Annotated in this window: 54 protein-coding genes and 1 pseudogene (1 of these 55 running past the window's edge); 30 read left to right on the forward strand and 25 right to left on the reverse strand. The window is 72.9% G+C overall.

What is annotated here, in order from left to right; all coding sequences use genetic code 11:
• Positions 1 to 23 precede the first annotated feature (23 nt).
• From ACZ3YL_RS16985 to ACZ3YL_RS17000, 4 genes are all read left to right on the forward strand, one after another.
• A complete protein-coding gene (locus ACZ3YL_RS16985) occupies positions 24 to 2,228 on the forward strand; it encodes an MMPL family transporter (protein ID WP_465658084.1) in 2,205 nt (734 codons plus the stop codon).
• 311 nt (positions 2,229 to 2,539) lie between these two features.
• Positions 2,540 to 3,958 carry a sensor histidine kinase gene (locus ACZ3YL_RS16990; RefSeq protein ID WP_465658086.1) on the forward strand — a complete coding sequence of 473 codons (1,419 nt, stop codon included), beginning with the start codon at positions 2,540 to 2,542 and terminating at the stop codon, positions 3,956 to 3,958.
• Positions 3,955 to 4,629: a response regulator transcription factor gene (locus ACZ3YL_RS16995; protein ID WP_188303235.1), complete on the forward strand. Its 675-nt coding sequence runs from the start codon at positions 3,955 to 3,957 to the stop codon at positions 4,627 to 4,629. Before ACZ3YL_RS16990 ends, ACZ3YL_RS16995 begins: the two co-directional genes overlap by 4 nt.
• Positions 4,630 to 4,806: 177 nt before the next feature.
• Complete coding sequence (locus ACZ3YL_RS17000; RefSeq protein ID WP_465658088.1) at positions 4,807 to 5,460, forward strand: hypothetical protein; 654 nt, start codon at positions 4,807 to 4,809, stop codon at positions 5,458 to 5,460.
• Between the two features lie 75 nt (positions 5,461 to 5,535).
• Here ACZ3YL_RS17000 and ACZ3YL_RS17005 read toward each other — a convergent pair whose 3' ends face one another.
• Positions 5,536 to 6,291: a DUF4097 family beta strand repeat-containing protein gene (locus ACZ3YL_RS17005; protein ID WP_188303234.1), complete on the reverse strand. Its 756-nt coding sequence runs from the start codon at positions 6,289 to 6,291 to the stop codon at positions 5,536 to 5,538.
• Between the two features lie 246 nt (positions 6,292 to 6,537).
• Positions 6,538 to 7,353, reverse strand: a complete 816-nt coding sequence (locus tag ACZ3YL_RS17010) for an SAM-dependent methyltransferase (protein WP_188303245.1) — start codon at positions 7,351 to 7,353, stop codon at positions 6,538 to 6,540.
• Positions 7,354 to 7,611: 258 nt separating this feature from the next.
• Between ACZ3YL_RS17010 and ACZ3YL_RS17015 the strand changes: the two genes are divergently transcribed.
• The 6 genes from ACZ3YL_RS17015 to ACZ3YL_RS17040 all read left to right on the forward strand — a co-directional run bounded on the left by ACZ3YL_RS17015 (position 7,612) and on the right by ACZ3YL_RS17040 (position 13,141).
• Positions 7,612 to 7,959, forward strand: coding sequence for a PRC-barrel domain-containing protein (locus ACZ3YL_RS17015; protein WP_223241849.1), 348 nt, complete (start codon positions 7,612 to 7,614; stop codon positions 7,957 to 7,959).
• A 119-nt stretch (positions 7,960 to 8,078) separates the two neighbouring features.
• The gene (locus ACZ3YL_RS17020) at positions 8,079 to 8,345 is read left to right on the forward strand and encodes a metal-sensitive transcriptional regulator (RefSeq protein ID WP_188303232.1); all 267 of its coding nucleotides are present in this window, start codon (positions 8,079 to 8,081) and stop codon (positions 8,343 to 8,345) included.
• A gap of 320 nt (positions 8,346 to 8,665) precedes the next feature.
• On the forward strand, positions 8,666 to 10,102 hold the full coding sequence (locus ACZ3YL_RS17025) for an endonuclease/exonuclease/phosphatase family protein (RefSeq protein WP_465658090.1): 1,437 nt from the start codon (positions 8,666 to 8,668) through the stop codon (positions 10,100 to 10,102).
• Positions 10,103 to 10,116: 14 nt separating this feature from the next.
• Positions 10,117 to 12,108, forward strand: coding sequence for a phosphocholine-specific phospholipase C (locus ACZ3YL_RS17030; protein WP_465658092.1), 1,992 nt, complete (start codon positions 10,117 to 10,119; stop codon positions 12,106 to 12,108).
• 105 nt (positions 12,109 to 12,213) lie between these two features.
• Positions 12,214 to 12,687, forward strand: coding sequence for a VOC family protein (locus tag ACZ3YL_RS17035; protein WP_188303229.1), 474 nt, complete (start codon positions 12,214 to 12,216; stop codon positions 12,685 to 12,687).
• A gap of 4 nt (positions 12,688 to 12,691) precedes the next feature.
• Positions 12,692 to 13,141 (forward strand): SRPBCC family protein, encoded by a 450-nt coding sequence (locus ACZ3YL_RS17040; protein WP_188303228.1) that lies wholly within the window; start codon positions 12,692 to 12,694, stop codon positions 13,139 to 13,141.
• 121 nt (positions 13,142 to 13,262) lie between these two features.
• Here ACZ3YL_RS17040 and ACZ3YL_RS17045 read toward each other — a convergent pair whose 3' ends face one another.
• From ACZ3YL_RS17045 to ACZ3YL_RS17055, 3 genes are all read right to left on the reverse strand, one after another.
• Complete coding sequence (locus tag ACZ3YL_RS17045) at positions 13,263 to 14,510, reverse strand: FUSC family protein (protein WP_465658094.1); 1,248 nt, start codon at positions 14,508 to 14,510, stop codon at positions 13,263 to 13,265.
• Positions 14,511 to 14,613: 103 nt separating this feature from the next.
• Entirely contained in the window at positions 14,614 to 15,393 is a 780-nt protein-coding gene (locus tag ACZ3YL_RS17050) for a polyprenol monophosphomannose synthase (RefSeq protein WP_465658096.1), read from the reverse strand.
• Between the two features lie 140 nt (positions 15,394 to 15,533).
• On the reverse strand, positions 15,534 to 17,111 hold the full coding sequence (locus ACZ3YL_RS17055) for a N,N-dimethylformamidase beta subunit family domain-containing protein (RefSeq protein ID WP_465658098.1): 1,578 nt from the start codon (positions 17,109 to 17,111) through the stop codon (positions 15,534 to 15,536).
• A 389-nt stretch (positions 17,112 to 17,500) separates the two neighbouring features.
• Between ACZ3YL_RS17055 and ACZ3YL_RS17060 the strand changes: the two genes are divergently transcribed.
• Complete coding sequence (locus ACZ3YL_RS17060) at positions 17,501 to 19,402, forward strand: APC family permease (protein WP_188303226.1); 1,902 nt, start codon at positions 17,501 to 17,503, stop codon at positions 19,400 to 19,402.
• A gap of 17 nt (positions 19,403 to 19,419) precedes the next feature.
• On the opposite strand, the gene ACZ3YL_RS17065 is transcribed toward ACZ3YL_RS17060, so the two are convergent.
• The 3 genes from ACZ3YL_RS17065 to ACZ3YL_RS17075 form a co-directional block, all read right to left on the reverse strand.
• Positions 19,420 to 19,686, reverse strand: coding sequence for a GlsB/YeaQ/YmgE family stress response membrane protein (locus ACZ3YL_RS17065; RefSeq protein WP_188303225.1), 267 nt, complete (start codon positions 19,684 to 19,686; stop codon positions 19,420 to 19,422).
• 140 nt (positions 19,687 to 19,826) lie between these two features.
• Entirely contained in the window at positions 19,827 to 20,627 is an 801-nt protein-coding gene (locus ACZ3YL_RS17070; protein WP_465658100.1) for a HEAT repeat domain-containing protein, read from the reverse strand.
• A gap of 69 nt (positions 20,628 to 20,696) precedes the next feature.
• Positions 20,697 to 21,416: a TetR/AcrR family transcriptional regulator gene (locus ACZ3YL_RS17075; RefSeq protein WP_465658102.1), complete on the reverse strand. Its 720-nt coding sequence runs from the start codon at positions 21,414 to 21,416 to the stop codon at positions 20,697 to 20,699.
• 110 nt (positions 21,417 to 21,526) lie between these two features.
• Between ACZ3YL_RS17075 and ACZ3YL_RS17080 the strand changes: the two genes are divergently transcribed.
• Positions 21,527 to 22,741 (forward strand): FAD-dependent monooxygenase, encoded by a 1,215-nt coding sequence (locus ACZ3YL_RS17080; protein ID WP_188307746.1) that lies wholly within the window; start codon positions 21,527 to 21,529, stop codon positions 22,739 to 22,741.
• On the opposite strand, the gene ACZ3YL_RS17085 is transcribed toward ACZ3YL_RS17080, so the two are convergent.
• Both ACZ3YL_RS17085 and ACZ3YL_RS17090 read right to left on the reverse strand, forming a co-directional pair.
• Positions 22,725 to 23,624 (reverse strand): hypothetical protein, encoded by a 900-nt coding sequence (locus tag ACZ3YL_RS17085; RefSeq protein ID WP_465658104.1) that lies wholly within the window; start codon positions 23,622 to 23,624, stop codon positions 22,725 to 22,727. The two genes, ACZ3YL_RS17080 and ACZ3YL_RS17085, sit on opposite strands and share 17 nt — an antisense overlap.
• Entirely contained in the window at positions 23,510 to 24,586 is a 1,077-nt protein-coding gene (locus tag ACZ3YL_RS17090) for a serine/threonine-protein kinase (protein WP_465658106.1), read from the reverse strand. Before ACZ3YL_RS17090 ends, ACZ3YL_RS17085 begins: the two co-directional genes overlap by 115 nt.
• Before the next feature lie 404 nt (positions 24,587 to 24,990).
• On the opposite strand from ACZ3YL_RS17090, the gene ACZ3YL_RS17095 reads away from it, so the two are divergent.
• Both ACZ3YL_RS17095 and ACZ3YL_RS17100 read left to right on the forward strand, forming a co-directional pair.
• Entirely contained in the window at positions 24,991 to 25,620 is a 630-nt protein-coding gene (locus tag ACZ3YL_RS17095) for a CBS domain-containing protein (RefSeq protein WP_223242876.1), read from the forward strand.
• A 127-nt stretch (positions 25,621 to 25,747) separates the two neighbouring features.
• Positions 25,748 to 26,398 carry a LamG domain-containing protein gene (locus ACZ3YL_RS17100; RefSeq protein WP_188307281.1) on the forward strand — a complete coding sequence of 217 codons (651 nt, stop codon included), beginning with the start codon at positions 25,748 to 25,750 and terminating at the stop codon, positions 26,396 to 26,398.
• A gap of 250 nt (positions 26,399 to 26,648) precedes the next feature.
• On the opposite strand, the gene ACZ3YL_RS17105 is transcribed toward ACZ3YL_RS17100, so the two are convergent.
• Complete coding sequence (locus ACZ3YL_RS17105; protein WP_188307280.1) at positions 26,649 to 27,020, reverse strand: hypothetical protein; 372 nt, start codon at positions 27,018 to 27,020, stop codon at positions 26,649 to 26,651.
• A 210-nt stretch (positions 27,021 to 27,230) separates the two neighbouring features.
• Here ACZ3YL_RS17105 and ACZ3YL_RS17110 point away from each other — a divergent pair, with 210 nt between their 5' ends.
• A complete protein-coding gene (locus ACZ3YL_RS17110; protein ID WP_223242875.1) occupies positions 27,231 to 27,599 on the forward strand; it encodes an SHOCT domain-containing protein in 369 nt (122 codons plus the stop codon).
• Positions 27,600 to 27,716: 117 nt separating this feature from the next.
• Here ACZ3YL_RS17110 and ACZ3YL_RS17115 read toward each other — a convergent pair whose 3' ends face one another.
• A complete protein-coding gene (locus ACZ3YL_RS17115; RefSeq protein WP_188307279.1) occupies positions 27,717 to 28,127 on the reverse strand; it encodes an organic hydroperoxide resistance protein in 411 nt (136 codons plus the stop codon).
• A 185-nt stretch (positions 28,128 to 28,312) separates the two neighbouring features.
• On the opposite strand from ACZ3YL_RS17115, the gene ACZ3YL_RS17120 reads away from it, so the two are divergent.
• The 3 genes from ACZ3YL_RS17120 to ACZ3YL_RS17130 all read left to right on the forward strand — a co-directional run bounded on the left by ACZ3YL_RS17120 (position 28,313) and on the right by ACZ3YL_RS17130 (position 30,348).
• Positions 28,313 to 28,786: a MarR family winged helix-turn-helix transcriptional regulator gene (locus tag ACZ3YL_RS17120; protein WP_465658109.1), complete on the forward strand. Its 474-nt coding sequence runs from the start codon at positions 28,313 to 28,315 to the stop codon at positions 28,784 to 28,786.
• Positions 28,787 to 29,086: 300 nt separating this feature from the next.
• On the forward strand, positions 29,087 to 29,656 hold the full coding sequence (locus ACZ3YL_RS17125) for an RNA polymerase sigma factor (protein WP_465658111.1): 570 nt from the start codon (positions 29,087 to 29,089) through the stop codon (positions 29,654 to 29,656).
• Entirely contained in the window at positions 29,653 to 30,348 is a 696-nt protein-coding gene (locus ACZ3YL_RS17130) for a hypothetical protein (RefSeq protein ID WP_465658113.1), read from the forward strand. Before ACZ3YL_RS17125 ends, ACZ3YL_RS17130 begins: the two co-directional genes overlap by 4 nt.
• A 46-nt stretch (positions 30,349 to 30,394) precedes the next feature.
• Here the strand turns inward: ACZ3YL_RS17130 and ACZ3YL_RS17135 are convergent, their stop codons facing one another.
• From ACZ3YL_RS17135 to ACZ3YL_RS17150, 4 genes are all read right to left on the reverse strand, one after another.
• Positions 30,395 to 31,063: a GAP family protein gene (locus ACZ3YL_RS17135; protein WP_465658114.1), complete on the reverse strand. Its 669-nt coding sequence runs from the start codon at positions 31,061 to 31,063 to the stop codon at positions 30,395 to 30,397.
• A gap of 285 nt (positions 31,064 to 31,348) precedes the next feature.
• On the reverse strand, positions 31,349 to 32,761 hold the full coding sequence (argG, locus tag ACZ3YL_RS17140; RefSeq protein ID WP_188308846.1) for an argininosuccinate synthase: 1,413 nt from the start codon (positions 32,759 to 32,761) through the stop codon (positions 31,349 to 31,351).
• Positions 32,762 to 33,090: 329 nt separating this feature from the next.
• Complete coding sequence (locus ACZ3YL_RS17145; RefSeq protein WP_465658117.1) at positions 33,091 to 33,924, reverse strand: SAM-dependent methyltransferase; 834 nt, start codon at positions 33,922 to 33,924, stop codon at positions 33,091 to 33,093.
• Positions 33,925 to 34,021: 97 nt separating this feature from the next.
• The gene (locus tag ACZ3YL_RS17150) at positions 34,022 to 34,744 is read right to left on the reverse strand and encodes a rhomboid-like protein (RefSeq protein WP_465658119.1); all 723 of its coding nucleotides are present in this window, start codon (positions 34,742 to 34,744) and stop codon (positions 34,022 to 34,024) included.
• A gap of 362 nt (positions 34,745 to 35,106) precedes the next feature.
• Between ACZ3YL_RS17150 and ACZ3YL_RS17155 the strand changes: the two genes are divergently transcribed.
• Together ACZ3YL_RS17155 and ACZ3YL_RS17160 are read left to right on the forward strand one after the other, a co-directional pair.
• Positions 35,107 to 35,829, forward strand: a complete 723-nt coding sequence (locus ACZ3YL_RS17155; protein ID WP_465658121.1) for a rhomboid-like protein — start codon at positions 35,107 to 35,109, stop codon at positions 35,827 to 35,829.
• A 216-nt stretch (positions 35,830 to 36,045) separates the two neighbouring features.
• Entirely contained in the window at positions 36,046 to 38,754 is a 2,709-nt protein-coding gene (locus tag ACZ3YL_RS17160; protein WP_465658123.1) for a glycosyl hydrolase, read from the forward strand.
• Positions 38,755 to 38,886: 132 nt separating this feature from the next.
• Here ACZ3YL_RS17160 and ACZ3YL_RS17165 read toward each other — a convergent pair whose 3' ends face one another.
• Both ACZ3YL_RS17165 and ACZ3YL_RS17170 read right to left on the reverse strand, forming a co-directional pair.
• The gene (locus ACZ3YL_RS17165) at positions 38,887 to 39,267 is read right to left on the reverse strand and encodes a VOC family protein (protein WP_223243308.1); all 381 of its coding nucleotides are present in this window, start codon (positions 39,265 to 39,267) and stop codon (positions 38,887 to 38,889) included.
• A 359-nt stretch (positions 39,268 to 39,626) separates the two neighbouring features.
• A complete protein-coding gene (locus ACZ3YL_RS17170; RefSeq protein ID WP_465658125.1) occupies positions 39,627 to 39,836 on the reverse strand; it encodes a hypothetical protein in 210 nt (69 codons plus the stop codon).
• A gap of 152 nt (positions 39,837 to 39,988) precedes the next feature.
• Between ACZ3YL_RS17170 and ACZ3YL_RS17175 the strand changes: the two genes are divergently transcribed.
• Positions 39,989 to 40,951, forward strand: coding sequence for a WGR domain-containing protein (locus ACZ3YL_RS17175; protein WP_465658127.1), 963 nt, complete (start codon positions 39,989 to 39,991; stop codon positions 40,949 to 40,951).
• Between the two features lie 101 nt (positions 40,952 to 41,052).
• Here the strand turns inward: ACZ3YL_RS17175 and ACZ3YL_RS17180 are convergent, their stop codons facing one another.
• Together ACZ3YL_RS17180 and ACZ3YL_RS17185 are read right to left on the reverse strand one after the other, a co-directional pair.
• Positions 41,053 to 41,358, reverse strand: coding sequence for a WhiB family transcriptional regulator (locus ACZ3YL_RS17180; protein WP_188308842.1), 306 nt, complete (start codon positions 41,356 to 41,358; stop codon positions 41,053 to 41,055).
• 234 nt (positions 41,359 to 41,592) lie between these two features.
• On the reverse strand, positions 41,593 to 42,276 hold the full coding sequence (locus tag ACZ3YL_RS17185) for an HAD family hydrolase (protein ID WP_188308841.1): 684 nt from the start codon (positions 42,274 to 42,276) through the stop codon (positions 41,593 to 41,595).
• Positions 42,277 to 42,453: 177 nt separating this feature from the next.
• Here ACZ3YL_RS17185 and ACZ3YL_RS17190 point away from each other — a divergent pair, with 177 nt between their 5' ends.
• Positions 42,454 to 43,419 carry an LLM class F420-dependent oxidoreductase gene (locus ACZ3YL_RS17190; RefSeq protein WP_188308840.1) on the forward strand — a complete coding sequence of 322 codons (966 nt, stop codon included), beginning with the start codon at positions 42,454 to 42,456 and terminating at the stop codon, positions 43,417 to 43,419.
• A gap of 196 nt (positions 43,420 to 43,615) precedes the next feature.
• Here ACZ3YL_RS17190 and ACZ3YL_RS17195 read toward each other — a convergent pair whose 3' ends face one another.
• The 3 genes from ACZ3YL_RS17195 to ACZ3YL_RS17205 form a co-directional block, all read right to left on the reverse strand.
• Positions 43,616 to 44,119, reverse strand: a complete 504-nt coding sequence (locus ACZ3YL_RS17195) for a hypothetical protein (RefSeq protein ID WP_465658129.1) — start codon at positions 44,117 to 44,119, stop codon at positions 43,616 to 43,618.
• Positions 44,120 to 44,216: 97 nt separating this feature from the next.
• Positions 44,217 to 44,387 (reverse strand): DUF5670 family protein, encoded by a 171-nt coding sequence (locus tag ACZ3YL_RS17200; RefSeq protein ID WP_188308853.1) that lies wholly within the window; start codon positions 44,385 to 44,387, stop codon positions 44,217 to 44,219.
• A 257-nt stretch (positions 44,388 to 44,644) separates the two neighbouring features.
• Positions 44,645 to 45,043: a VOC family protein gene (locus ACZ3YL_RS17205; protein WP_188308839.1), complete on the reverse strand. Its 399-nt coding sequence runs from the start codon at positions 45,041 to 45,043 to the stop codon at positions 44,645 to 44,647.
• A gap of 110 nt (positions 45,044 to 45,153) precedes the next feature.
• On the opposite strand from ACZ3YL_RS17205, the gene ACZ3YL_RS17210 reads away from it, so the two are divergent.
• Positions 45,154 to 45,525: a hypothetical protein gene (locus ACZ3YL_RS17210; protein ID WP_465658131.1), complete on the forward strand. Its 372-nt coding sequence runs from the start codon at positions 45,154 to 45,156 to the stop codon at positions 45,523 to 45,525.
• Between the two features lie 24 nt (positions 45,526 to 45,549).
• Complete coding sequence (locus ACZ3YL_RS17215; RefSeq protein WP_465658133.1) at positions 45,550 to 45,954, forward strand: hypothetical protein; 405 nt, start codon at positions 45,550 to 45,552, stop codon at positions 45,952 to 45,954.
• Between the two features lie 55 nt (positions 45,955 to 46,009).
• Here ACZ3YL_RS17215 and ACZ3YL_RS17220 read toward each other — a convergent pair.
• A pseudogene (locus ACZ3YL_RS17220) lies at positions 46,010 to 46,240 on the reverse strand (cupin domain-containing protein); the annotation flags it as partial.
• Between the two features lie 92 nt (positions 46,241 to 46,332).
• Between ACZ3YL_RS17220 and ACZ3YL_RS17225 the strand changes: the two are divergent.
• Positions 46,333 to 46,488, forward strand: a complete 156-nt coding sequence (locus ACZ3YL_RS17225; protein ID WP_188308837.1) for a hypothetical protein — start codon at positions 46,333 to 46,335, stop codon at positions 46,486 to 46,488.
• Positions 46,489 to 46,585: 97 nt separating this feature from the next.
• Here ACZ3YL_RS17225 and ACZ3YL_RS17230 read toward each other — a convergent pair whose 3' ends face one another.
• Positions 46,586 to 47,092 carry a hypothetical protein gene (locus ACZ3YL_RS17230; protein ID WP_188308836.1) on the reverse strand — a complete coding sequence of 169 codons (507 nt, stop codon included), beginning with the start codon at positions 47,090 to 47,092 and terminating at the stop codon, positions 46,586 to 46,588.
• A 450-nt stretch (positions 47,093 to 47,542) separates the two neighbouring features.
• Between ACZ3YL_RS17230 and ACZ3YL_RS17235 the strand changes: the two genes are divergently transcribed.
• The 5 genes from ACZ3YL_RS17235 to ACZ3YL_RS17255 all read left to right on the forward strand — a co-directional run.
• Positions 47,543 to 49,075, forward strand: coding sequence for a flavin monoamine oxidase family protein (locus tag ACZ3YL_RS17235; RefSeq protein ID WP_188308835.1), 1,533 nt, complete (start codon positions 47,543 to 47,545; stop codon positions 49,073 to 49,075).
• The gene (locus tag ACZ3YL_RS17240) at positions 49,072 to 50,415 is read left to right on the forward strand and encodes a glutamate-cysteine ligase family protein (protein WP_465658135.1); all 1,344 of its coding nucleotides are present in this window, start codon (positions 49,072 to 49,074) and stop codon (positions 50,413 to 50,415) included. The genes ACZ3YL_RS17235 and ACZ3YL_RS17240 overlap by 4 nt, the downstream gene beginning before the upstream one ends.
• 235 nt (positions 50,416 to 50,650) lie before the next feature.
• Positions 50,651 to 51,124 carry a hypothetical protein gene (locus ACZ3YL_RS17245; RefSeq protein ID WP_188308833.1) on the forward strand — a complete coding sequence of 158 codons (474 nt, stop codon included), beginning with the start codon at positions 50,651 to 50,653 and terminating at the stop codon, positions 51,122 to 51,124.
• Between the two features lie 226 nt (positions 51,125 to 51,350).
• The gene (locus ACZ3YL_RS17250) at positions 51,351 to 52,655 is read left to right on the forward strand and encodes a magnesium transporter MgtE N-terminal domain-containing protein (protein ID WP_188308832.1); all 1,305 of its coding nucleotides are present in this window, start codon (positions 51,351 to 51,353) and stop codon (positions 52,653 to 52,655) included.
• Positions 52,652 to 54,327, forward strand: partial view of an Nramp family divalent metal transporter gene (locus ACZ3YL_RS17255; protein WP_465658138.1) — the 5' portion only. Its footprint extends 109 nt past the window's final position; the window shows 1,676 of its 1,785 coding nt (coding positions 1-1,676); its start codon is at positions 52,652 to 52,654; its stop codon lies off the right edge, out of view. The genes ACZ3YL_RS17250 and ACZ3YL_RS17255 overlap by 4 nt, the downstream gene beginning before the upstream one ends.

Genomic DNA, 54,327 nt, shown 5'->3' on the forward strand with positions numbered 1-54,327 from the left:
AATCCGAAGGAGCCCGCTCTCCCGTGGCCACGTTCCTCTACCGCCTGGGCCGATGGGCCTTCGTCCGGCGCCGGCTGGTGACCCTGCTCTGGGTCGCCGTGCTGGCGCTCGCCGGAGTCCTGGCGGCCAAGGCGCCCGCCGCACCCGACGACGGATTCTCGATGCCCGGCACGGAGGCGCAGAAGGCCTTCGACCTGATGAACGAGCGCTTCCCCGGCGGTCACGCCGACGGCGCCTCGGCCCGCCTGGTGTTCGTCGCGCCCTCCGGGCAGAAGATCACCGCCGGGCCGAACCAGCAGGCCGTCGAGAAGACGGTCGCCGAACTCGCCCACGGCGAGCAGGTCACCGGCGCGGTGGACCCGTTCAAGATGCCGGGCGCCGTCTCCAAGGACGGCTCGACGGCCTACGCGACGGTCAACTACTCCGCCAAGGCGGGCGAGGTGTCCAAGGGCGCCACCGACGCCCTCCAACAGGCCGCCCAGCACGGCCGGGACGCCGGGCTCAAGGTCGAGATCGGCGGCAACGCGCTGATGGCCAAGCCCGACGCGGGCGGCAGCAGCGAGGCGATCGGCATGGCGCTGTCCGCGGTCGTCCTGGTGATCACCTTCGGCTCGCTGGTCGCCGCCGGCCTGCCGCTGCTCACCGCCGTCATCGGCGTCGGCCTCGGCATGTCGCTGATCACCGCGTTCGGCAGCGCGCTCGGCCTCTCCTCGACCACCGGCACGCTCGCCATGATGCTGGGCCTCGCGGTCGGCATCGACTACGCCCTGTTCATCGTCTCCCGCTACCGGGCCGAGCTCGCCGAGGGCCGCACCCCGCAGGAGGCGGCCGGCCGGGCCATCGGCACCGCCGGCTCCGCGGTGGTCTTCGCCGGCCTCACCGTGGTGATCGCCCTGGCCGGGCTCTCCGTGGTCGGCATCCCGCTCCTCGCCAAGATGGGCATGGCCGCCGCCGGGACGGTCGTCATCGCCGTGCTGGTCGCGCTCACCCTGGTGCCCGCGCTGCTCGGCTTCATCGGCCGCAGGGCGCTGCCCCGCAAGGTCCGCAAGGCCAAGGGCGAGGCGCAGCCGGCCGGCACGAAGGAGAACGGCGGCGCCCGCTGGGCCCGGTTCATCGTGCGCCGCCCGCTCGGGGTGCTGCTGCTCGGCGTGGTCGGCCTCGGCGTGCTCGCCGCTCCCGCGCTCGACCTGCGGCTCGGCCTGCCCGGCGACGAGGCCAAGCCCACCTCCACCACCCAGCGGCGGGCCTACGACCTGCTGTCCGAGGGCTTCGGCCCGGGCTTCAACGGCCCGCTGACCGTCCTGGTGGACGTCAAGGGCACCGCGGACCCGAAGGCCGCCGCCGGCCAGGTCGAGAAGACCCTCTCCGGCGTGCCCGGGGTGGTCACCGTGACGCCGCCGATGTTCAACAAGGCGGGGGACACCGCCCTGGTCAACGCCATCCCGGCCACCGGTCCGGCCGAGGCCGCGACCAAGGACCTGGTCCACACCATCCGCGGCCAGGCGGCCGGGCTCAAGGCCTCCACCGGGGCGACCGTCCTGGTCAGCGGTACGACGGCGATGAACATCGACGTCTCGCAGAAGATGACCGACGCACTGCTGCCCTACCTCGCGGTGGTCGTCGGCCTGGCCGTCCTGCTGCTGATGGTGGTCTTCCGCTCCGTCCTCGTCCCGATCAAGGCGGCGCTCGGCTTCCTGCTCTCGGTGGCCGCCGCGCTCGGCGCGGTCGTCGCGGTCTTCCAGTGGGGCTGGCTGGCCGACCTGATCGGCGTGGAGCAGACCGGCCCGGTGATGAGCATGATGCCGATCTTCCTGATCGGTGTGGTCTTCGGCCTCGCCATGGACTACGAGGTGTTCCTGGTCACCCGGATCCGCGAGGGCTTCGTCCACGGCGAGCAACCGAACGAGGCCATCGTCACCGGCTTCCGGCACAACGCCCGGGTGGTCACCGCGGCCGCCTTCATCATGATCGCCGTCTTCGCGGGCTTCATCGGGATGAGCGAGCCGATGATCAAGATGATGGGTCTGGGCCTCGCCGCCGCCGTCGCCTTCGACGCCTTCGTGGTCCGGATGACGATCGTCCCGGCCGTCCTCGCCCTGCTCGGCCGCCGCGCCTGGTGGCTGCCGGGCTGGCTCGACCGCCTGATACCCGACGTCGACGTCGAGGGCAGCAAGCTGCACACCGCCGCCCCCGAGCCGGCACCGGTCAAGGAGTCGGTCACCGTCTAGGCCCGGCACCGCCCGGTACCGCCCGACAGCCGTCGGCCCCGGTACCGGTACCGGCACCGCCCGGCCCGGCCCCGGCACCCCTCGGGCCGGGCCCGGAGCCACCGGACCGGGCCTCCCACCAGGGCGGCCCGGTCCGGCGCAGGTCGGCTCGGACACCGGTTCAAGCCCCAACCGTTACCGTTGCTGTCAGGGCCGCCGCCCGCGCGGAGGCCCCCACTCGGCGCCCCGCACCCCACCGGGCGCGGCGCGACACCGACTGGCAGAACCCGGCGAGGGTGCGGCCAGGGCACCCCGACCCGGAGAGCAGGACCATGAGCGACACCTGGCAGCGCCTGCGCCGCGAGCACCCCCGGTTGCTCGACGTCGCCGGTGGCGTGGCCCTGATCGGGGTCACCGCCCTCGGCGCCACGGTCGACCAGACCAGCGGGCGCTTCGCCCCGGTCGACCCGGCCACCTGCCTCCTCGCCCTGATCGCCGCCGCCGCCGTGTTCTTCCACCGCCGCCACCCGCGCGCGGTGGTCGCCGTCACCCTGCTCTCCACCATGATGCTCACCTGGACCAGCCCCCGGCTCACCCCGATGCTGGCCACCCCGCTGCTGCTCGCGCTCTACTTCCTCGCCGTGCGCACCGACCGCGCCACCGCGCTGCGCGCCTCGATCCTCACCGCCGTCCTGCTCACCGGGATCTCGCTGGTCTTCGGCCCCGGCGGCCCGATCGGCGAGCGGATCAGCGTCCTCGCCTGGGCCCTGCTGCCCGGCGCCCTCGGCGACTCCATCCGCAACCGCCGCGCCCACCTCGCCGCGATCGAGGAACGCGCCGAGCGCGCCGAACGCACCCGCGAGGAGGAGGCCCGCCGCCGGGTCGCCGACGAGCGGATCCGGATCGCCCGCGACCTCCACGACGTGGTCGCCCACCACATCGCCCTGGCCAACGCCCAGGCCGGCATCGCCGTCCACCTCATGGACAACCACCCGGTGCAGGCCCGCGAGGTGCTCAGCCACATCACCGACGCCACCGGCTCCGCCCTCCAGGAGCTGCGGGCCACCGTCGGCCTGCTGCGCCGCGCGGAGGAGCCGGCCCCGCTCGAACCGGCCCCCGGCCTGGACCGGCTGCCCGAGCTGATCAACACCTTCGAGCGGGCCGGCCTGCCGGTCCGGCTCACCGTCGATGGCGAGCCCCGCTCGCTGTCGCCCGGCGTCGACCTCACCGCCTTCCGGATCGTCCAGGAGTCGCTGACCAACGTCGCCAAGCACGCCCACGGCGCCGACGCCGAGGTCACCCTCTCCTACAGCGGCAGCCGGGTGGCCGTCAGCGTCGCCAACGGCCGCCCGAGCAGCCCCGGCCGCCCCCGCACCGCCCTGCTGCCCCCGCCCGCCCCGGGCGAGAGCGGCTTCGGCCTGATCGGCATGCGCGAGCGGGCCGGCGCGATCGGCGGCCGCCTCACCGCCGACCGGCGGCCCGACGGCGGCTTCCTGGTCACCGCCGAACTCCCGCTGCGCACCGGCGCCAGGGAGGACATCGGGCCGCGGTCGGAGGGCACCGCCCACCCCGACGGCGCGACGCCACCGGACGCCGCCGGCCGGCCGGACGGTACGGCCCGCCCCGACCACGTCGGCCGTTGGGGCTGCGTCGCCCGCTCCGCCGATTCCGCCCGCTCCGCCGATTCCGCCCGCCCCACCGGCTCCGCCCGACAAGATCGCGCCATCCGAAAGGACAAGGACCACGCATGACCATCCGCGTGCTGCTCGCCGATGACCAGGCCCTGCTGCGCGGCGCCTTCCGGATGCTGATCGACGCCGAGGAGGACATGGAGGTGGTCGGCGAGGCCGCCGACGGCCGGGAGGCGGTGGAACTGGCCCGCGCCACCAAGCCCGACATCGTGCTGATGGACATCCGGATGCCCGGCGCCGACGGCCTCGGTGCCACCGCCGAGATCTGCGCGGACGAGGAGCTGTCCGGTACCCGGGTGCTCATCCTCACCACCTTCGAGATCGACGAGTACGTGGCCCAGGCGCTGCGCGCGGGCGCCGGGGGCTTCCTCGGCAAGGGCGCCGACCCGAAGGAACTGCTCGCCGCCGTGCGCACCGTCGCGGCCGGTGATGCCCTGCTCTCGCCGGCCGCCACCCGGGCCGTGATCGAGCAGTTCCTCGCCCAGCCCGATCCGGCCGCCGCCGCGCCCGTCGAGCGGCTCGCCGTCCTCACCGCCCGTGAGCGCGAGGTGATGTCGATGGCCGCCACCGGGCTCACCAACGAGGAGATAGCCGAGCGGATGTTCGTCAGCCCGTTCACCGTCCGTACCCATGTGCACCGGGCGATGGCCAAGCTGGACGCCCGGGACCGGGCCCAACTGGTCGCGATCGCCTACCAGTCCGGCCTCGTCCCGCCCGGCCGTCCCTCCTGACGGGTGGTCATCCCGCGCCGTACCGCACCGACGCGCTCCGAACCGGCTGCCACGACCGTGAACTGAGGGGACGTCAAGCCTTCGTCCCGGAAGCCGTTCAAGATCCGGTCCTGGCTGAAAACCGACTCCGAACGGGTGTATCAGCGAGTAGTCTGCCGATGACTCAGAATGAGGAGGATGTTCGTGGAAACCAAGGACACGGCCGGCGAGGTGCGGATTCTCCAGCCGTTGCCCGAGCGCGCGGGGGACGGATCGCAGGCGTTCGAGCTGCGGCTTTCACGTCTGCTCCGCGTGCTCGGGGCCGAGGTCGCGTCGGGGGCGGACTACCCGAGCGCGGCCCGATGGGAGGTCCACAAGGCGCTCGCCGGGCGCTCCGAGCTGCCCGAGGAGTACTTCGAGCCGCTGCTGGAGGCGGCGGTCCACGACCCCAACCCGAGCTTCAACCGCCGCCTGGTCGAGCCCGCCCTGGTCGCCTTCGGCCAGCGCCGGGTCCGGCTGGCCCTGCTCGGCTACCTGCGGACCGGTACCAACCCGGAGCGCGCCGGTGCCGCCCGGGCCTGGTACTGGACGGCGCTGACGGTCGGCGGCGGCCGGAACGCGACGGCCGACGAGGGCGCGATCGTCCGCGACAGCTGGAACGAGGCCGCGCTGCGGGAGTTCGTCGGCAACGAGGACCTGGACGTCCGCCGCTGCATCCTGCCGGGTCTGCCGCTGGTGCCGCGCGCCTATCCGGCCGAGCTGCACGCCCTGGTGGAGGCGGCCGTCACCATCGCCCGGTCGCACCCCGACGAGTACATCCGCCACCGCGCCGAGCTCCAGACCGGCCTCTGACCTTCGGGCACGCCCGCTCCGGGTACGCCCGTCGAGGTGCGTGCCCGGAGCGGCAGTCGCCGCGGGCCGTCCCGGTCAGCCGGTCTTGACGGTGATGTCGCCGATGTCCGTTCCCAGGTCGAGCTTGAACGTGCCGTTGGGGTCGTTCTGGACCCCGATGTGCTTCTCGCCGATGTCCGTGCCGGCGCTGACGTGGTAGGAGCCGGTCGGCACGGTGACGTGGATCTCGCCGTTGGAGGTGGTGGCCTTGATGTCCTGGGCCTTGCCGGGGGTGAGGTTGATCCCGCCGTTGTCCGTCTTGGCCTGGATCTTGTCGCCCTTGAGTGAAGTGCCCTTGATCTCACCGTTGTTGGTGCGCACGTCGACCGAGCCCGAGGCCTGGTCGACCGAGATGTCACCGGAGTCGGTGTGCACCGAGACCTCGCCGACCTGGGAGAGGTGGATCCCGCCGGCGGAGGTGCTGCCGCTGATCGAAAGCCCGGCGGGCAGCTCGACGGTGTAGTCCACCGAGCAGTTGTGGCCGCAGCCGCCGAGCACCAGGGTCCCGCCGTCTACCCGGGTGGTCGTTCCGGGCTTCCCGCTGTGGTAGGTGACCTTCCGGTGGACGGAGACGCCTCCGGCGCCGGACTTGCCGTGGACGGTGACGTCCCCGGAGGAGTTGTCGAGCTTGACGGCGGTGACCTTGTCCGAGACGGTCGCGTCGTCGCTGAAGGACGTCCCGACCGGATCGCAGGCGGTGAGCACCCCGATGGCGAGCCCGGCGACCACGACGGCCCCGGCGTAGCGGCGGTAGGTGTGGCGTCGGTGGGCGTAACGGCGGTAGTGGTCCATGGTGGTTCCCCCCAAGTCATGCGCGTTCATCGCGTGCTGACCCCGTGTCGACCGTCCCGGTCCGGGGCCGTCCCGACGACAGTAGCCGGGGCGTTGGCCCGGGTCGGTGGTAAAAACCCCCCAATCCGGGGTCCCGCCAGCACCACCCCGGGCCGCCCCCGGCCCGATGCGAGAGCCCGCCGTCGAGCCCGCCGCGAGCCCCCGCCGTAAGAGCCCGCCGTGAGCCCCCGCCGTCGAGCCCCGCCGTCAGGGCTTGCGCGCGACCGCGCCGTACATGCTCACCCGCTCCGCGCCCGGGGCCGGTGCCGCCCCGGGTCGCCAGAGCGGGACGGTGACCACCCCGGGGTCGAGCAGCTCCAGTCCGTCGAAGAAGGCCCGCACCTGCTCCCGGCTCCGGCCGACCAGCGGCGCGGTGGCCCTGTCGTAGACGCCGGTGACCCGGTCGCGCACGGCGGCGGGGATGAAGTCGGCCGTGCCGTGGGAGAGCACCAGGTGGCTGCCGGAGGGCAGTGCAGCCAGCAGGGTGGCCACCGCCCGGTACGGCTCGTCCTCGTCCCGCAGGAAGTGCAGCACGGCCGCCAGCACCAGCCCGACCGGCCGGGAGAAGTCCAGCAGCCCCTCGGCTCGGACGGCGTCCAGCACCGCCGCAGGGTCCCGCAGGTCGGCCTGCAGCACGGTGGTGCGGCCCGGTCCGGCGCCGGCCATCAGGGCGCGGGCGTGGCTGAGCACGATCGGGTCGTTGTCGACGTAGACGACCCGGGCGGCCGGGTCCGCGGCCTGGGCGATCTCGTGGGTGTTGCCGGCGGTGGGGATGCCGGTGCCGATGTCGAGGTACTGGTCGATGCCCAGCCCGGCGACGCAGCCCACCGCCCTGGTCAGGAAGCCCCGGTTGGCCCGGGCCGTGGCGCGGAACTCGGGGTTGGCGGCGAGCGCCTTCTCGGCGGCGGCGCGGTCGGCGGGGAAGTTGTCCTTCCCGCCCAGGTAGTAGTCGTACATCCGGGCCGGGTGGGGGATCTCGGGCCGGAGGTCGGCCGCGACCTCCGGAGCGCCGGACTCCCACATGCTCTCGTACCCCACGGCTGCCGCCCCTCTGGCCGTCCCGGCCGGGGAGATCCCCGGGCGAGCTGTTCCCGAACGTTGGCGGACAGCCTAAAGCCCAGGTCAGCGCCCTGGTGGCGGTTGGCCGGCTCACCCCTGTATGTCCCTTTCGTCGCGCCCCGGCGTCCGTCCCGGCGCAGGATGGGAACTCCGGGGGTCGAAAGACGGCGGGGGACCATGGGGAGCGTCCGACACGGGAGGTCCGAGGCCATGGGAATCGCTATGGCAGACATCCGCGAGTGGCGGGGTCAGGACGTGGTCGACGAGAACGGCAAGCGGATCGGCACGCTGGAGTCGGTCTACGTCGAGACGTCCACCGACGAGCCCTTCTTCGCCACCGTCACGATCGGCGTGATCGCCAAGCGCCGGCTGGTCTTCGTCCCGTTGGAGGGGGCGGTGGCCGGTCCGGCCTATCTGCGGGTGGCGTACCCGCGGAGCAAGGTCAAGGAGGCCCCGGCGATCGGCACCGACGACATCCTGCCGGCCACCGACGAGCCCGAGGTGTTCGCCTACTACGAGCTGCCGTACGCGACCGGCGCCGGGGGCGAGCGCCGGCTGGCCCGCCGCTGATCGACGGCCCTGCGCGACGATCTCCGCGACGAACTTCGCGACGAACTCCGCGAGCCGGGAATGAATACCCCTCCGGGTACACTTGTCCATCGACAGTCGATGTGAAAGGCGGCCCGGACATGCAGGTGGACGAGGAGGCGGTCGGCGCGGTCCTGAACCGACTGCGGCGGGCCCAGGGCCAGTTGGCCGGGGTGATCGCGATGATCGAGGCGGGCCGGGACTGCAAGGACGTGGTCACCCAGCTCGCCGCCGTCTCGCGTGCCCTGGACCGGGCCGGATTCAAGATCGTCGCGAGCGGTATGCGCCAGTGCATGGCCGCCGCCGACGAGGACGCGGCGCCGATGAGCGAGGCCGAACTGGAGAAGCTGTTCCTCGCCCTGGCCTGAGCCCTGCGCCAGGCCCCCGGCCTGAGCCCTGCGCCAGGCCCCCGGCCTGGCCGGCCACACGCCCCCCGAGGGCCGCGACGGATCGTCCGTCGCGGCCCTCCGCGCGTGTCCGGAAGTACTTGCGCCACGGAGTTCCCGAACCGCCCGACGCTCCGTCACACGCCGTTCACGTTCCGGTCGCCGGCCTTCGGGTGAATGAGCCCGCCCACAGTTGTACAGCCAACTGTGGGCGTTCTCCCTCCCCGCCTCCATGACCAGCCGCGCGCGGCTCCGGCACCGTCCCCCGGCGGACCGGACCCGCGGCGGCGGACAGGACCACCGTGGCCGCAGGCAGCGCCCTGACCCTGACCTCATCCAGCAGCCCCGCCGAAGGCGACCGGCTCACCTTCCACTGGAGCACCGACGCCCCCGACGCCAAGAACTGGGTCGGCGTGTACGACGGCAGCCGCCGGCCCGGCACCGGCTCCTCGCTGGTGTGGAAGTACGTCCCCGGCACCTCCGGCGATGCCCAGCTCGACACCTCCGCGCTGACCGGCGGCCCGTACACCGCCTACCTGCTCGCCAAGGACGGCTACGGCATCCTGGCCCAGACCGCCCCGTTCAGCTTCCGGCCCAAGCCCGCGGTCGTCCCCCCGCATGCGGCCGTCGACTCCTTCACCGCCACCCCGGTCGCCCCCGGCGCCGCCGTGACGATCAAGCTCGGCGGGCTCTGGTCCCGCCCGGCCGGCAACGCCCCCGGCTCCGCCGCCTACCGCAAGCTCGGCGGCGCGGCCTGGGCCTCGGTCGCCGCCGACGGCACGCTCACCGGCACGGCGCCCGCCACCGCCGGCCGCAACCCCGAGCTGGTCGTGGTCGGCGTCAAGGACAGCACCGGCGCCACCGACACCGTCACCGTGCTCGTCCCCGTGGTGGCCCCGGCCGCCCCGCCGCGGCTCAAGGCCGCCAGCTGGAACCTGCACCAGGCCGGCTCCGGCTACACCGACGCGCTGGAGAAGCAGCTGCGCGTCGTCCTCGCCCAGGGCCTGGACGTGCTCGCCCTGCAGGAGACGGCCGGCGAGCGGGCCAGGACCCTGGCCGACGCCCTCGGCTGGTACGCCCACCAGAGCCCGGGCAGCGTCGGCATCCTCAGCCGCTACCCGCTCACCGAGCTGACCCAGGCCACCGCCGAGCTGCCCGCCGTCGCGGCCACCGTCCAGCTGCCCGGTGGCCGCGGCGTCCGGTTCTGGGCCGCGCACCTCGACGAGGCGGGCTACGGCCCGTACGCGATCCAGGACGGCGGCACCGCCGCCCAGGTGCTGGCGGCCGAGAACGCCTCGCCGCGCGTCAAGCAGGCCAAGGCGCTGGCCGCCGCCGTGCGCGCGGACCTCGCCCGGGGCGTCCCGGTGGTGCTGGCCAGCGCGCTGTCCTCGCCCTCCCACCTGGACTGGACGGCCGGCACCGCCGCCGCCCACCAGGGTGTCGGCCCGCTCGCCTGGCCGGTCACCACGGAGCTGCGGGCCGCCGGACTGACCGACACCTTCCGCGAGGAGAACCGCGACCCGGCGAAGGCCCCGGGCGTCACCTGGTCGCCCACCCGCAAGCGGCGCGGCGATCGCCCCGAGCCGCAGGACCGCATCGACTCCGTCCACTACGCCGGAGCGCTGAAGCTGGTCGAGGCGCACACCCTGGTCGCCGACTGGCCCCAGCCGGAGCCGAACACCGCCGCCAACGAGTGGCCCTCCGACACCGCCGCCGCCGTCGCCACCTTCCAGCTCTGAGAGGCCAGTTCGTGATGCCCGAGCTCTCCCGCCGCACCTTCGTCGGCGCCTCCGCGGCCGTCGGCGCCACCGCCCTGACCGGCCTGTCCGCCACCCGGGCCGACGCCGCCCCCGCTCCTGCCACCGAGGGCGCCACCGCCCTCACCGGCACCCTCAAGGACGTCCGGCACGTCGTCGTCCTGATGCAGGAGAACCGCAGCTTCGACCACTACTTCGGCACCCTGAACGGTGTGCGCGGCTTCGGCGACAAGCAGGCGCTCCAGTTCCCGGACGGCACCGACGTGTTCCGCCAGCCCGACGGCCGCCGCAGTGACGGCGGGGTGATGCTGCCGTACCGGATGGACACCTCGAAGTACAACGCGCAGAACGCCGGCGGCCTGCCCCATGACTGGGCGACCGGCCACCAGGCCATCAACAACGGCGCGATGAACAAGTGGATCGCCGCCAAGGGCGAGCGCACCATGGGCTACTTCACCCGGGACGACATCCCCTACCAGTACGCCCTGGCCGACGCGTTCACCCTCTGCGACGCCTACTTCACCTCGCTGGCCGGCCCCACCGACCCCAACCGGCTCTACCTGTGGACCGGTACCTCCGGCCCCGGGCGGGACGGCACCACCGGCCCCTGGATCGACAACACCCCGGTCACCGACAACCCCGTCGCCGACTGGACCACCTACGCCGAGCGCCTCCAGGCGGCCGGCGTCAGCTGGCGGGTCTACCACAACCCCAGCAAGGACGACCGCACCGGCGACTACGACGACAACGCGCTCTCCTACTTCAAGCAGTTCCACAACTTCCCGCAGGACGACCCGCGTTACCTCAACGCGATGACCAAGTTCGACCCCGCCGACTTCGACCGCCACTGCAAGGACGGCACCCTGCCGACCATCTCCTGGCTGGTCGCGCCCTACCTGTTCTCCGAGCACCCGGAGGCCGGCCCGGCCTACGGCGCCCACTGGGTCAACCAGGCGCTGCAGTCGCTGATGTCCAACCCGGACGTCTGGCAGCACACCGTCTTCCTGGTCATGTACGACGAGAACGACGGCTACTTCGACCACATGGTCCCGCCCACCCCCGAGCCCGGCACCCCCGAGGAGTTCACCCAGGGGCGCGCCATCGGCCTCGGCAACCGCGTCCCGCTCTGGGTGGCGTCCCCCTGGTCGCGCGGCGGCTGGGTCAACTCCCAGGTCTTCGACCACACTTCGGTGCTGCGCTTCATGGAGCTGGTCACCGGCGTGGCCGAGCCCAACATCTCCGCCTGGCGCCGGGCCGTCTGCGGCGACCTCACCAGCTGCTTCGACTTCGCCGCCCCGGACCCCTCGCTCCCGAAGCTGCCCGACACCAACGCCCTGATGGCCAGGGCCGACGCGGGCGCCAAGCTGCCCGGCGTCGCCCTCCCGGCCGCCGGCAGCCAGTCGATGCCGGTCCAGGAGCGCGGCGAGCGCCCGCACCGCCCGCTGCCGTACCAGCCGTGGGCCGACGTCGCGGTGGACCGCCTGACCGGCAAGGTCACCTGCACCATGAGCAACGACGGCTCGGTGGCCTTCCCGTACACCGTCTACCCGAACATCCTGCTCCCCTTCGCGGGCACCCCCTACACCGTCGCCCCCGGCGCGAACGCCACCTACCTCTGGGACGCCGCCGCCACCGACGGCCGCTACGACTTCACCGTCCACGGCCCGGACGGCTTCGTGCGCCGCTTCGCCGGGACGGTCGTCCGGGACGGACAGGACGGCCAGAACGACATCGGCGTGCCGATCGTCACCGCCGACCTGCACGGCAGCCTCAAGCTCACCCTCCAGGTGGCCAACGACGGTCTGACGGACGTGGCCTTCACCGCCGCGCCCAACGACTTCGCGGGCAGCGCCCAGACCGTGTGGGTCAAGCCCGGCAAGCAGGTCAACCTGGACTGGCCGCTGGACAAGCAGGGCCGCTACGACGTCGTCGTCACCGCCCACACCGGCCAGCGCTTCGTGCAGCGCTACGCGGGCTGGGTGCACTGACCCGGAGCGCACGGACCGGAGGCCGGTCCGGCCGGGGGCGCCGATCCGGTGACCCCCGGCCGTGGCTCGGCCACCGCGACCGGGCTCGCCGTTACCGTCGGGCGCATGCAGAAGATCACCACCTTCCTCTGGTTCGACGACCAGGCCGAAGCGGCCGCCGCCCTCTACACCTCGCTGTTCCCCGACTCCCGGATCACCAGGGTCACCCGCTACGGCGAGGGCGCCCCCGTCCAGGCCGGCTCGGTGATGACCGTCGAGTTCGAACTCGCCGGCCGGCCCTACACGGCTCTCAACGGCGGCCCCGAGTACCGCTTCACCGAGGCGATCTCGCTCCAGGTCGAGTGCGACGACCAGCGGGAGGTCGACGAACTCTGGGCGAAGCTCACCGCCGACGGCGGCCAGGAGGGTCCGTGCGGCTGGCTCAAGGACCGCTTCGGCCTTTCCTGGCAGATCACCCCGCGGGTCCTGCTCGACCTGATCGGCGACGAGGACCGGGCCAGGGCCGACCGCGTGATGGCGGTCATGCTGCGGATGCGGAAGATCGAGATCCAGCCGCTGCTCGACGCGGCCAGGGGCTGAGCCCGTGACCGCCTTCAGCCACCGCGGCATCGTCTATCTGCGCGCCACCCCGGAGCGGGTCTGGCACGCGCTCACCAACGCCGACGAGTCCGGCCTGTACTGGGGCCACCGCAACGTCTCCACCTGGCTGCCCGGCGCGCCCTGGGAGCACCAGCGCGCCGACGACTCCGGGATCGCCGACGTGATCGGCATCGTCGAGGTGTCCGACCGTCCGCACCGCCTGGTCACCACCTGGGCCGGGCCGGAGGGACGGCGCCCCGGCGGGCCCTCCCGGGTCACCTTCGACCTCCGGCACTGGCAGGACCTGACCCGGCTCACCGTCACCCACGAGAACCTCGCGGACGAGCCCGAGCGGGCGGACGCCGAACGGGGTTGGTCGGCGGTGCTGTCCAACCTCAAGACCTACCTGGAGACCGGCCACCCGCTGCCGCAGCAGCCCTGGCTGATGCCCTGATGCCCTGATGCGCTGGCGCCCAGATGCGCTGAAGTCCTGAAGTCCTGAAGTCCTGAAGTCCTGATGGCCTGGTGCGTCGATGTCCTGATGCCGTGGTCTCCGGACGCCCCGGCGCCCCGGATCAGCGCCCGGCCCCCGCCGCCGGGCGCTCCCGTTCGCCCCGGCGTCCGACCCGCACTGCGCGGCGCAGCCGGGGCAGCGGGGAGAACCGCTCCCGGTTCGCCAGCGAGGCCCGGTCCAGCTCCTCCATCAGCCGCCGACTGCGGTGCTCCAGATCCAGCTCGTCCAGGATCCGGTCGACCTCGGCCAGCATCGAGCCGTGCAGCTGCCAGGCCTCCGGGTGCTCCTGGACCTTGCGCAGCAGCACCTGGGCGACGTTCTCCCGGCAGGTCCAGGCCGCCGCCAGCTCGGCCGTCAGCCGCTCCTCGGCCTCCTCGGCGTTGCGGCTCACCTGGGTGGTGACCAGCACCGCGAAGCTGACCATCGCCCCGCCGACGTGCGCCAGCAGCTCCTCCAGCCCGACCGCGACCTCCGGCGGGAACAGCCGCTCCTCGGGCCCGCGCCGCTTGGCCAGGTCGGTCAGCGAGCGGGCCAGCACCCGGATCACCACCACGCAGATCTCCAGGGTGTCCAGCCCGGTGCGCAGCACCAGCCGGGAGAGCAGCCCCTCGCTGATCCGGGGGTTGAACCGCAGGCTGTCCTCGGCCTGGCGCAGCGCCGCGTCCACGTCCGTGATCGCCTGGTCCAGCCGGCGGGCCTCGTGCAGCCGCTCGGCGGCCCGCGCCACCGGCGTCGGCCGGCCCAGCTGCTCGGAGATGTCGAGCAGCAGCTGACGGGCCCGCCGGGCGAGGTCCTCGATCGACTCCCCGGCTGTCTCCACCCAGACCGGCGGGGCGAAGAGCAGGTTGAACAGCAGGCCGACGGCCGCGCCGATCAGTGTCTCCAGCACCCGGTCCCAGGCCTGGGAGGTCAGCTTGGTGACGCCCAGGATCAGCATCGCGCTGATCGCGACCTCCTGGACGAACTCCTCGACCCGGACGAACCGCCCGATCACCAGCGAGGCCAGGATGACCAGCCCCAGGCTCCACCAGGAGAGCCCGACCACGGCGCTGAAGCCGATCGCGATCAGCACCCCGACCACCACCGAGACGACCCGGCGGATGCTGGTCTTGAGCGTCGAGTAGACGGTGACCTGGACCACCAGCAGCGCGGTGAGCGGCGCCGTCAGCGGGGCGGGCTCGCTGCTGAGCCGGGTGGCCACCGCGTACGACAGGGTGGCGGCCACGGTGGCGCGCAGCGTCTGGACGGCGAACGGGTCTCGGGCGCCGCGGCGGACCAGGGCCGTCAGGGACTCCGGGAGAAGGGGCATGAGGGCCTTCTTTCCCCGTGACCGGGGCTCACACAGCCCGTTGCCGCAGGGACTACTCGTCCAGACCCGCTCGTGCGGAGCTGGGCCCGGCCGGAAGACAGGCCTAGCCCTCGCGGTTGAAGCGCAGTTTCCAGGGGGCGAGGGCGGACTCCATCTGCACTCCGAGGCTCATCTTCGAGGCGCCCTCGATCCGCTCCTCGAAGCGGATCGGCACCTCGCGGATGGCCAGCCCGCGCTGGATCACCCGGTAGTTCATCTCGACCTGGAACGAGTAGCCGTTGCTCCGCACGGTCGGCAGGTCGATGGCCCGCAGGGCGCTCGCCCGCCAGGCCTTGAAGCCCGCGGTGGCGTCCCGGACGCCCAGGCCGAGGATCGCGTTGACGTAGAAGTTGGCCCAGGCGGAGAGCGCCTTGCGGTGCCACGGCCACTCCTCGGCGGTCGACCCGCCGGGCACGTAGCGGGAGCCGAGCACCACGGCGGTGTCCTGGTCGGCCAGCAGGGTGCCGACCATCGCGGGTATCGCCGAGGCCGGGTGCGAGAGGTCGGCGTCCATCTGGATCACCACGTCGGCGCCCTCGTCCAGGGCCCGGGCCATGCCGGCCAGGTAGGCGCGGCCGAGGCCGTCCTTCTCGGTGCGGTGCAGCACGCCGACGGTGCCCCCGGAGTCGGCGGCGAGCTTGTCGGCGATCTCGCCGGTGCCGTCGGGGGAGTTGTCGTCGACCACCAGCAGGTGCAGCTCGGGCACCGCGAGGTCCGCGAGGAGCCCGGCGAGGACCGGAAGGTTCTCCCGCTCGTTGTACGTGGGGACGACGACAACGACCTTCGGGGAGGCCTCGACCATGTTCTGTTCCCTCGTGCCCTCGCCGGCCGGCATCAGTGCCATACCGGTCGGTTGTCCTGGACGACCTGCGCTGCTGTGAGACCGTGCGAGTGTAGCCGGATCAGCGGTCCCCGCCCGCCCGGGGGGCGCCCGGGGCGGGGCCTGGCCGGGGCAGGGAAGACCGGTTCGACCGCGATGGACCGCTACGCCGTGCCGTAGACGGCGGCCAGGTTGTCCTGGGCGGGGTGGGTGCGTCCGGCCGGGCCGACGGCGAAGGCGCGCAGGACGTTCTCGGTGACCTTGCGGACCACGTCCCCGGCGTGGGAGTCGATGCCGTGGTCGGCCTTGCCGCCGCCGGGGCCGCGCGCGTCCAGGGTCTCCACCCAGCGCATCGTCCCGCTGGCGAAGACGCCGGCGCCGCTCGGCACGGTGTAGTACGCGGTGTCGGAGTGGGAGCGCCGGCCCTCGCAGACCACCGGGGAGTGGGCGATCACCTCGATCGGGCGCGGGGTGGGGAAGCCGGTGTCGACCCGGTCGTACTCGACGCCGACCAGGTGCGGGAAGGACGCCCCGGCCGTCACGCCCGTCCCCTCGAAGGCCCAGTGCCCGGGTGAGGTGACCACGTACGGGGCGTCCACCGGGTAGCCGTCGTAGATCACGCCGAGCATCGAGCTCTCCGGGTCGGCGCCGGGGCCGGCCCGGAAGTCGGTGGTCGCCGGGGAGCCCGCCTGGTAGCCCGGGTCCTGCGCCCAGGCGGCCTTGTAGCAGACCACCGTGCGGTCCGGCCCGAGCTCGGTGGGCTCGAAGCGGATCCGGCGGAAGCAGCAGTTGGCGCCGAGGATCGCCAGGTTGGTTCCGGCGTCGCGGGCCGTCACCACGTGGGCGCGCTGCTCGGGCGACCAGTACTCGTCGTGGCCGAGCGAGAGGACGGCGCTCGCCCCGCGCAGCAGCCCCGGTTCGCGGGCCACGTCGATCCCGGTGGTGTACGCGAGCGGCAGCCCGAGCCGCTCGGCCAGGGCGATCAGCGGCGCCTCGTAGACCAGGAACAGCCCGGCGCCGTGGTCGTAGTCGTACGGCCGGTCGAAGACCACCCGCAGCGAGCGGGTGGCCAGGCCGCCGGTCGGGCCGTTGTAGAGGCTGTAGCCGCCCCACTCGTTGTAGGCCTGCCAGGTCGCCGGGGCGCTCATCACCACGGTCTTCCCGGCGGTGCTCGCGGAGCGGACGGTGAGCGGGACGTAGCTGCGCCCGGAGCCGTCCTCGGCGTCCAGGCGCAGCAGGTAGGCGCCTTCGGGCCAGCCGGCGGTGTCCACGGTGAGGGTGCGCTGCCAGCCGGTCAGCACGGTACGGGTGACCTGGTCCACGTGCGCGGCCGCCTGCTTGGCGCCGGGGACGTGCTCCCGGCGCCAGACCAGCCGGGCCCGGGCGCCCCCGTACCAGCCCATCCGGTAGGCGGAGACGGTGAAGGCGGCGGCGGGGGTGGAGACGTGCAGGCCGAAGGACTCGCCGGGCAGCACGCTGACCCGGTCGGCGAAGCCCTCCACGGCACCGGCCCGGCCGGGGTCGGTGATCTCCCAGTCCGGGTTGCCGGGCAGGGACTGCTCGTTCGGGGGGTCGCCCTTCAGCCCGGTGTGCTGGGCGGCGGTGGGTGCGGCGCTGCCGGGGGTGCCCTGGGCGTCGGGTGTGGGGTCCGGGGCGGCGCCCGGCTGTCGGGCGCCGCAGGAGGTGGCGGTGGCCGCCAACAGGCCCAGGCCCAGGATTCCCCGCCGACTCGGTTCCGCCACCGCTGTCTCCCTGCCGTCCGTCGCCGGTCCATGGGCGCCTCGACCTCACGAGTCAACATCGCGGGTCAACGCGCGCGGACATCTATACCCCTTTCGGGTGGGGCTGGCGCACCGCCGCGCCGGAGCCGCGGGCCACGGCCGGGCGGCGGGCGCCACCCGGGAGGGCCGGACGGGCGCATCCCGGCGTGTTGGCCCGCGCGATCGCCGGTCCGGCCCGGCCCGGTCCCCTAGCCTGACCAGGCCCGCCGTCCGGCGGCCTTGGGGGTCCGGAACCGTGCGGCGGCCGGCCGAAGTCATGGACAGGGGTGTACGTGGGATCGTCGGGTTCGGCCGCACCGGGAACAGCCTCTTCGGCTCCGTCGACGCGGGGTGCCAGGTTCCGGGCGTGGATGCTCGAAGGCCTCGCGGACATGGCCAAGCAGCACCCCGGTCCGCACGCGGAGGCGCCGGCCGAGAAGGGCGCGCACTGGTGGCGGGTCATGTGCCTGACCGGCCTCGACTACTTCTCCACCCTTGGCTACCAGCCCGGCATCGCCGCCCTCGCGGCCGGGCTGCTGTCGCCGATCGCCACGATCGTCCTGGTGCTCGTCACCCTGTGCGGCGCGCTGCCGGTCTACCGGCGGGTGGCCGTCGAGAGCCCGCACGGCGAGGGCTCGATCGCCATGCTGGAGCGGCTGCTGTCGTTCTGGCAGGGCAAGCTCTTCGTGCTGACCCTGCTCGGCTTCGCCGCCACCGACTTCATGATCACCATCACCCTGTCGGCCGCGGACGCTACCGCCCACCTGATCGAGAACCCGCACCTGCACAGCGCCCTGTCCGGCAAGCAGGTGCTGCTCACCCTCATCCTGGTGGCCATGCTCGGCGCGGTGTTCCTGAAGGGCTTCGGCGAGGCCATCGGCCTGGCCGTCGTCCTGGTCGCGGTCTACCTCGCGCTCAACGTCGTCGTGGTGGCCAACGGCATCTGGCACGTCCTCAAGGAACCGCACCTGTTCGGCGACTGGACCGACGCGCTCACCGCCGAGCACGGCAACGCCTTCGCGATGATCGGCGTGGCGCTGATCGTCTTCCCCAAACTCGCGCTCGGCCTCTCCGGCTTCGAGACCGGCGTCGCCGTGATGCCCCACATCGAGGGCGACCCGGACGACACCGAGGACAAGCCCACCGGCCGCATCCGCGGCGCCCGGCACCTGCTCACCACCGCCGCCGTGATCATGAGCGTCTTCCTGATCGCCACCAGCTTCATCACGACCCTGCTCATCCCCCCGGACGCGTTCAAGAGCGGCGGTCCGGCCAACGGGCGAGCCCTCGCCTACCTCGCCCACGAGAACCTGGGCAGCGCCTTCGGCAGCATCTACGACCTGTCGACCATCGCCATCCTCTGGTTCGCGGGCGCCTCCGCCATGGCCGGACTGCTTAACCTGATGCCCCGCTACCTGCCCCGCTACGGCATGGCCCCGCACTGGGCCCGGGCGGTGCGGCCGACGGTGATCGTGCTGACCCTGATCGCCTTCCTGGTCACCTGGCTGTTCGACGCCAACGTCGATGCCCAGGGCGGTGCCTACGCCACCGGCGTGCTGGTGCTGATCAGCTCCGCCGCGGTCGCCGTCACCATCGCCGCCCGCAAGGCCCAGGAACGTCGCTGGGCGATCACCTTCGCGGTGATCGCCGCCGTGTTCCTCTACACCACCGCCGTGAACATCGCCGAGCGGCCGGACGGCGTCAAGATCGGCGCCTGCTTCATCGCGGGCATCATGCTGGTCTCCTTCCTCTCCCGGCTCAAGCGCGCCTTCGAACTGCGCGTCACCGACGTGGTCCTGGACGACGTCGCGGAGCGCTTCGTCCGGGACTACACCCACCGCCCGCTGCGCCTGATCGCCAACGAGCCCAACGGCCGCGACCTCGCCGAGTACCGGGACAAGATCCACCAGATGCGCAAGGACAACGACATCCCGGCCGAGGACGACCTGGTCTTCGTGGAGGTCACCGTGCTCGACCCGTCCGACTTCGAGGCCGAACTGACCGTGCGCGGCGAGGTGCTGCACGACCGCTACCGGGTGCTCGCACTGCAGAGCTCCAGCGTGCCCAACGCGCTGGCCGCGCTGCTGCTGCAGGTGCGCGACCTCACCGGGCAGCGGCCGCACATCTACTTCGAGTGGACCGAGGGCAACCCCTTCGCCCAGTTCCTGCGGTTCTTCCTGTTCGGGCAGGGCGAGATCGCGCCGGTCACCCGCGAGGTGCTCCGCGAGGCCGAGCCCGACCGCGGGCGCCGGCCCGCGGTGCACGTGGGCTGACCCGGGCCGACGCCTGGTCAGCGGCTTCGGCTCTTGCTCCAGGCGGGTGCGACGAAGGCCACCAGGGCGACGGCGAAGCCGAGTTGGAGGAGGTGACGGATCCAGTCGATGCCGGAGGTGTGGCGGACGCCGATCCAGCCGGAGACGGCGTTGCCCAGCAAGGCCCCGGCGGCGCCGAGCAGCATGGTCAGCCACCAGGGGATCGACTGCGGCCCGCGCAGGATCAGCTTGGCGAGCACGCCGAGCACGAAGCCGATGAGCAGAATCCACAGGAGCTGGAACATCGCGGTCCACCTTCCCGGCGCGGTCGGAGTGGACCGGCGCGCCGAATCGCCGAAGACACGGTTCGTCCCATGATCACCCGGTTCGGCCGTTCGGGCACCTCGGGTGCCGGGTGCGCGTCTCCTGGGGGTCCCCGGCGGATTCAGGGCTCCCGGACGTCCGCGACGGCCTCGCGGACGTCCGGGTGCGGATCCTCGGCGAGAGTGTCCAGCAGTTCGGCGACGCCGGGGGAGGACCAGCCCTGGACGGCCCAGACCAGCTCCCCGCGGACGGTCGGGTCGGGGTGCGCGGCCAGTGGGGCGAGGCGCTCCACCGGGCCGCGGCGGCGCAGGCCGAACCAGCGCAGGGCGGCCCGCAGCGCCTCCGGATCGCCGGGTTCCCCCGCCGCCTCGATCCGGGCGAGCAGGACGGGTACGGGCGGCGGCGGGCCGTCCAGCGGGTGCGGATGGCGCTCGCGCAGCCGCCGCCCGCCGTACCCGCCGGGGATCCGGCAGCCGAAGCAGCTGCACGGGCGGGTGCCGTGGGCATCCGGGCGGTAGCGCCAGCCGGCGACCTGCGGCACGGCGCGGACCCGGTGCACCTCGCGGGCGCCCACCGCGCGCGGCACCACCACCTCCCAGCCGCGCGGGTCCGGCAGGGCGGCGATCCGGGCGACCGCCTCGGCGGCGGTCAGCCACTGCTGGGCCTCCCTGGGGCGGTCCCGGTAGTGCCCGACCAGCACCTGCTGGGTGTCGTCCAGCCGGACGTGCACGGCGGCCAGCGAGCCCTTCGGGCCGAATCGGGCCAGTTCGCGCAGCCACTGGTGGGTGAGGGCGTAGGAGGGCAGCACGGGGAAGCAGTACACCCCGCGCACGCCGCCCTGGCCACGACTGTCGGCCCGGATCCCGGCGCGGCGGATGCGCGGCGTGTTCGCCGCGGACGTCAGGTGCACGAACATCGCCATGGGAGCGGATGGTAGCGGTCCGGGTGATCGCGGCTCGACGGGTTATCGGGCGGTCACGTTATCGTGCGGTCACGCCTCCGGACGCGGGCTCGTGCGGCGCTCGATCAGGGCGGCCAGGCCGTCCAGGATGCGGGCCAGGCCGAAGTCCAGGGCCTGGTCGCGTCCGTCCGGTTCGGCCATCGCGGCGGCCACGGCGGGGTAGCGGTCGGCGTGCCGGTGCACCACGGTGCCGAGGGCGGCGAGGAGTTCGGCCTCGGGGGAGCCGTCCGGGCCGGCCGCGCGGGCCTGCTCGGCGATGGTGCGCACGTGCCCGGCGAGCAGGACGGCGGCGTCCATCCGCTCGGCGCCGGTCAGTCCGTGGCCGTCGAGCGCGGCCACCACCCGCTCCAGCCAGGCGAGTTCCCTCGGGCCGAGCACCCGGGGGCCGAGGGTGGCGTCCAGCAGCCACGGGTGCCGGGCGAAGGCGGCAGACAAGTGGTGTGCCCAGGCGGTGAGTTGTTCCCGCCAGCCGGGTCCGTCCGGGCTGGCGGGGGGCTCGCCGACGGCCGACTCGGCCATCAGCGCGACGAGTTCGGCTTTGCCGGGGACATACCGGTAGAGCGACATCTTGGTGAAGTCGAGCAGTCCGGCGACCTTCTGCATGGAGACCGCGCCGAGCCCCTCCGCGTCCGCCAGCTCGACGCCGGCGGCGGCGATCCGCTCCAGGCTGAGGGCCGGCTTGGGCCCGCGGCTCGGCCGGGCGGGCTGTTCCCAGAGCAGTCGCACCGTGTCGTTCGCCGCCTCGCCCATCGTCCGCTCCCGTCCTGGGGGTTGCCTGCTCCCGGTAACTGCGTCTACCGTACACAGCAAGGAACAGTGTCCGCCGGACACAGTTTTGATCCTCGGACGGAGTGGTTCCCATGAGCGCTTCCGCGCGCACCAGGGTGTTGGTCTCGGGCGCGAGCATCGCCGGCCCCGCGCTGGCCCACTGGCTGGGCCGGTACGGCTTCGAGGTCACCGTGGTCGAACTCGCGCCCGCGCTGCGCGGCGGCGGGCAGAACGTCGACTTCCGGGGGCGCACCCACCTCACCGTGCTGGAGCGGATGGGTGTGCTGGACGAGCTGCGCGCCCTCGACACCGGCGGCAGCCCGATCACCTTCGTGGACCAGCGCGGGCGCCGACTGCTGCACCTGCCCGCCGAGTTCGCGGGCGGCGAGCTGGAGATCCCGCGCGGCGAACTGGCCCAGGTGCTGTACCGGCACAGCGAGCCACGCGCCGAGTACGTCTTCGGCGACACCGTCGAGGCCCTCGAGGAGACGGCGAGCGGGGTGCGGGTCGCCTTCCGGCACGGCGCACCGCGCGAGTTCGACCTGGTGGTCGGCGCCGACGGGCTGCACTCCACCGTGCGGCGGCTCGCCTTCGGCCCCGAGCAGCGGTTCGTCCGCCACCTCGGCTACTACGCGGCCACCTGGCAGCTGCCGAACGACGGTGGGCTGCCGGACGGCGGAGCGGGCCTGAACGTCCCCGGCCGGCTGATGTCCGTCGGCCTCGACCCCCGCGACCCGGCCCGGGCGGGCGCCTTCTGCCTCTTCGCCTCGCCCGGACTGCGCTACGACCGCCACGACATCCGGCAGCAGAAGGCACTGATCCGGGACGCCTTCGCCGGCCTCGGCTGGCTGGTCCCGCAGCTGCTCCGGAGCCTGGACGCCGCGCCCGAGCTGTACTTCGACTCGATCAGCCGCGCCGACGTCCCCAGCTGGTCCAGTGGCCGGATCGTCCTGCTCGGCGACGCGGCCTGCGGCGCCACCATCGGCGGGATGGGCACCGGCACGGCGGTGGTGGCCGCCTACGTCCTCGCGGGCGAACTGGCCCTGGCCCGCGGCGACCACCGGGCCGCCTTCACCCGGTACGAGCAGCTGCTGCGCGGCTACGCCCAGGGCTGCCAGAAGGGCGGCGACCGCACCGGCCCGTTCCTCGCGCCACGCACCAGGGCCGGGCTGCGGCTGCGCAACGGACTGCTCAACCGGCGGTGGGTGCTGGAGCGGATGCTGGAGCTGGGAAAGCAGGTGTCCAGCGTCGAACTGCCCGACTACGCGGCGCTGCCGGCCGCCGCTCCGGTCAGTGAAGCGGGCTGATCCGGTTGCCGTTGTCGAGGACCGCCTCGACCTGGACGGCGCCCCTGGCGGGCCGCTCGACCGCCAGGGTGCGGTCCGGGACGGAGCGGTGGGCCGACCAGTCCGGGCCCTTGACGGTCAGCCGGGTGACCCGTCGGCTGCCCGCCGCGAGCAGGTAGTCCGCGCCCTGCGGGGAGTGCCACCACGTCCACGCGACGGTGTCCTGCTCGAAGTGGCCGCACGAGCGGCCCGGGCCGCCCCCGGTGCGCTGGGGCCCTCGGGCGGTCGGCAGCAGCACGGCGGTGGCCGCGCTGCCCTCGCCCGTCCAGCGGTCGGCCCGCAGACAGAACCAGGCGGCCGAGCCCCCGTTCTGCGGCAAGGGCTGCACCGCGAACGCCCACAGGTCGAGCTGCTTGACGCCCGGTGTGCCGTCCGGCACCGCGCAGCCGGCCCGTGCCCAGGCCAGCAGGGCCTCCGGGGCGACCGCCTCGCGCGGCTCGCGGGCGGGCTGGCCGCGGTCCGGCGGCGGGGTGTAGGTGAGGTGCGCCGGGAGGAGACCGCCCAGGTCGGCCAGCAGGAAGGCGTGCTTCTCGGCGATCACCGGGGAGGAGTGCAACTGGAGCACGGTGGCGCCCCGGCAGCCCGCCGGCCCGCCGCCCGGCGCGGCGGCGGTGACCCCGTCGGGATGGTCCAGCAGGCGGGCGGTGGCGTCGGGCTGGTCGATCCGGCGGGTCTCGGCGGTGTCCACCCAGGGTGCCAGCAGGTACCGCAGGGCGGTGCCCTGACGGCTCAGCACCACCGCGCCCGCCGTGGTCGGGTCCGCGTCGTCGGCCCGGGCGAGGTCCAGCCCGCCGCGTCCGTCGGTGAACCGGGCGATCCGGCGGCCGTCGTACAGCACCGCCACACCGGTGCCGTCCACCGTCCCGGCGAACAGCAGCTGCGGCGGGACGGCGGGCGGGGCGGTGTCCGTACCCGGCTCGGCGTGGGTCTGCGGGCCCGGCTGCGCCCAGGCGGCCAGGGCCCGGCCCAGCAGCGCGCCGTCCTCGCGCCGGTCGCCGCGCGCGGGCCAGGCGGTGAAGTCCACCCGCTCGGTGTGCTGCCAGGCGTCCGGCGCCACCCGGACCAGCCGGGCCGGGTCGGTGGTCGCGGCCCGGCCGGCCTCCTGCGCGGGGTGCCCGTCGGATCGGAACCGCCGCCCAGCACCGCCGCCGTGGTGGTCAGCCCGAGCACCCCGACCGCCAGCGCGGCAGCCAGGGTGCGGCGGCGGCGCAGCAGGTCGGTGGGCTGCACCCGGACCGCGCAGGGGTCGAACGCGAGCGGCTCCGGCTCCGGTCCGGCCGGCACTTCGGCGGCGGTCGCGACCGCCTCCTCCGGCTGGGCCACCCCGGCCTCCCGCAGCACCTCCACCGCCTGCGGCCCGGCCAGCTCCTCCACCACCAGCAGCGCGAACGCGGCCCGGGCCGGGGCGTCGAGTGCGCCGAGCGCGTGGTCCAGCGCCGCGTCCCGCTCGCCGCCGTGCGGGGTGAACAGCCGCAGGCCCCAGACCCGGGGCGTCAGCAGCCGGGCGCCGGGCCGTGGCCGCAGCGCGGCGCGCAGTACCCGTCGGCCCAGGGCCGCGTACACCGGGTCGGGGGCGGTGGCGTCGGGCTGGGTGCTGTGGGGCTGGGTGCTGTGGGGTCGGGCGCTGGGGGGCCGGGTTGCCGCGGGCTCGGTGCGACGAGTCCAGCGGAAGGGCAGGGCGCGCTGGACGGCCGCATGGGCGGCGAGCACCCGGCTGTGCCGGTCCCGGTCGGCGGGCAGGGCCAGGTAGGCGAGCCGCACCAGCCTGCGGTAGTGGCGCACCAGCGCGGCCTCCGCCTCCGCCACCGGGCGCGCCGCACCCCGGGCCGCCGGTGCCGCGCCCGTCGTCCGTCCTGCCAACGGGCCCTCCCGGTGCCGTGCGTGCTGTCGTGGTGGACGGTCCAACGAGTCGATCATGTGATGGTTGCGCCGTCCGGGGTGGACAGTGCGTCGGCGGCGGACGGTCCTCGTCCTTCCGGCCCGTCGCCGTGCCCCGGAGCGCGGCAATCCGAGCGGCCGCCGACACCGTTCCTCGGAGGAGTGTTCACAGGTCAGGGCCCTTGGTCCCACCCATTCGGCCCCTTGGCCCCTGGCGATCCGAGCGGCCGGGCGCCATGCTGCCGGTACCGGCCGGGACGATCCGCATCCGGTCGGACCAGCATCGTTGGACGAGGTGAACCGGCGTGCCGCATGCCACCGTCGAATCTGTGATGACCAGCCCCGTGGTCCGGATCGCGCCCGAGACCGGATTCCGGGAGATCGTCGCGCTGCTGACCGAGTACGACATCACCGGGGTGCCGGTGGTGGACCCGGACGGGCGGCCGCTCGGCCTGGTGTCGGAGGCGGACCTGCTGCGCACGCTGGCCGCGCAGGAGGACCCCGGCAGCCTGCTGCCCGCGCCCGAGTCGCTGCGGGTCGGGACGGGCGGCGAGATCACGGCGGCGGACCTGATGACGGCCCAGCCGGTCTGCACCACCCCCGACAGCAGCGTGGTCGCGGCGGCCCGGCTGATGAGCCGGCACGGGCTGAAGCGGCTGCCGGTGCTGGACGAGGAGGGGCGGGTCATCGGCATGGTGAGCCGCGGGGACCTGCTGCGGGTGTTCCTGCGCGAGGACCGGGTGATCCGGCGGGAGATCGTCGAGGAGGTGCTCGGCCGGATCGACGGGGTGAGCCCGGCGGAGATCGGGGTGGAGGTCGACCAGGGCCGGGTGGTGCTCAGCGGCACCGTGCCCGAGGCGCACCTGGTGCCGATCGTGCTGAACCTGTGCCGCTCGGTGGACGGGGTGGTCTCGGTGACCGACCGGCTCCGGCCTGGGGGTGCCACCGCCCCGGTCGGCTGATCGGCCGGGCCCGGCTCGCTGCGGGCTGTGCCGCCCAGGTTCGCATACTGCGGAGCGTATCGGGTAACTCACTCTGTGTGCCCGGCGGTTCGGACTGCCGGGGCGCCAGAGCTTTGGGGAGGCGGCCGTGGCAGTCGTATTCGACGCGGACTTCACTTCGACCAGGCAGTGGATCGCCGGACGTAGCAGCGCGTACCCCCGGATGGGGCCGACCAACCGGAGCGACCACAAGCTCGACTACCTGAGCCACGAGTACTGCCCCGGCGGGGTGTTCAGCGCGGTGCGGCGGCGCACCGGCGGGCTCTGGACGTGCAATCTGCTGACCACCGAGGGCAGTCCGGAGGCCTTCCAGGTCCGTACCGGGGACGTGCTGTCGGCGCAGCTCACCCTGCCCACCCAACTGGGCGCCTGGCCGGCGATCTGGACCTGGCGGGACGGCGGCAACGAGGTGGACGTCTTCGAGTACCACCCGGACAACCCGGACCTCCTGGAGATCTCCAACCACGTCCGTGGCGGCTTCCGGTACTGGCACGGCGGCGGCGTCGGAGTCGCCCCGGGCGCGAGCGTCGGACTGCGGGTGGTGCTCGGCGCGCACTCGGTGGACTGGTACGTCGAGGACGAGCTGGTCTACGCGGACCTGCACGGGGTCGGGACCGGCTGGCACGCCTACCTGATCGTCAACCTCTCGGTGGCGGACGGGACGTACCACGACCGGCCGCCCGTCGACGGGCCGGACCGGCTGAGCTGGGTGTGCCGGAGCCTGACGGTCGAGCGCTGACCCGGCTGCCCGGGAGGCTGCCGGGAGATTACCGCCTTCGTCCCGTTTTCAGCCTGTCCTCGGCCCGCGTTCAGTCGCCGGCGAAGTCCTCCTCGAACAGCCGGCGCTGCGCGTCCAGCGCGGCGAGGTCGAACACCGGGACCAGGAAGCCCTTCGCCCGGCCCTGGCGGCGAGTCTGGCCGACGGCCCTGCCGCGGGTCCACGACCATTCGCGGCACTGTGCGGCACTGCGCGGCGGCGGGTGTTCGGTCTACGGCGCGAACGCGGCGGTGATCGGGCCGCCCGGGCCGGAGCGCTGGAACCAGACCGCCCGGCGGTGCGGGCCGATGTGTGCGGGGTCGGTGACGTACAGGTCGTCGCGCGGGGCGCGCTCGTTGCCGGGGGCCAGCGCGGCGTCAACGGCCCGGTCGGCGAGTGCGCGCAGCAGAGCGGTCACGGTGGCCTCGGCGGCGCTGGGGGCGATGGCGAGGGCGGCGAGCTCGGCCCAGAGCGCGGTGGACAGATAGGCGATCGGGGAGTGGTTGAGCGCGGGGTGGGGGTGGTGGTCGCTGTGGCGGCGGAGCAGGCCGGCCGCGACGAGTTGCTCGGGGGAGCGGTGGTCGTCGGGCAGGTGGTGGCTCATGGGCGGAAACGCTACCCCGGTGGGCGGGGCCGGTTTCGCAGGAACGTTTTCTCAGGCTTTCTTCACAGCGCTTTGACCGGGTGCGGGCGCACGATGGTGGTAGGGCGCTGAACAGCCGGGTGGTCACGGTGGCTCCGGTAGCCCCGTGGCTCGGGTGGTCATGGCGCCGCTCACCTCGGCGGGCCCGCTGGGCCGGAGGAGGAGGACCTGATGAGGCACGGGCATTGGCACGGCTACGGGCCCGGCCAGGGACCGGGTGGCTGGGGCATCGCCGTGATGGTGATCGTCTCGCTGCTCGTCCTGGCGGTGCTGGTGCTCCTGGCCGTCGCGCTGTTCCGCTACGTCTCCCGCTCGCGGCAGCCGATCCCGCACGGGCCGGGCGCCGCGGGGGTGGCGGGCGGCGGCCCGCAGGGGTGGGGGCCGCACGGCCCGACCCCGGAGCAGGTGCTCGCGGATCGGTTCGCGCGGGGCGAGATCGACGCGGAGGAGTACCGGCACCGATGGGAGACCTTGCGTTCGCCGGGCGGGCAGGAGGGGCCGGGCGGTCCGGGTGGGCCGGGTGGTCCGGGCGGCGGCTGACCGGGGGGATCCGGGGATGGAGGGGCGGGGGGAACGGGTGAGGCCCGCCGCACGCGGGGTGCGGCGGGCCTCCCTGCCGGGGCCGGCGGGGCGCCGGGCCTTCCGGAGCGGTGGGACTTACTCGACGACCAGCTCGACCGGGACGTTGCCCCGGGTGGCGCGGGAGTACGGGCAGACCTCGTGCGCCTGCTTGACCAGCAGCTCGCCGCTCTCGCCCGCCAGCGACTCGGGCAGCTCGACCCGCAGCACCACGGACAGGCCGAAGCCGGCGTCGTCCTTGCCGATGGACACCTCGGCGGTCACCGAGGCCTCGCCGGTGTCCACCCCGGCCTGCCGGCCGACCAGGCCGAGGGCGCTGGCGAAGCAGGCGGCGTAGCCGGCCGCGAAGAGCTGCTCGGGGTTGGTGCCCTGGCCGCTGCCGCCGAGCGCGGGCGGCATCGCGAGGGCGAGGTCCAGCTGGCCGTCCGAGCTGACGGCGCGGCCCTCGCGACCGTTGGCGGTGGCGGCGGCGGTGTAGATCGCGTCCATGGTGGGTCCCTTCGTGATGCGCGGTCCGTGGTGCGTGGAGGTGCGCGGAGGCATGCGGGGTCGTGGTGCGTGGGGCCGCCACCGGGCCCTCGGTGGAGGACCGGCCGGTGACCGCTCAATAATTAGAGCACACCATTCAATTGCGCACAACTGAATCGTGTGGCTGTGGTCGGTACGATGGGGTCATGACCACGCTCCCCGGCATGGCGGACGAGGAACTGCTCCGCCTCGACCAGCAGATCTGCTTCTCGCTCAACGCCGCCTCGCGCGCCTTCGGCGGCGTCTACCGGGTCCTGCTCCGGGACCTCGGGCTCACCTATCCGCAGTACCTGGTCATGCTGGTGCTCTGGGAGGACGGCGAACTGCCCGTCAAGCGGATCGGCGAGCGGCTGCGCCTCGACTCCGGCACCCTCTCCCCGCTGCTCAAGCGGCTGGAGGCAGCCGGGCTGGTGCGCCGTGAGCGCAGCCCGGAGGACGAGCGATCGGTCACCGTCAGCCTGACCGTCGAGGGATCGGCGCTGCGCGAGCGGGCCGGGCAGGTGCCGCGCCGGCTGCTCACGGCGACCGGACTGCCGGTCGAGGACCTGGCCGCGCTGCGCGTCCTGCTGGAGCGGGTGACCGTCGCGCTGGACTCGGCGGAGGTGGAGCCGGCGCCGTAGTCCGCCGGGACTGCCACCGGGGCTGCCGCCGGTCGTGGCGCCGAGGTGCCGCCGGGCTTGTCAAGCCGAGGCCCGAGTGGAGTGTGATCTGAGTCACGTCGAGGTCGGCGGGCGGTGGTCCGTGCACCCAAACGGGCAGGTCAGCGGCGCTGTTCGAAAATGAACGGAAACGTTCCCAATTGTCCGCCCGATCCGGTCGACATCCCGCGTCTCCCGAACGGTTACACCACGAGCCCCCAAAGCGGGCCGTCGGCGTGCCACCCGGTGGGCCGGCCAGCTGACCGAGGAAAGGGGGCGCGTGTGAACACTCCCGGGCCGGGCGGGGAGCGGAGCCTGCGGGCGGACCCGCTCGACGACCTGCCGAACGACTTCGAGGCGTTCTTCACCCGCGAGAACACCGGCTACCTCCGCTACGCCCAGCAGCGCCTGCGCCACCGCGAGGACGCCCAGGACGCCGTGCAGAACGCCGGCACCACCCTCTACACGAACTGGTGCCGGGCCCTCGCCAGCGAGGACCCGCAGGCCTTCGCCTTCAAGATCGTCAAGGACGCGGTGGTCGACGTCCTGCGCGAACGCCGGCGCGCCGAACGCAAACGCCTGCGGGTCATCGCCCAGCGCCGCCCCGACACCAGCCAGGACGAGCTGGAGGAACTCGCCGAACTGGACGCCCTGGACTGGGCGATGGACGAACTCGCGCGCGCCGCGCCGGTCCAGGCCGACGTCGTCCGGCTGCGCCAGGCGGGCCTGTCCTACCCCGACATCGGCCGCTCGCTCGGCATCGCGCACACCACCGCCCGCACCTACTACAGCCTCGGGCGGCGCCACCTGGAGTACCTGCTGGAGCACCCGGACGACGGGCAGGCGACATGAAGGCCACCGAGCTGCTGCGCGCCCACGCCGCCGAGCTGGACCAGGACTTCCACGACCACGACCCGGTGGCCTTCACCCGCCGGCTGGCCGAACGGCTCGCCGCCGCCCGCCGGGCCGCCCCGACCGGGCGCGAGCGCCCCGCCCGTCCGCCCGCCGTCGCCCGGCCGCCGCACGCCCCGGCGACCTGGGACCGCCCCGGCACCGCCGGACGGTCCGAACTGCGGCGCGACCTGCGCCACCTGTGCGCCGGGGTGGCGGGCGCGGTGGAACCGGGGGAGCTGGCCCTGGACCTCGAACTCGCCGAGAAGGCCGCCTTCCGCACCCTCGGCTGCCTGCTCTACGGCATGGGCCGCACCGCGGACGGGGTCTTCTGGTGGCGGATCGCCGCCCAGTACGGCGACCAACTGGCCGTCCACTGCCTGGCCGTCCACTACGCCGCCGAGGGCGAACGGCGCGACGCGGCCCGCTGGGCCGCCGAGGCCGAGGACCTCAGCGGCCCGGGGCGGCTGCCGGTGCTCGCCCCGGAGGCCCGGCCGGGCTGCGCCGCCGAGCTGGCCCGGCTGCTGGCGGAGCGCTACGACGGGGAGATCCTGCTGACCCTGCGGGACGCCGTGGCGGCACCGCCGGCGGCCGACGGCGGGCGGCTGGGCGTGCGCGCGGTGCGGGGGCGGGGGATGGTACGGATCCGGTGACGGGGCGGGTGCCCTTGGCGGTGGGCCGGGGCTCCGGCGGGGCGGGTCAGCTGAGTCCGGAGAGGGCGCTGCCGAGGTAGTCGGCGCCGAGCACGATCGGGACGGCGGTCGTGATCGCCGCGTGGTGTGCCGCCATCCAGGCGCGCCACTCGCCGAGGGCGTGGACCGAGCGGTCGGCGCCGCGGAACTGCACGGCGAGCGGCACCAGGGTGCCCAGCGAGCCGATCAGCACCAGCAGGGCGGCGGCCACCGTCCTCGCTCCGGTGCCGGACGGCGCTGCGGCTACCGAGGCGGCGCCGCCGACGGCCGGGATCAGCGTCGTGGGGCGGGATACGACCAGGACCACGGCGAGGGCGGCGGACCTGGCCGGGGTGAGGCGGTCGATCCCCAGCAGCCAGGTCGGTGGCGCGGTGACGTGCCCGGGCCGTGGACGGTCGCGCCACTGTTCGGCCGCGAGCCCGAGCAGGGCGATGCCCAGGGCGAGCTTCAGCCAGGACGACCAGGTCGGGCTGCCGCTGTCCGGGGCCAGTGCGCCGCCGGCCGTCACCACGAGCGCCGCGACCGCTGCCAGGCCGAGCACCCAGCCGGCCGCGAACGCCGAGCCGTTGGCCCGGCCGCGCGGTGAGGCGAGGATCAGCAGCACAGCGATCAGCGGCAGCGGACTGAGCGCGACCGCCACCGCCGAGGCCAGCACCGGGCCGATCGCCTCACCCATCCGCGGACCTGCCTTCCGTCGCCGGGCGCCGTCCGCCATTCAGCTACCGCCGGGGGCGGGGCGCACGGCCGGTGCCGCCGTTCGGGTGAGGGTGGGTGGGTGGTGACCTTGTCGGGTGGTCGGGTGATCTTGTCCGGGATCGGCTGCGGGAGCGGCCGGGGGAACGGCCGGGGAGAACGGCTGCGGGGCCGCCGCACCGATGTGGTGCGACGGCCCCGCGACGGACTGCGTCGGCTGGTCGTCCGGCTGGCTATCGGAGCGGTCGCCCGGCCGGGCGGCGCCCGGTCAGTCGGTGCCGGACTCGATCGCCGCGTGGTCGAGCGCGGTCGGCCGCTCCTCGTCGCCGTTGCCGGCGGCGATCGGCGCCGCGCCGCCCGGGGCGAGCTCGCCGATCAGACCGCTCCACGGTGCCAGCTGGCCGTGACCCGCGTACAGCTCCAGCTTGCTGCGGGAGTCGGCGATGTCCAGGTTGCGCATGGTCAGCTGGCCGATCCGGTCGTCCGGGACGAAGGCGGCGTCGACGCTGCGCTCCATCGACAGCTTCTCCGGGTGGTAGCTGAAGTTCGGGCCCTGGGTGTCGATCACCGAGTAGTCCTGGCCGCGCCGCAGCCGCAGGGTGACACTGCCGGTGACGGCCTGGCCGACCCACTTCTGCAGGCTGTCCCGGAGCATGAGCGCCTGCGGGTCGAACCAGCGGCCCTCGTACATCAGGCGACCGAGGCGCCGGCCCTGCGTGTGGTAGGTGGCGAGGGTGTCCTCGTTGTGGATCGCGTTCAGGAGCCGCTCGTAGGCGATGTGCAGCAGCGCCATGGCCGGGGCCTCGTAGATACCGCGGCTCTTGGCCTCGATGATCCGGTTCTCGATCTGGTCCGACATGCCCAGACCGTGCCGGCCGCCGATCCGGTTGGCCTCGTGCACCAGCTCCACGGCGGTGTCGAACGCGCGGCCGTTGATCCGGACCGGACGGCCGAACTCGAAGTCGACGGTGACGTCCTCGGTCTGGATCTCGACGGAGGGGTCCCAGAAGGCGACGCCCATGATCGGGGCGACGATCTCCATCGAGGTGTCCAGGTACTCCAGCCGCTTGGCCTCGTGGGTGGCGCCCCAGATGTTGGCGTCGGTGGAGTAGGCCTTCTCGGCGGAGTCCCGGTAGGGCAGGTCGCGCTCGGCCAGCCACTCGGACATCTCCTTGCGGCCACCGAGCTGATCGACGAAGTCCTGGTCCAGCCACGGCTTGTAGATCCGCAGGTTGGGGTTGGCGAGCAGACCGTAGCGGTAGAACCGCTCGATGTCGTTGCCCTTGTAGGTGGAACCGTCGCCCCAGATGGAGACGCCGTCCTCCTGCATGGCCCGGACCAGCAGGGTGCCGGTCACGGCACGGCCGAGCGGGGTGGTGTTGAAGTAGGTCTGCCCGGCGGAGCGGATGTGGAAGGCGCCGCAGGCCAGGGCGGCCAGGCCCTCCTCGACCAGCGGGGCCCGGCAGTCGATCAGGCGGGCCTGCTCGGCGCCGTAGGCACGGCCACGGGCCGGGACGTCGGCGAGGTTCGGCTCGTCGTACTGGCCGATGTCGGCCGTGTAGGCGTAGGGGACGGCACCGTGCTCGCGCATCCACGCGACCGCGACGGAGGTGTCCAACCCACCCGAGAATGCGATGCCGATCCGTTCACCGACCGGCAGCTTGCTCAAGACCTTCGACATGCATGCACCCTTGACCCACCCGCGCGGCGCGGGCTCCTGATTTAGCGACGTGTGAGGGGATTCGGCCTGATTGATCCGATGCCCGCACTCTGGCATAGATTTGCAGAGTACCGCAAGAGCATACGGACGCGCCGGGCGGGGTGGTCGATCCCGAGTGTCGCTTCCGGTCGTCGCTCCGGGCGTCAACTCCGCTGGGTGGTCCGGTGTTTGACGGGGCCGACGGTCGCGTGGGTCGGGTACGTCGCCCGGGGAGGGGAGTGGCCGGGAAAGCGAGGGGCCGGGCTCCCGAGGGGGAGTCCGGCCCTGCAGTGGTGACGGGGGTGCGGAGGTCAGGCCTTGCGGCCGACGCCTGCGTACATCCAGCGGGTGGAGCCCTCGGTCGGTCCGTCCGGGCGCCAGAGCGGGACGAAGTCCACGCCCGGTTCCACCGGCTCCCAGCCCGTGAGGAAGGCCTCCACCTCGGCGCGGCCCCGGAGCCGGATGCGCGAATCGGTGTCGTCCCAGGTCTTCACGACCTCGGCGGCCCGCTGCGGATTGCCCTCGGCGGTGCTGTGCGAGAGCAGCAGGAAGCTGCCCGGGGCGAGCCGGCGGTGCACCGCCCGGACGGCCGCGGCGGCCTGGGCGTCGTCGACGAAGTGCAGGACGGCCATCAGCATGACGGCGACCGGCCGGGAGAGGTCGATCAGCTCGCGCAGCGCGGGCCGGTCGAGTAGCTCGTCGAGGTCGCGCAGATCGCCGGTCAGCACGGTCGTGGAGTGGTTGCTCGCGAGCAGCGCCCGGCCGTGGGCGAGCACGATCGGGTCGTTGTCGATGTAGACCACCCGGGAGTCCGGGGCCAGCTCCTGCGCGACCTCGTGCACATTGCCCTGGGCGGGCAGGCCGGAGCCGATGTCGATGAACTGGCGGACGCCGGCCTCGACGCAGAGCTGGACGGCACGGCGCAGGAAGGCGCGGTTCTCCCGGGCCGCCTGCGGGATGTCGGGTGCGGCGGCGATCGCGTGCTCGGCGGCGGCCCGGTCGGGCGGGAAGTTGTCCTTGCCGCCCAGCCAGTAGTCGTAGATCCGGGCCGGATGGGGCCGGTGGGTCTGCAACATCACCGGGTCCACGAAGCCCGTCGTGTCGGTCACGTCCGCCGTGTTCGTGGCGTTGTCGAGCTCGGGCATCGCGTCCCCTCCGTTTGGCCTGATCAACTGTCATCAGAAGCTGGCAGCCAGCCGGTTGATCGGTTCTGCATCGTACCCGGCCCACTTGGAAGGACGATCAGCGCCCCGGGTCGGGTTCACCGCGAGGTCCACCGGCGGCGGAGGCCCGGGCGCGCAGCCAGGGAGTGCGGGCGGCGAGGACGCCGAGCCCGAGGGCCACCAGGTGTCCGGCGTCGGCCAGTTGCTGGTCCGTCGCCCAGGCGCCGGCCAGTGCGAGGGTCAGGGCCGGCAGGCCGTACCGGCGCAGCGCCCGCGGGCCCAGGGCGAGCAGGCAGCCGACGGTGGCGACCAGCCCGTAGCTGATCCCCACGTCCCTCGCGCGGGAGAGTGCGCCCGGGATGCGGGCGGTCAGCATGACCCACATGGCACCCTCGGTGAGCAGGGTGGCGCCGAGGTGGCCGAAGACGAACACGGCGCCCGCGCGGGCCGGGCCCCAGCGCCACTCGGCCAGGCCCAGGGCGACGGCGACGGCCGCGATGCCGGCCCACGCCGGGACCCCGTCGACCACCAGGCCGCTGGTGAACAGCGTCCACCACTTGCCCACCTCCATGTGGTGGACGTTGCTGCTGTTGTGCCGGACGAACCGGGCCCGCGCGGCATGGCTCTCGTTGGCGAGCCAGGTGGCGGTGAGGGTCAGCAGGACGACGTAGACGGAGGTGAGGCGCAGCCGGAGGGCGGTTCTGCGGGCCGTCGAGCGGAGGGCGGCCGTTCTGGACGCCGCTCGCCGGGTGGTGGCGGGGTCGGGGTCGGTCGGTTTCGTCGTCCCGAGGCGGTCCGTCATCGTGCCTGGCGCCCTTGCTCTGCGGTGTCCGGTGCCGGCGGCTCCACGGGAGGCCGGAGAGCCAGCCTACGGCAGTCGGGGGTGTCCGCTCCGCCGACGGTTCTCGGACGGGTGACGCCCGGCGTCCTCTGGGGGCCGGGGGGTCTCGGGCGGTGCGGGGGCGGTGCGCAGGAGGTTCTCGAGCGGTGGGTGCGGTGCGGGTGCGGTGCGCGGGCGGATGCCGGGCGGGTCTCGGGTGGGACTCGGGCGGTGCGTGAGGGAAGGAAGGCCGGAGCCGGAGCGGGGTCACCCGAACGGGCCGTCGCGGCGGCGGGTGGGGGCCGGGCCGGGCGAGGGTGAGGGGGACCGTCGAGGAGGCGCCGATGACCGGCAGCACCACCGGGGTGCCGGGGGCGCACCGGGGGCCCTGGTGGACGCGCGCGGCCCGGGCGGTGTGGCGGTACGTCCGGCGTGCTCCCGGCACCTACATCTGGCTGGCGATCCTGCTGGTCACCACCCAGGTGATCCGGCACGTCGACCCGGCGACCGCCGACCGGATCCTGGAGCGGCGCTCCACCAACCTGCACCACTTGCAGGTCTCGCCGGTCCGGGTGTTGGCCACCAGCGCGCTGTGGATCGCGGGCGGTGGCTGGCTCGGCTACTTCGTGCTGTACAACCTCTTCCACGTGCCCGCCGAGCGCTGGCTGGGCACACTGCGCTGGCTCTCGGTCGCGGTGCTGGCGCACGTCGGCGCGACGTACCTCAGCGAGGGCGTCCTCGGCTGGGCGATCCACCGCGGCATCGCCGCGCCGAAGGCCGTCTACACCCTGGACTACGGGGTGAGCTACGCGCTCGCCGGGGTGGTCGGGGTGCTCACCTACCTGATCGTGCGGCCCTGGCGGTACGTGTACCTGGTGGGGGTGCTGGCCGTGTACGGCTACGGCGTCCACCAGAGCCGGGACTACACCAGCATCGGCCACCTCAGCGCGGCGCTGATCGGGCTCGCCTGCTATCCGATCGCCCGGGACCGGCCCGGCTCCTTCCACCCGGTCGCCTGCGTGGGTGCGGTCGGGCGGCGGTTGCGCGGGTGGCTGCGCAAGCGCTGAGGGGCGGGCGGTGCGCGGCGAGCCCAGATCGGTGCCCGGCCTGCGGAGTGTGGTGGGCCGGGGCATTCGGTGAATGCCAACTGTTGGAAACGGTAGGGCTCTTAACCGTTCTTTACCGTACGGGCCTTCCCTCCGCCGGGCCCACCGACCAGGCTTACCCCCTGCTTCGCCGGGACCGCGCGACCGCGCGGCCGGCCTCAGGGGAGGACCGCACTCGTGCCCATCAGGCAACACCGACGGCTGCTGTTGAGCGCTGTCACGCTCACCGCCCTCGGACTGACCACCACTCAGGCGCTCGCCGCGCCGTCGACGTCGCCCACGGCGCAGCCCTGGCAGGTGCGGCACCAGGCGGACGTCGGGAAGCAGCACGCCGCGCAGACCAAGAAGGCCACCGCCCCCTCGACCTTCAGCCCCAAGGCCGACCCTGCGGCCGGGGACGGCGGCAACGAGGCGGAGAACTCCGCCGAGGGCGTCGCCCAGTACACCGAGGCGCGCACCGCGCCGGGCGTCGTGGCGCCGGGCGCCTACGGCGCGGCCTGGGCGCAGCTGCAGTCGATGCCGCACACCGACGGCAACTGGAAGCACGTCACCGACAAGCCGTACAACTCCGACGACCCGCGCTACCGGGACGTCAACTCCAACTCCAGCGGCGGCGCCGGTCTGGTGACCGGCCGGATCACCGGCATCGCGGCCGACAGCAACGGCTATGTGTACGCGGGCGGCGCCGACGGCGGGGTGTACCGCTCCCGCACCGGCGGCGGGCAGTGGCAGCCGATCGCGGACAAGCTGCCGACCCTCTCCACGGGCACGCTGAACCTGGACGAGGGCGGCCGGCTCTGGTACGCCACCGGCGAGTCCAACACCGGGGCCACCTCGTACGTGGGCACGGGTGTGTACGTGCTGTCCGACCCGCAGCACGGGAAGTTCCAGCCCGGCAACCGGGTGGGTGGCGCGGAGCTGGAGTCGACCATCATCCACGCGCTGCGCTTCGGCGGCGGCAAGGTGTGGGCGGCGACCAGCCGGGGTGTGTGGAGCCACTCGACCTCCGACCTGTCGGGGCCGTGGACGCTGGAGTTCGCGCCCAATCCGGACTACCTGCCGGGCGGTTCCAAGGACAAGGACCCGAGCGCGCCGTACAAGAACATCGCCAATGACATCGCGATCGACCCCAAGGACCCGTCCAAGGTCATCCTGGCGGTCGGCTGGCGCGGCGGCGACACCTACAACGGCTTCTACAGCAAGGCCGCCGACGGCAGCTGGCAGCGCGTCGCCTCGATGGGCGACCTGCCGACAGACGCCGCGAACGTCGGCAACGTGACCTTCGCGCGTTCGGCGGACGGCTCGCGCTACTACGCGATCGACCAGTCCCCGGATGTCGCCGCGCACAACCCGGACACCGGCCTCAAGGGCATCTACGTCTCCAAGTCGGGCTCGCCGTACGGCCCGTGGACGCTCATCGCGGACAAGGACAAGCTGAAGGGCTCCGGCTCCGCCCTCCAGGACGCGGGTTACCAGCCCGGCATCCAGGCCTGGTACAACCAGTCGCTCCAGGTCGACCCGGCCAACCCCGACCACGTCTACGCGGGCCTGGAGGAGGTCTTCGAGACCACCGACGGCGGCAGCAACTGGGCAACCGTCGGGCCGTACTGGAACAACGGGTTCCCGTGCTGGAGCATCGACCCGAGCAAGCAGACCGGTGACTGCTCGCCCACCGTCCACTCCGACCAGCACGCCGTCGCCTTCGGCAGCTACCAGGGCAAGGTGAACGTCTACGTCGGCAACGACGGCGGCATCTACCGGCGCCCCGGTAACGGGCAGTTGGACGCCTGGGGTCACGGTAAGGACTGGACCCCGCTGAACGACGGCACCATCGACACCCTCCAGTACTACTCGGTCGGCATCGGCAAGGACCCGGCGGACCGCTCCGGCAAGGGCGTCATCGTCACCGGCGGTCTGCAGGACAACGGCCAGTCGATCCTGCGCGCCCACGACAAGGTGATGGGCTCCAACTTCGGCGGCGACGGCGCCGACACCCTGGTCGACCCGGCCAACGGCTGCAACATCGCCCAGGAGTACGTCTACCTGGACATGTGGGTCACCCAGAACTGCGCCGTGAACGACGGCAGCTGGACGAAGGACCCGAGCAAGGCCACGTCCTTCGAGATCGCCCCGCCGGACAAGGACACCAGCGCCGCCCGGTTCATCGCGCCGCTCACCAGTGACCCCAAGGACACCAACACCTGGATCGCGGGCGGTCGGCACGTCTGGGTGCAGCACAAGGGTTACGCGATCCGCAGCGGCAGTGAGTGGACCAGCGCGTACGACCTGGGCGCCGGGCACGTCGCCACCGCCGTCGCCACCGTCAACGGGACGGTGTACGCGGGCTGGTGCGGTCCGTGCAACAACCAGGGCTTCAGCCGGGGCATCGCGGTCGGCAACATCGACGGCACCGGCTGGCACCAGCTGGACCTGCCCGTCGACGGCACCCTGCCGAACCGCTACATCTCCTCCTTCGCGGTGGACGAGAAGGACGCCCGGCACGTCATCGTCGCCTTCAACGGGTTCTCCCGGACCTGGACCGAGGGCCCCGGCGCGGGCACCGGCCACCTCTTCGAGACCCACGACGGCGGCGCGACCTGGACCGACGTCTCGGCCAACCTGCCCGACGTCCCGGCGACCTCGGTGAAGATCCTGTCCGACGGCGGGCTCGCCCTGGGATCCGACCTCGCCGCGTTCTACCGCGCGCCGGGCGAGAGCCGGTTCTCGGTGCTCGGCCGCAACCTGCCCACCACCGCGGTGCAGCAGCTCAAGACCGGCCCCGACGGCCGCCTGTACGCCGCCACCTTCGGGCGCGGCATCTGGTCGATCAACCCGCACCAGCTGTCCCAGGACAACGACAGCCAGGGTGACGACAACCAGGGCTGACGGTCCGCTTCGTCCCGGTGCCCGGCCCGCTCACCACGAGCGGGCCGGGCACCGGCGCGTCCGGTCACCCCGCGTCCGATGAACGGGCGGGCGCGGTGGATGTGCGCGGTGGATGTGCGCGGTGGGGCCTGGCTACTGGCCGACGCGCTGGGCCAGGCAGAGGATGTTGCCCTCGCTGTCCTTGAACCAGGCTGCGCGCATTCCCTCGCCCTCGGCGACGCCGTCGACCGTCTTGAGGCCGGGGAAGTCGTACTCCTCGAAGGTGATGCCGCGCTCGCCCAGGGCGGACATCTCCCCGTCGAGGTCGGCGACCTTGAAACTGGCGAGGGTGTGGGCGGCCTGTCCGCCGCTGGGAGTGCGGTAGACGGTGAACTGGGTCGTGCCGCATTCGCAGGTCAGTTCCTCGTCGCCCTCGTCGACGACCTTGAGGCCGAGGACGTCGGTGTAGAAGGCCTTGGCGCGGGCGAGATCGGTGGCGGGGATGACCGCTTGCAGCGGTCCGTCTCCAAGCATGGTGTTTCGCCTCCTCTCGGTTACCAGGCTAGGGAAGTACGGAGCCCGTCGCCCGGCGGGCGGGGGACCGCTTCGGGCCGTGGGCGGGCGATCACGCCGAGGAGTTGGCGCAGGGACACGATGCTGTTGTCAAGGAGCGGTCAGTAGGCGGCCGGCCGGCGCGGGGCCCGGCAGGCCGTGGGTCGTATACCGTCCGTCATGTCGGGCCTCCTTCCTGAGCGTCCTTGTCCTGCGAAGTGGCTTGCCCTGCGAGGTGGTTCGTACGCTGTCACGCGGCGTGGTCGGTTCGCAACCGATTTATCACCCTCCCGTCGGCCCGGGCCTGCGGCACCTGCTCCAGGACGCCCGCGCCGGACAGCTCAGGTGCGCTCCAGCCAGTCGAGGACGACGGTGTCGCGCAGGTGCGGTGCCACGGCGCGCAGCGGTCGCCGGCGCCCTGGGCGGTGGTGAGCAGGATGTGCTCCTTGGGACAGCGCAGAAGGCCGTACAAGCGGCGGGTCCTGGCCGGGGACCAGGATCTCGGTCTCGTAGGCGAGGACGAGGGCCGGGCAGCCGACCAGGTGGGCCACGCCCGCATCCCCCGCGAGAAAGGCATCCGCTGGGGCGGAGGATGCGCGTCCCGGCGTTCTGACCAGCGGAGAAGCAAGCTCCCAGGCGAGCGGTAGGGTCACCCGGGTGCGGTCCCCGGGGCGGGCCCACCGCAGGCGGCAAGGGAGGCCCAGTGACCACATGGCGGCGGTTCGAACGCCAAGAGGACGCGCGCGAATTCTGGGAGATCCGCCAGGAAGGGATCCGCTGCTTCCTCCGCTGGGGCTCCGACCGCACCTCGGGCAAGGGGAGCACGACCATCCTCCACGACGAGGAACAGGCGCGACGCCACACAGCACGCAAGATCAACGAGCGTCTCCGCAAGGGCTTCACCGAGGTCGAACCGCCCTCCGGTCCGGCAGAAGCCGAGACCGCGTCACCGGTCCTGGACGTCATCACCAGGGCGGCCGGCCCCTACGCGCCGGTCCCCGAGTTCCTGCCGGTCGAGGGCTTCGACCAGGTCTACCGCCGCGCAAGCGCACCCGATCACCCGATGGGCTTCCTCGAGTACTACGTGCTGCGCGAGCAGGGACGCACCGCGGTCCGATTCGCAGTGCGAGCCGGCAGCCACCAGGACGCGATGGTTGCCGAGTTCCTGGACTTCCTCTGCTCCAGACGTGACCTCGCCTTCGACGGCCGGTCCCACCACAAGGTGCCGTTGCCGCGCCCGGTCGGGTCCTTCGATCACGCGCTGTTCTGCTCGCCGGCACTTGGCCGGGCCTGTGCGGCCTATCCGGCAGCGGCGGCGCGAGTGGCGACAGCCTTCCCGATGTTCAACTGCGAGATCGGGGACGAGGACCCGGAGGTGCTGGTCGACGCCCGCATCCACGGTCCTGCCGCGCTGCCCTACAGCGACTGGGGACGATCGCCGTATCCCGCCGTTGACCTGCGCTTCGACGTCCAGCCGTCGTTCTACCGACCGTCACCGAAGTTCAAGGTCTTCCGTCCGGCCGACGTTCAGAAGCTCATGGACGTGCTGCGGACTGCATCGCCGCAGAGCTGGCTGGAGATGCGGTCCTTCCGAGGCGAGACCCTGCGTCTCCAGCCTGAGACGAGCATGTCCTTCGCTGACGTGCTCTCCGTTCTGACCAGCTGAGGACCCGACAGTCCTCGCCAGCGGTACCAGCGGCTGCGTTCCCCGAACCCCGGACACCCGGACCGCCGACACCTGGGCCGGTGGCGTTCCGCGGGTCCTGGTCAGGCGGCCGGCTGGGTGCGGTGGATGGGCGTCCGCCTGGTGAGAAGGCGTCGGCGTTCGTCCTCTGTCAGGCCGCCCCACACACCGTAGGGCTCGCGCGTCGAGAGGGCGTGACGTCGGCATTCGATCATGACCGGGCAGTCGACGCAGATGGCCTTCGCGGCCTCCTCACGTGCGTCGTGGGCAGAGCCACGCTCACCCGGGGGGTGGAAGAACAGGCTGGTGTCCGCTTGACGGCAGGCACCGTGGATCTGCCAGTTCCACTGGTGGTCGAAAGCTCCGGGCAAGCGGGATATGTCCGTCACGGCAGGTACCTTTCCGGTGTCGACAAACACTGCACAGTCGCTCGTCTAACCAGCTTCTGGCACCTTAACCAGGGCACGGTGAGGGCCACTTGTGCTTGTGCGCGGCGAGGCGGCCCTTCTCGAAGAACGCCTTCTCCAGGGTCCGTATCAGGCGGGACGCCTTGACGACTGACGCAGACGCGGCGGGCGTCTGCGGGGATGGTGAAGGTGCCGTCTGCGGTCGCCGTGCGGCGTCTACTCTCCCCGGGGCTGGGCCAGGGGGCGCCCCAGCGCGCTGTTCGACAGATCGGCCAGCAGCGCGGCGACGTCCCGGTGGACCTCCAACGCGCCGGCGGCTCGCAGATCGCGGGCACTCCAGCCACCCGACAGGACGGCGATGCACGGCACGCCCGCCTCGGCGGCCGCCTGCACGTCCCAGAGGGTGTCGCCGACGAACACCGCCTCGTCGGTGCGGGCACCGGCCTTGTCGAGCGCCGCGTGGACCAGGTCCGGCGCGGGCTTGCTCTGGCGCACGTCGTCCGCGCTGGTCGCCTCCGTGATCGCATCGTCCGCGCCGAGGGCGCGCCGCATGACCTCCAGGTCACGGCCGGAGGCCGAGCTCGCCAGGACAACCGTCCACCCGCGGGCCGTCACCGCCCGCAGCAGGGCCGCCGCACCGTCGAAGGCCCGCAGCCGAGGCCAGAAGCGTCCGTAGAGAGCCTTCTGCGCGGCGCTGATCTCCTCGTCCTGGCTGGGGTCCCGGTCGGGGCCGAGCAGCTCGTCGAGCAGTTGGTCGCCGCCCATGCCGATCGCGCGGTGGATTCGGGCCATGGCGGGGTGGTGGTCGTACTGCGCCAGTGCCTCCGCCCAGGCCACGGTGTGCAGATAGTTCGTGTCGAGCAGCGTTCCGTCGACATCGAACAGAGCTGCCGGCGCCATGGGCCAACCTGCCTTCGCGTAACGGGGACCAGAGCACCGACAGTACGGTGGGGCGCCCTGACGCGCGACCGCTTCCGTGCCGCGCTCCTGGCGGGGGACCATGCGACCTCAGGTCGCCGCCTTGCACGCGTGTGGCCGCCGCCGTTTCGCCCGCTGCTTCCCGGGGAGGCGCTCAGTATGGTTCGTATCGGTTACACGATGATGAGTGAGCAGCGAGGTCCGCGGCAGCTGGTGCAGGACGTGGTGCGGGCCGAACAGGTCGGGTTCGACTTCTCGGTGGCGTCCGACCACTACTTCCCCTGGCTGGACGAGCAGGGACACTCCCCGTACGTGTGGAGCGTGCTGGGCGCGGCGGCGCAGGCGACCGAGCGGATTCCCCTGATGACCTATGTGACCTGTCCGACCATGCGGTACCACCCGGCGGTGGTGGCGCAGAAGGCGGCCACCGTCCAGTTGCTCTCCGACGGCCGGTTCCGGCTCGGCCTGGGCTCGGGGGAGAACCTCAACGAGCACATTGTGGGAGGGGGCTGGCCCGCGGCCGATGTGCGCCAGCAGATGCTGGTCGAGGCGGTCGAGATCATCAGGGCCCTGTTCGCCGGCGGCTACGTCAACCACCGGGGCGAGTACTTCCAGGTGGAGTCGGCGAAGCTGTGGGACCTACCGGAGCAGGCACCGCCGATCGGCATCGCCGTCTCCGGGGCACAGTCGTGCCGGATCGCCGGGGAACTCGCCGACCTGGTGATCGCGGTGGAACCCGAGCGGGCGCTGCTGGACGCCTTCGACAGCCACGGTGGGGCGGGCAAGCCGAAGGTGGGGCAGCTGCCGGTCTGCTACGACCCCGACCGGGAGGCCGCTGTGGCCCGCGCCCACGCGCAGTTCCGCTGGTTCGGCGGCGGGTGGAAGGTCAACGCCGAACTCCCCGGTCCGGCCGCCTTCGATGCCGCAAGCCGGTTCGTGCGCCCCGAGGACGTATCGGCGTCCATCCCCTGCGGTGCCGATGTGGAACCTTTCGTGGACGCGGTGCGCGCCTTCGCCGACGCCGGGTTCACCGAGGTCGCCTTGGTGCAGATCGGCGGGGATGCGCAGGGGCCGTTTCTCGGCTGGGCCGAGAAGTCCCTGCTTCCGGCCCTCCGGGAGCTCTGAAAGCCCGGGAGCTCTGAAAGCAAGCCGGCGGCCCCGGATGTCGGCGGGTCCCGGGTCGCCCGCGGCTTGTCCGTGGCTAGGCCCTCAGCACTGCGCTGCCCCGGCCGGCTCAGGCCGCCAGGCTGCCTTGTCACGGGGCGGTGTCACAGGGGCGGTGGCACGTCGCTCTCGCGGCTTCCGCAGGTGGCCGAGCGGCTCAGCACCTCGGCCGGCTCAGCACCTCGGCGCTGACGACGCGGTGCCACCGGCTCAGGGTGCTGGCCTGCTCACGCGCACGCTCGGCCAGGCGGTCGAGCTGGTCCGGATCAAGGCGCGGGTCGTCGTCGGCGATGGCGCGAAGGGCGTGCCACAGCGCCGCCTTTCCCTCGACACCGGCGCGCAGCGCCTCCAACTCGACCAGGTCGCTGAGAGGGGACCGACGCAGCAGAGTGCCGTTCGGCTTCAGCCGGCCGACCCGCTCGCCGGCGAGACCGAGCCAGGTGCGGTAGCGGTGTACGGGCACGCCGAGTCGGTTCATGATGCGCACCAGGTCGTCGCGATCCCGTCGGACCTCCATGGCGAGGCCACGCAGGTCCGCCGCGCGCTGGCTGTCGGCGTGCGTGTCCGCCATCCGGCGCGCGAGCGCGGTACCGCCGAACGCGCCGGTGAGGTGGTCGTTGAGGTAGACGCCCAACGGTTCCTCCATCTGCTGTTTCGACATCACGATCTCCCAAGAATCGGAACTTCGCGGCCGACGGCACGAGGGGAGGAGTTGCTGCATGTCGTGCTGCTGGAGGAACCCGCCACTCGGCGCTGGCTCACCAGCGATACCAACGGCCGCGCGAGCCGCCGGCCCCAGCCCCGCGGAACACGAAACCCAGCAGCCACAGCACCAGCAGCACGACGGCTACCCACCACAGGATGTGGATGGCGAATCCGACACCGGCCAGGACCACCACCAGCAGAAGCACCAACAGCAGAGCAACCATGGTCATCGACCTCCTTGTGCTGCGGGTGCCCGGCTGCGCCGAACTCATGCGTGCCCCCTGAAGGGGCGCCGACCCCAGCCGCCGCGTCGTTGCCAGAGCCGCAGCGCGCCCGCCCGCCCGGACAAGATCTCGCCTGCGAGGCGCGGCAGAGGTGCGCCGGGCCTCCGCCGCGCTGGAGCGGATCGTGAAGACGCCTACGGTATCGGTGCCCCGGGGCGCGGCGAACGGGGCTCCCGGGTGAGCGGCTGTGGGTGGCGTCAGCGGGCGAACTTCTCGATGGCCGCCGGGGTGACGGGGGTGAAGAAGTTGACGAGATTGCCATCGGGGTCGCGGAACAGCAGCGACCGGTTGCCCCAGGGCATCGTGGTGGGCTCGGTGACGAAGTCCGTGACGAAGCCGGTCAGGTTCTGGTGAACGCGGTCCACGTCGTCGACGAGGAACTCGGTGATCACGCTGTGGTTGTCCGCTGGGCGGGCAGAGCCCGGGGCGAACAGCGGGACGGTGCGGGTGCTGCCGATCGCCAGGGTGGCGCCCGCGGTCCTGAGTTCGGCGAAGTCTTCGTTGGCCCACGTCGCCTGCGCCCCGGTGACTCGCTCGTAGAAGTCGACGAGGCGCGCTACGTCGCTGGTGATGATGCGGATCGAGACGAAGTCCATGGGAATCTCCTTGGCTGTGCTGAAGGCGTGCACGTCGCAGGCTAGGAGAAATAGTGGACAGAATCGGTCCTGTATCCGGGTTGGGCATGCGAACATGCCTCGCGGGCCGGGTGGCTCAGGTGCATCGGGACGGCGAGGAGTTCTCGGTGGTGACCGAGGACTGGCAGCGGGTGCGGGCGCGGCGGGTGCTGGTGACCACGGGACTGGTCGACGAGCTGCCGGACGTGCCCGGGTTGGCCGCGCGGTGGGGGCGCGACGTCCTGCACTGCGTGTACTGCCACGGCTGGGAGGTGCGTGACCGGGCGATCGGCGTCCTCGGCAGTTTCCACCAGGCGCTGCTGTTCCGGCAGCTGTCCGAGGACGTCACCCTGTTCCCGCACGGGGGAGCGGAGCTGACGGAGGAGCAGTGGGAGCAGTTGGCCGGGTTGGGCGTCGGGGTGGTCGAGGGGCAGGTCGGCGGCCTGGTCATCGACGAGGAGTAGGACCGGCTGACGGGGGTGCGTCTGGTGTCGGGTGTGACGGTGCCGGTTCAGGAACTGGTGGTGGCGCCGCGGTTCGTGGCACGGGCCGGGTTCCTCGACGGACTGGGCCTGACGGTGCAGGAGCACCCCATGGGACTCGGCGAGCAGGTGAAGGCGGACGGTTCTGGCTTCACCGGGGTCGCCGGGGTCTGGGCGGCGGGCAATGTCAGCGACGTGCTGGCCGGCGTTCCGCAGGCCATGGCGGCCGGGGTCGGGGCGGCGGTGGCGATCAACAGGAATCTGCTGCTGGACGACGCGGGCCGTGCGGCGGAGTCCCGTACTGCGGTCCCCGGCTCCGGCGCTTTCAGAGGGGGCATGGAGGCCGAGGTGTCGCGGCGGGTGCTGGGCACCCGTGTGCACGGGCTGGAGGGACTGCCGCACGAAGGCTGAGCGCCGTGGGCCGGTCGGCGGGAGGCGGGGATCAGGTGGTGCGGGGGTCTGGTGGTCAGGTGGTGCGGCGGGCCTTGAGGTGGGCCCGCTCTCCCTGGGCGCCGAACAGGATGAGGAGTTCCACGGTGCGCGCGTCGTCGGGGCCGAGCCAGTGCGGGACATGGGTGTCGAATTCAGCGGCTTCGCCGGGTTTGAGGATCACGGTCTCGTCGCCGAGCAGCAGGCGCAGGCGGCCTGCGAGGACGTAGACCCATTCGAAGCCCTCATGCGTGCTCAGGTGGGGTTCGCACCGCCACCGGCCCCGCCGGGGGAAAGGCCGTTGTGCGGGTGGTCAGGGACGCGATGGCGGGGTCGTGCGGCGCGTGCGGTTAATCGACGGTGGACGACGCGACACGGGAGCGCTCCGCAGAGCAGCGCGACATCACCGCTCCCACCCCGGACGTCCGGGCCAAGGCCGACGACAAGGATGAGGCCGACGACAGGGACGAGGACGGGGATGACGAGCCCCCGGCAGCCGACACCCAGGCACCCTGACCGCTGGCTGCCGCCCATCCGGCTGTCCCGGCGTCGACTGTGCGCCCGGGCCCCGCGAGAGCCTCGTGAGGCGACGGGTGCTTCCGGCGTGCCGTTGCTACGCCAGCGTGACGCCCTCGCTGTCCAGCAACTCGACCAGTTCGTCGCGGTGCAAGAAGGCGACGCCTTCGAGGAGATCGGGATGGCGCAGCAGGGCGCCGGCTTCGGCGTCGAAGGCGCCCGGGCTGGTCAGCCGCTCCAGGCCGCCGACGAGGCCGTGAGGACCGGCGGCGGTCGACGCTCGGCGGGCGCGGGCAGCGAGGGCGGGGTCAGCCAGCAGGCAGGCGGCCCAGCTGACAACGACCTCCTCGACCCAGGTCCGCCACGGCGCGTCCTCGGGTTCGTTGCCGGCGAGCCAGTCCAGCCGCCCCGATCCGCTGGGCGCGAGCACGTGCAGCAGCTGGGCGTCGAGGTCGGTGGGGTAGCGCAGGGCGGCCGCGAGGGTGGCGGCCTGCCGGGCCTGGGCCTCGGCCAGCGCGGCGTTGACCGGGCCCGGTGGCGGAGGGTATGCCGCCAGGAGCCAGCGTGTGCAGGCGGCTATGACAGCGGTGAGGTCGGTGGGCACGGCGATCGGTCCCTCGGGGCGGGCTCGCCGGCCTCCGGTAGATCGGTGGTGCGGCGGTGCGAGCTGCTGGATGCGAGGCCGCGCTGCCCCGCTCGTGGCCGCCAGTGTAGGCAGGCCCAGGCCACCGACGGCATGACGCCGGTCACTCGCCGCCGCTCGACCAGCCCATCAGTGAAAGGCTCCGTTGAAACGGGGAAGTTCACCTTGAGACGCGGTCGCTGCGAGGGACGCTTCAAGCGCGCATGTGGAAGGGCTCGGCGATGGACGGGGTCGAAGACCGTATCCACAAGCCCGGCACCGACCATGCTCGCCAGGGTGATCGCCCGTGCGCATGCCACTTGTCAGCGCCCGCACCGAACGGTCACTCGAATCGCCGTCGGCGAGTAGCGCGCGAATGAGCCCTGGCCGAGGCTGGGCGGAAGTCCGGGTCACCAGAGGGGTGCGGTGTCGATGTTCGATGCGAGCTTTGCGTTCCCGCCCTCCCTGCTGGACCCGGTGACCGGCGCCCGCGGCCGGATCGCCGTCATCGGCGCCGGTATGGCCGGCCTGGTGAGTGCGTACGAGCTGCAGCGGCGCGGCTTCGACGTCGTGGTCTACGAGCAGGCGAACCGGCCCGGCGGGCGGGTCCGCACCCACCGCTTCTGGGACGGCACCCACATCGACCTGGGCGCCATGCGCATCCCCGGCAACCACCACTGCGTGCTGCACTACGTCTCCCGGTTCCGCCTGGAGACCCGCCCGTTCGTCAACGCCAACCCGCGCGCCTACTACCACCTGCGCGGCCGGCGGGTGCGGGTACAGGACGTGGCGGCGCTGTTCCCCGCGTACGCGCTGCGCCCCGCCGAGCGGCAGGCCCCCGGGTCGCTGCTGGACCGGCTGCTCGGCGCGGTGTGGAGCACCCTGACCCCCGAGCAGCAGCACCGCACGCTGGCCGGACACTGGGACGACCCCGCGCTGGAGCGGCCCGCCTCCGTCTCGCTCTGGCAGTTCGTCCACGAGCACCTGTCCCAGGACGCCTGGGACCTCGCCGGCCACGCCAGTGGCCTCGCCCACTACGAGCAGTCCTCCCTGCTGGAGGTCCTGGTCGACTACTTCGGCCTGTTCCACCGCGGGCAGGTCGAGCTGGTGGACGGCCTGGACGCGCTGATCCGCGCCTTCGTCCACGCCCTGCGCCCCGGCAGCGTCCGGCTGTCCGCCCGGATCGACGAACTCGCCCTGACCCCGGACGGCGTCCGGCTGATCGGCGCCCGGCTCGGCGCCCCGCTGCACGACCGCGCCGACTACGTGGTGTGCTGCGTCCCGGCTCCCGCACTGGACCGGATCAGCGTCACCCCCGGCCTACCCCACCCGCAGCGGCACGCCGTGCGCGGCATCAGCTACGCCAGCAGCACCAAGACCGTGCTGCACCTCACCCGCCGCCGGTGGGAGCTGGCGGACGGCATCCACGGCGGCGGGAGCTTCACCGACCTGCCGATCCAACAGTGCTGGTACCCCTCGGACAACGCGGTGTGGGTCGAGGACGGCGTCAACGGCGGCCCCGGTCCGCACTGGGCCGCCCGCGACCCGCTGCGCTCGGCCGAACCGACCGCCCTGCTCGGCGCCTACCTGTGGGGCGCCAACGCCCGGCGCTTCACCGCGCTGCCGCCAGCCGACCGGGACGCCCTCGTCCTGGCCTGTCTGGAGCGGCTCCACCCCGGCATCACCGCGGACGTCGACGACATCCTGCACTGCGACTGGGACGTGCAGACCGGCATGGGCGGCGGTGCCTTCGCCCACCTCACGCCCGGCGAGCACACCCGCTACCTGTCCGTGCTCGGCGCCCCGCACCCGGTCGACGGCCCGCGGATCTTCTTCGCCGGCGAGCACCTGTCCGGCGCCCACGCCTGGTGCCAGGGCGCCGCCCGGTCCGCCCTGGACGCCGTGGGTGCCCTGCTCGACCGCGCCGGCCACCCCCGGATCGCCACCCGGGTGGGCACCGCGTGACGGACCGCGAGCTCACCCGCGCGGATCTCCGGGCCCCGTTCCGCCCGGCCCGCCGCGAGCAGGTCGGCATCGAGGTCGAGTGCGGCCTGGTCGACCCGGCCACCGGGCTGGCCGCCCGCTACTCCGGGGAGCGCGGCGTCCAGGCCGTCCTGGAGGCGGTGCTGGCCCGGTGGGGCGGTGAGCGGCAGGAGGACACCGGCCGGCTGACCGGGGTGCTGCGCCCGGACGGCAGCCAGATCACCCTGGAGCACGGCGGGCAGATCGAGTACTCCTCCGCGCCCGCCCCCGGCGTCGGCAAGGCGGTCGACGACCTGCGGGCGGCGCTGGAGCAACTCGCCGAACTGGCCGACCGCTTCGGCCTGGCCCTGCTGCCCGGCGGCTACCTGCCCTTCGACCGCCCGGCGGACATGGAGTGGGTGCCGATGACCAGGGGCGCCCTGATGCGGGAGCACTTCGCCGGGCTGGGCGAGTCGGGCAGCCGGGCCCGCAATGTCATGGCGCTGTCGCTGTCCACCCAGGTCACCCTGGACTACCTCTCTCCCGAGGACTTCACCCGCAAGCTGCGCACCCAGGTGGCCGCCGCACCGGTGGTCTCCGCCCTACTGGTCAACTCCCCACTCCAGGAGGGTCGTTCGGAGGGCCTGCTGTCCCACCGGTGCTGGTCCTGGCTGCGGATGGACCCGCGACGCAGCGGCGTGCTGCCGCCCGCGCTGCGGCCCGGCGTCACCGTGGACGACGTGATCGACTGGGCGCTGGACATCCCGCTGATCCACTACCGCGACCCGGCCGGCCGCTACCACCCGGCACCCGACCGCACCTTCGCCGAACTCCTCCGGCACGGCTACCCGGACGGCGGCAGGCCCACCCCCACCCATTGGAGCGCCCACCTGAACCAGCTCTGGACCGACACCAGGGTCCGCGGCACCCTCGAAATGCGCGGCGCGGACGGCCCGCCGCACCCCTTCTCCGCCGCCGTCCCCGCGCTGTGGGCCGGCCTCAGCTACCACCCCGGATCCCTCGCCGCCGCCTGGGACCTGCTCGGCCACTACACCCTCGCGCAGCACCGCGCCGCGCTCGCCGAACTGCCCGTCCGGGGCCTGGCCACCCGCCTCGGCGGCGACCCCGTCCGCCCGCTGGCCGCCGAACTGCTGCGCCTGGCCCGGACCGGCCTGTCCGCCCGCGTCGCGGCCGGCCTCGAACCGCCGCACGTCCCCGGCTACCTGGACCCGCTGGACGAGATCGTCGCCACCGGCCGCACCTTCGCCGAGCAGTGCCTGGGGCGCTGGCACGGCGAGTTCGGCCGGGACCCGGCCCGCTACGTCGCCGCCCACCGGGTCTGAGGCCGGCCGGGAAAGACCAAGGGCGGGCCAGCGGGTTTCCGTGCCGTTCAGCACCTCCTGCGGCAGGTGTGCGGGACCTCCACCGGCACCTGGACGAGGAGGACGACCGCACCGAGCACGAGGCACTGGCCTGGCCCGCACAGTGCCACACGGCCCGAAACGGGTCCGACCAGCCCAGCGCAGCGAGGCCGCACCAGGGCCACGATGGAAGTACGAGACGAGAAAGAAGAGCACGATGAGGACCAGGTTGCGGCCCCGCACCGGGGAGGGCATGGCGCTGCTCGGCGTCCTGCTCCTGATCGTTCTGGAGCTGGTCGCCCTCACCACCGCTCCGGCCGGGGACCGGGCGGTGATCGGCGGCACCCTGATCGGCGCCGGCACGGCGGCGTTCGTCATCGTCGCGGCCCTGCTGCACAGCCGACACAACCGTGAACGGCACGCCCGCCAGAGCCTGCCCCCAGTCACGGACAGTAACTGGTTCGACGGCCAAGCCCTGGAGGGATTCCCGATGGAAGCCGTCCGGCCCATGCTGCTGGGCCCGCACGCCCCCAGCCTGAACCGCCTCTACGCCGCCTGGGTACTCGCCACCCACGGCCATGACGCCGTCTGGATCATCCACCATCTCGACCTGCCCGCCGATGTCACCCACCTGCTTGTCGACGCCGCCCACCGGCAGAGCGCGGGGGCTGACCGGACCCGGGCCGGGTGAGCAGCGAGGCCACGTCCATCCCGTACGCCTGTTGAACCGGACGGAGTCCGTCACGTGATCACGGCCCTCGACCACATCCAGCTCGCACCGCCCGGCAGCGAGCCGCTCGTGGGCGCCTGCTGCGGCGCAGGCCGGCTGGGGTGGTGACTAGCCCGCTCGGGGTGCTTCGCCACCGCCTGCTCGTTGAGGACAGGCACACAGGTGTGAGCTCGGTTAGCTTCGGGGCGTGGACCGTGTCGTGTTGTTGTCCCGGTTGCTTCGTCGCCCGCTGGTGGGGCGCGGCGGTGAGGTGGTGGGCCGCCTCGCCGACGTGATCGTCCGCCTGCGCGGTCGCGACTACCCGCTGGTGACCGGCCTCGTCGCGCAGATCGAGAAGCGTGAGGTGTTCCTGCCCGCCGAGCAGGTGGCGGACTTCGACGGCGACCGTATCCGGCTCACCCGCGAGGTGGTGGACCTGCGCCCGTTCGAGCGGCGCGAGGGCGAGGTTCTGCTGCGCGCCGATGTACTCGGCCACCGGGTGATCGACGTCGCCGATGTCGAGCTCGTCAAGGCCCACGACATCGAGCTGCGCGAGCGGCCCGACGGCTGGGTGGTCGACCGCCTGGACACCCAGCCGCACCGGCCCCGCCTGTTCGCGCTCGGGGGAAGATCCGAGCCGCACTGGCGGGACTGGAAGGCGTTCGAACCGCTGATCGGCCACGCTCAGTCGGCCCGGGCACGCGGCCCGTTCGGGCGCCTGGGCCACCTCAAGGCGGCCGACCTGGCAGACCTGCTGGAGGACGCGAACCGTAGGGAATCCGACGAGATCCTGGAGACCGTCCACGCGGACCCCGAACTGGAGGCGGACGTCTTCGAAGAACTGGAACCCGATTCGCAGACCCGCCTGCTCGCCGAGCGGGGCGACGCCGAGATCGCGGCCGTCTTGACCCGGATGCACGCGGACGACGCCGCCGACGCCATCAACGACCTCCCGCAGCGCCGCCGCCAGCCGGTCCTGGACGCCCTGCCCGCCGGGCAGCGCACCAAGGTCCTCACGCTGATGGGCTTCAATCCCTCCAGCGCTGGCGGCCTGATGGCCCTCGACATCCTCACCGCGCCTCCGAGCGCCACCGTCGCCCGAGCCCTGGATCTGGTCCGCGCCGCCCAGACGCTGCAGCCCGAGGCGATCACCAGCGTCTATGTGGTCGAGGAGCCCGATCCCCGCCTGATCGGCACCGCCACCCTGGTGGCCCTGCTCCAGGCCGACCCGCATGCCGACCTCGACCAGATCATGGTCACCGACCCCGTCCGGGTGCTCCCGGACACCGACGTCGAGGACGTCGCCCTGCTGATGACCGACTACAACCTGCTCACCGTCCCCGTCGTCGACGAGCAGGACCGGATCCTCGGCGTCATCACCGTCGACGACATCCTGGAGACGGTCATCCCGGAGGACTGGCGACGCCGCGAGCCGGCCCCGCACCCGGCCCATCGCGTGGAGGAGACCCAGCCGGGCGGACGGCCCAACGACACGACGGGCCAGGGCGCATGACCGCCCCCCAGCAGCCGCCCGACCAACCCGGCCGACGGCAGGAGGGACAGCATCCGGCCCAGCCTCCGAAGGACGAGAAGCCCCCGAAACCCGAGGCCCGCCCTGAGCCGTCGCCCACCCCGAAGACCGCGCCCGCGCCCCGGCCCACGCCTCCTCCAACGACGCCGTCCCGTCCCAGCGCCGTCCTGGATGAGGCCCATCTCGGCGACATCGAGGGCGCCTTCGGACGGATTCCCCGCGAACACGCCGAGGAACGCCCCGGCCTCAAGGCCCGCCTGCTGACCCTGCTGGCCATCGTCGGGCCCGGCATTATCGTCATGGTCGGCGACAACGACGCCGGCGGCGTCTCCACCTACGCCCAGGCCGGCCAGAACCACGGCTACAGCCTGCTGTGGGTACTGCTGCTGCTCATCCCGGTGCTGATCGTCAATCAGGAGATGGTCGTCCGCCTCGGCGCGGTCACCGGCGTGGGCCATGCCCGGCTGATCAACGAACGGTTCGGCCGGTTCTGGGGCTGGTTCAGCGTCGGGGACCTCTTCATCCTCAACTTCCTCACCATCGTCACGGAGTTCATCGGCATCGCGCTCGCCGCCGACTTCCTCGGCGTTTCCAAGTACCTGGTCGTACCGATCTCCGCCCTGCTGCTGATCGCCGTCACCAGCAGCGGCTCCTTCCGCCGCTGGGAACGAGCGATGTTCGCCCTCATCGCGGTCAGCCTGCTGCTCATCCCGCTCACCCTCATGTCACAGCCCCAATGGGGCCGCGCTGCGCACGACTTCGTCGTCCCGAGCATTCAGGGTGGTATCACCAGCGACGCCGTCCTGCTGATCATCGCGATCGTCGGCACCACCGTCGCCCCTTGGCAACTGTTCTTCCAGCAGTCCAACGTCATCGACAAACGCATCACCCCGCGCTTCATCGGCTACGAACGCGCCGACACCGTCATCGGCTCCATCGTGGTCGTCGTCGGAGCGGCAGCCCTGGTCATCATCGCCGACTACGCGGTCCGGGGTACTCCGTTCGAAGGGCACTTCACCGACGCCGGCGGCATCGCCCAGGCTCTCGACCAGCACAGCCACGCCATGGCGGTGATGTTCGCCATCGTCCTCATGGACGCCAGCATCATCGGCGCCGCCGCCGTCACCCTCGCCACCAGCTACGCCTTCGGCGACGTCTTCAACCTCCGCCACTCCCTGCACCGCGGCTTCGGCGAGGCCAAGCAGTTCTACGCCTCCTACAGCCTCATGGTGCTGGTCGCCGCCGCCATCGTCCTTATCCCCGGCGCACCACTCGGCGTCATCACCGAAGCCGTCCAGGCCCTCGCCGGCCTCCTCCTGCCCTCCGCCAGCGTCTTCCTGCTGCTGCTCTGCAACGACCCCGAGGTCCTTGGCCCCTGGGTCAACCCGCGCTGGCTCAACCTGCTCGCCACCGTCATCATCGCCGTCCTGCTGCTGCTTTCCGGCACGTTGATGGTTGCCACGCTCTTCCCGTCCGTCGACATCAAGGGCCTCACCATCTGGCTGGCCGGAATCCTGGTCGCGGGCCTGCTCGCGGCGGCGATCGGCCTGCGGATCGCCCAGCGCCGCAGGGGCACGGCAAGGCCGGCGCCACACGTGATGCCGCACGCCGAGAAGCTGGCCTGGCGCATGCCACCACTGGCCCTGCTCAAGCC

Source organism: Kitasatospora sp. NPDC023176 (assembly GCF_055560495.1).

Bases quoted from the DNA above. Each gene is read 5' to 3' on its own strand.
- ACZ3YL_RS17045 (WP_465658094.1), bottom strand. From the start codon at position 14,510: ATGCCCCTTCTCCCGGAGTCCCTGACGGCCCTGGTCCGCCGCGGCGCC.
- ACZ3YL_RS17165 (WP_223243308.1), bottom strand. From the start codon at position 39,267: ATGCTTGGAGACGGACCGCTGCAAGCGGTCATCCCCGCCACCGATCTC.
- ACZ3YL_RS17110 (WP_223242875.1), top strand. From the start codon at position 27,231: ATGAGGCACGGGCATTGGCACGGCTACGGGCCCGGCCAGGGACCGGGT.
- ACZ3YL_RS17120 (WP_465658109.1), top strand. From the start codon at position 28,313: ATGACCACGCTCCCCGGCATGGCGGACGAGGAACTGCTCCGCCTCGAC.
- ACZ3YL_RS17075 (WP_465658102.1), bottom strand. From the start codon at position 21,416: ATGGGCGAGGCGGCGAACGACACGGTGCGACTGCTCTGGGAACAGCCC.
- ACZ3YL_RS17035 (WP_188303229.1), top strand. From the start codon at position 12,214: ATGCAGAAGATCACCACCTTCCTCTGGTTCGACGACCAGGCCGAAGCG.
- ACZ3YL_RS17105 (WP_188307280.1), bottom strand. From the start codon at position 27,020: ATGAGCCACCACCTGCCCGACGACCACCGCTCCCCCGAGCAACTCGTC.
- ACZ3YL_RS17060 (WP_188303226.1), top strand. From the start codon at position 17,501: ATGCTCGAAGGCCTCGCGGACATGGCCAAGCAGCACCCCGGTCCGCAC.
- ACZ3YL_RS17065 (WP_188303225.1), bottom strand. From the start codon at position 19,686: ATGTTCCAGCTCCTGTGGATTCTGCTCATCGGCTTCGTGCTCGGCGTG.
- ACZ3YL_RS17195 (WP_465658129.1), bottom strand. From the start codon at position 44,119: ATGTCGAAACAGCAGATGGAGGAACCGTTGGGCGTCTACCTCAACGAC.
- ACZ3YL_RS17020 (WP_188303232.1), top strand. From the start codon at position 8,079: ATGCAGGTGGACGAGGAGGCGGTCGGCGCGGTCCTGAACCGACTGCGG.
- ACZ3YL_RS17115 (WP_188307279.1), bottom strand. From the start codon at position 28,127: ATGGACGCGATCTACACCGCCGCCGCCACCGCCAACGGTCGCGAGGGC.
- ACZ3YL_RS17130 (WP_465658113.1), top strand. From the start codon at position 29,653: ATGAAGGCCACCGAGCTGCTGCGCGCCCACGCCGCCGAGCTGGACCAG.
- ACZ3YL_RS17155 (WP_465658121.1), top strand. From the start codon at position 35,107: ATGACCGGCAGCACCACCGGGGTGCCGGGGGCGCACCGGGGGCCCTGG.
- ACZ3YL_RS17190 (WP_188308840.1), top strand. From the start codon at position 42,454: ATGGTTCGTATCGGTTACACGATGATGAGTGAGCAGCGAGGTCCGCGG.
- ACZ3YL_RS17030 (WP_465658092.1), top strand. From the start codon at position 10,117: ATGCCCGAGCTCTCCCGCCGCACCTTCGTCGGCGCCTCCGCGGCCGTC.
- ACZ3YL_RS17245 (WP_188308833.1), top strand. From the start codon at position 50,651: ATGAGGACCAGGTTGCGGCCCCGCACCGGGGAGGGCATGGCGCTGCTC.
- ACZ3YL_RS16990 (WP_465658086.1), top strand. From the start codon at position 2,540: ATGAGCGACACCTGGCAGCGCCTGCGCCGCGAGCACCCCCGGTTGCTC.
- ACZ3YL_RS16995 (WP_188303235.1), top strand. From the start codon at position 3,955: ATGACCATCCGCGTGCTGCTCGCCGATGACCAGGCCCTGCTGCGCGGC.
- ACZ3YL_RS17005 (WP_188303234.1), bottom strand. From the start codon at position 6,291: ATGGACCACTACCGCCGTTACGCCCACCGACGCCACACCTACCGCCGC.
- ACZ3YL_RS17145 (WP_465658117.1), bottom strand. From the start codon at position 33,924: ATGCCCGAGCTCGACAACGCCACGAACACGGCGGACGTGACCGACACG.
- ACZ3YL_RS17010 (WP_188303245.1), bottom strand. From the start codon at position 7,353: ATGTGGGAGTCCGGCGCTCCGGAGGTCGCGGCCGACCTCCGGCCCGAG.
- ACZ3YL_RS17050 (WP_465658096.1), bottom strand. From the start codon at position 15,393: ATGGCACTGATGCCGGCCGGCGAGGGCACGAGGGAACAGAACATGGTC.
- ACZ3YL_RS17135 (WP_465658114.1), bottom strand. From the start codon at position 31,063: ATGGGTGAGGCGATCGGCCCGGTGCTGGCCTCGGCGGTGGCGGTCGCG.
- ACZ3YL_RS17080 (WP_188307746.1), top strand. From the start codon at position 21,527: ATGAGCGCTTCCGCGCGCACCAGGGTGTTGGTCTCGGGCGCGAGCATC.
- ACZ3YL_RS17015 (WP_223241849.1), top strand. From the start codon at position 7,612: ATGGCAGACATCCGCGAGTGGCGGGGTCAGGACGTGGTCGACGAGAAC.
- ACZ3YL_RS17200 (WP_188308853.1), bottom strand. From the start codon at position 44,387: ATGGTTGCTCTGCTGTTGGTGCTTCTGCTGGTGGTGGTCCTGGCCGGT.
- ACZ3YL_RS17185 (WP_188308841.1), bottom strand. From the start codon at position 42,276: ATGGCGCCGGCAGCTCTGTTCGATGTCGACGGAACGCTGCTCGACACG.
- ACZ3YL_RS17070 (WP_465658100.1), bottom strand. From the start codon at position 20,627: ATGGCGATGTTCGTGCACCTGACGTCCGCGGCGAACACGCCGCGCATC.
- argG (WP_188308846.1), bottom strand. From the start codon at position 32,761: ATGTCGAAGGTCTTGAGCAAGCTGCCGGTCGGTGAACGGATCGGCATC.
- ACZ3YL_RS17000 (WP_465658088.1), top strand. From the start codon at position 4,807: ATGTTCGTGGAAACCAAGGACACGGCCGGCGAGGTGCGGATTCTCCAG.
- ACZ3YL_RS17095 (WP_223242876.1), top strand. From the start codon at position 24,991: ATGACCAGCCCCGTGGTCCGGATCGCGCCCGAGACCGGATTCCGGGAG.
- ACZ3YL_RS17205 (WP_188308839.1), bottom strand. From the start codon at position 45,043: ATGGACTTCGTCTCGATCCGCATCATCACCAGCGACGTAGCGCGCCTC.
- ACZ3YL_RS17150 (WP_465658119.1), bottom strand. From the start codon at position 34,744: ATGACGGACCGCCTCGGGACGACGAAACCGACCGACCCCGACCCCGCC.
- ACZ3YL_RS17235 (WP_188308835.1), top strand. From the start codon at position 47,543: ATGTTCGATGCGAGCTTTGCGTTCCCGCCCTCCCTGCTGGACCCGGTG.